The organism is Staphylococcus taiwanensis (assembly GCA_020544305.1).
Lineage (GTDB): Bacteria > Bacillota > Bacilli > Staphylococcales > Staphylococcaceae > Staphylococcus > Staphylococcus taiwanensis.
This window is the reverse complement of record CP058667.1, coordinates 2,133,595-2,191,265: the sequence shown is the minus strand read 5'-3', so window position 1 is coordinate 2,191,265 and position 57,671 is coordinate 2,133,595. Positions and strand designations below refer to the sequence as shown.

Here is a 57,671-nt window from a genome sequence, read left to right as displayed (position 1 = left end):
TGATGATGACTATTTTTGTGATTGCAAATCATGTTATAATTTTTGATCTTTACCGAGCTTCGATTTGAACAGGGATAAATCGAAGTATATATTTTTTCATTTAAGATATGCGTGTTTTCAAACTTATTAAGTCTATTCTGACACCTAACAAGCTATAACACTTAGATAAATTTTATATTTAAATTTTTAGGGTTGTTTTCTACTATAAATAAGATTAAGCAAATATAGGCATACATGAATTCAGGGATAGTCTTGTAATACTATATAACTTGCTCTAATAAGAAATCTTTACGAATAATCAAGGTCTATTTTAAGTATTGTGCTTATGATTAAACTTTTAACGTGTATAAATGCTATTATTTAGCAGTGTAACTTGAACTAGAGATTTTACCACTAGAAACAATAACATCTTTATCTTGGAAAGGTTCGTTATTAAAGAAGCGGTTTAAAATATCTTTTGTACCATCTTCAATACGTTTTTGAGATTCTAAAGTCATACCAGAATAATGAATGGTCATAGCATTTCTTGGCATAGTTCTCCAAGGGTGATTTTCTGGGGCAGGTTGTGGGTACCATACATCACCAGCGTAGCCTTGGATGTGACCACTGTTAACAGCTTGTACTAAAGCTTCAGTGTTAACAATTTTACCACGTGCTGTGTTTACTAAATAGCTTCCTTCTTTCATTTTACTTAAAACGTCTTCATCAAATAAGTTATCTGTTGAAGGTGTAAGTGGTGCATGAATTGTAATGGCATCACTAGTTTTAATTAATGTGTCGAAGTCAACAAATTTAGAATTTTCATTGTCTTTTTGATTGATTGGGTCATAATGTTGAATTGTAACGTTAAATGGTTTTAAGCGTTCGGCTACTAATTGACCGATACGACCAAAGCCGAAAATACCAATTGTTTTATTTTGTAATTCACGTGCTTGATTACCTACTTTAGATAAGTCCCATTCGCCTTCGACAGATTGACGATGACCTTCCATGAAGTTACGTAAAACAATTAATAGATCCATAACTGCATGTTCAGCAACACTTACTGTATTACTACCTGTTACTTCAACAACACCAACATCATGTTGACTTGCTGCTTCTAGATCTACGTGGTCAGAACCAACACCAGCAGTAATCGCTAATTTTAAGTTTGGTGCTTTTTCAATACGTTCTTTACTCATATAAGCAGGATAGAACGGTGCACTTATAATAATATCCATATCACTTAAGTGTTTATCTAAATCTTCTTCGCCATCTTTTAAAATAACCAATTCATGTTCAGTGTCTTTTAAAAATTCTCTTAAACCAATTGCTTTTTCAGTGTTAAGTAATTGATTGTCTAAACCTTTATCTGTTTCTGGGAATAATGCTACTATTTTCATAAATATACACTCCTAAATTTAGAATTTTTCTAGTCTTTCTAGTAATTCTGTGTTGAGAGCACTTATAACGTTAAAAAAACTCGATACTTGATTTGCGTAACCACCTCCTTTAAGTGAATAAAAATTCAATAGAGAGGGTTAGCAAACAGCACCGAGTACCTTACACCAATCCCAAAAAATAATGATGTGTAATGTTGCATCATCTTTTAATGTTCAATGTTATTAAATTATGTATCATATATATAATTGAAGTATTAATCTTCAATTGATTGATCAAAAACAAAAATTGAAATTACTTCATCGTTTTCTAGGTCAACGTCAGTAAATAATTTCACAAATTTAGCGCCAACTAGCTCTTCCATTTCTGTTGGAGGTTGACGTTTGTATAAATCTTTTATTTCTTCTGTACGTCCTTGTTTAAGCATACTCTCGAAATCTTTGTTTTGCAAATAAAAATTCTCAACTTTACTTAAACTACCAGTCATATGACATATAGCCCAATTATCCTTAAAGAAAACTTTAATATTTTCTGGACCTTTACCAATATATGATTTTCTATAAGCACGCACCAAATTCGCAAATTGTTGTGTCTTATTATTTGAGGCTATAATCGTCACCTTCTTTAACTATAGCAATAAAATTTACTGTCTATATTTATAGTATAACGGATAGTTTTATTTTTAAAGTATTTAACTCACAAAAATAATGATATTTTTAAAAAATTTGAGTATTTATTCATTCTTATGTGATTTAAAAGTTGATTAGATTAAATTTATCGAGTTACATAAATCAAATTGATTATAAATTGGTAGAAAGCGATTGGAACAAAATTCTTCTGAATGCGTTGTCCCCAGTTTGTTTGACTTGAAGAATTTCTTAGTGAAATTCTGCTCCGCCTATAAAGAAGACTAGAACTGAGAAAAGCTCGATTTAAAGCATCTTCTCAGTCCTAGTCAGCGACTGTGCATTTGCAATGTAGCCTTTTAATATAAAGTTTCTCCAAATGCTTTGTGTATCATCTTATATTTTATTTCACAATAAAACGTTTTTCGTCTAATTGTTTTCTAAAAGCTTTTTGATCAGCTTTTGATTTCTTCTTGAAGTCTTTTAAGAATTGCTCATATTTTGGTAAAACGTCATCTAATTCACCGTATTCCTTCAGTTTGCCACCTTCGATCCAAGCAATCTTAGTACAAAATTCACGTACTTGTCGGATATTGTGACTAACGAAGAAGATCGTCTTATTAGCTTCTTTAAATTCATAAATCTTATCTAAACATTTTTGAGTGAACGTTTGGTCACCAACTGATAAAGCTTCATCGATAACTAGAATATCAGGATTGATTGTAACATTGATTGAAAATCCTAATTTCGCACGCATCCCACTTGAATAGTTTTTAACGGGTTGATGAATAAATTCGCCTAATTCACTAAATTCTATAACTTGAGGCATAAGCTCTTTAATTTCTTTTCTTTTAAAGCCCATGCATAACATTTTAAATTCGATATTTTCCACACCAGTTAAACGTCCATTTAAACCAGCATTAATAGCAATGACGCTAACTTCACCGTTACGTTCAATGTTGCCAGAAGTAGGGGAAATGGAACCACCAATCATATTACTTAATGTAGATTTACCAGAACCATTAATGCCGACTAAACCTACAACATCCCCCTCGTGAGCTGTTATAGAAACATCATCTAAAGCGAAAAAAGTATTGTTTTTGTTCTTAGGGATCAGGGCGTCTTTAATGCGTTCTTTATTATTGCGATAAATGCGATATTCTTTTGTCACATTATTGATATTTACAGATACGCTCATGATTATTCCTTCCTTATAAAGAGTCATATAGATTATAATACATCACACAACAGTTGTTAAATTTATTAACCTAGTGTAAAGTGTATAAGAGATTTTGTATGATTTTTTGTAAACAATAAGTAGATTTTACTTTTTTTGGAAAATGAAGTCCATAGTTAAGGCTCTTTTTTATATGTTAAACTTCATTGCAATATTAAATGATACAATTTGTACGTAATAATTATATTAAACTTTTACGGAAATGTTATATATAATGTAGTTATTCGAATTATAGATTAAAATATTTAAATACATTGTGGATATTTAATTGAAAGTGTGGTTAATTTCAATGTCGGCTGTTGGCTCTGTTTTTAAAGAACATATCAAGAATTTTTATTTAGTGCAAAGACTTGCACAATTCCAAATTAAAATAACGAATACGAATAACTATTTAGGTGTTGCATGGGAGTTACTTAATCCTGCATTACAAATCATGGTATATTGGTTTGTATTTGGTATGGGGATTAGAAGTAACCAACCCGTACATGGCATTCCATTTATTTATTGGTTATTAGTCGGAATTAGTATGTGGTTCTTCGTCAATCAAGGTATTTTAGAAGGTACGAAATCCGTAGCTATGAAATTTAACCAAGTTGCGAAGATGAACTTCCCACTATCCATTATACCAACGTATACAGTAACGAGCCGATTTTATGGGCATATTGGCTTACTTTTGATTATTATTGGTATATGTATGGTAAATGGTATCTTCCCATCTATCCATATTATACAGTTGTTAATATATGTACCACTGACATTCTTCTTTACAGCATCAGTGGCTTTATTCACGTCTACGTTAGGCATTATAGTGCGTGATACACAAATGATTATGCAAGCATTGTTAAGAATTTTATTTTACATGTCACCGATATTATGGGTACCTAAAGATAATGGAATAGGTGGTACAATTGGAGAAATTATTAAATTTAATCCAGTTTATTTCCTAGCTGAATCTTATCGTGCGGCGATTCTTTTCCATGAATGGTACTTTATCGGTCATTGGAAATTGTTATTATATAATATTATTGTTATTTTAGTTTTCTTTATTTTAGGATCAATTTTACATCGTAGATACCGTGATCATTTCGCTGATTTCTTATAATTTTTAAAAAGTAACATACAGAAATCGTTGGAAATTCGGTTAAAAATACAAAATGTAGATTTTACTCGTAGATAGTATGACAAGAATTGAACGCGCTAAATAGCAATGCATGTCGATTTAGTCAGCTATGTCCAAATGAAAAATCGGAGCCTTGGACATAAATGATATAATGTTATTTTGCAAATGCGCAGTAGCTGACTGAACTGAGAAGGTGCTTAAATCAAGCTTTTCTCAGTTCTAGTCATCCTTGCGGGCGGGGGCCCTAGCAAAGAGAATTTCACCAAGAAATTCTACAAGCAAAGCAAGTTGGGAGTGGGACGACGAATTTAAAAAGAATTCTGTCCCACTCCCTTTTTATATACAAAGCAACTTTTTAAAAATTGTTTTATAATTTCTTTAATATAGATGATTTGAGGGATAAACTTATGCGAATAATTATAAAAAGCATTTATATGTTTATGATTGCTATGTTGAACTTTATTTTTAAATTTAAAAAAGTTAAGAATAATCATGTTACGTTCTTAATGACCTTTCCAGAAGATGTTATGCCAATAATTAAAGAATTGAATAATAAAGGTTATGCGCTTACGATTATTGCTAAAGCACACGAAGAAGCACGTTTGAAAGATATTAGTAATGTAACATTTATTCCTGTTGGAAATAAAAATATAGTCAAACATATCAAAGCATTAAGTTGTTCAAAAGTAATTGTCATTGATACGTATTATTTGATGCTTGGTGGCTATGCTAAAAAGAAATCACAAACGATTATTCAAACATGGCATGCTTCTGGTGCATTGAAAAACTTCGGTCTTACCGATCATCAAGTAGATTTGAATAATCCGAAAATGGTTAAGCAGTATCAACGTGTTTACAATGCAACGGATTATTATCTTATTGGTGGCGAAGAAATGGGAACGTGTTTTAAAGCATCATTTAATGCGAAAGATAATCAAATGTTGAAGCTTGGTTTGCCTCGTTTATCACAATATTTAAATTTCAACCTTGAGGCCGAGCAAACACGCTTAAAAAAACAGTATAATATTTCTAAGAAATTAGCGATTTATGTTCCTACGTATCGTGAAAATGCTGAGGATAACAGAAAATTGGATGTATCTCGCTTTGAACAAGCTTTACCAGACTATACGATAATTAATCAATTACATCCATCTATTGCAGGACGTAAATCAGGCGCTTCTACACCAGAATTAATGGTTATGGCTGATATGATTATTAGTGACTATAGTTCGTTACCTATAGAGGCAAGTTTATTAAATAAGCCAACATTATTTTACGTTTATGACGAAGACAAATATGAGCATGTACGCGGTTTAAATCAATTTTATAACCAAATTCCTCAGCAATTTAAAGTTTATAATGAAGAAGAATTAATTTTAAAAATGAAGAATCATATAGATGACATACAACCTTTATTTAAAAATTGGCATCGTTACAATAGTCCTGAAAGTGCCGAACATGTAACTCAATTTATTGAAAAGTTGGTGGAAAAGTGAAAATAGCTGTCATTATTCCGATATATAATGGTGAAAATACAATACGTAGAGCGATAAAGTCTATAGATACAACGCACGAAGTGGAAATTATTTGCGTGAATGATGGTTCAACTGACCATACGAGACAAGTGTTAACTCAATTACAAAAAGAAGAAAAAAATCTATTGATATTTAATCGAGACAATCAAGGTGCAGCGACAAGTAGAAATATAGGCTTAGCAGCCATGTCTGACGATGTTGAAGCATTTATGTTTTTAGATGCTGATGATCAATTTTTACCAGGTAGACTTGATAAAATGATTGATTATTATGTGCGGAATAAAGAAGTCGACATCGTAGTTGGTCAAATTGGTCGAGGAGTTAATGGGGATTGGAAAATTGTACCAACGCATGAAGAAATGAATCGCGAAGATATTGTGACATTAGCGCAAGCACCAGAGATTTTACAATCTATAGGTCCAGGTGGTAAGTTATTTAATTCTAAATTTAACGCATTACGATTCGACGAAGATGTCGTTTTTTGCGAAGAACATACGTTTATTACACGTGCCTATTTAACTGCACGCGATATACAATTACTTCCTTTAATTGTTTATGGATACAATGAACGTGAAGGGTCAGTGACAGATAAACGTGCAGATGTATTCTTAGACTATATAGAAGACGCAAGACGTGTACGTCAAAGTGTGATGGAGATGTTATTGCTTACAAACGAGAAAACGTACTATAGCTATCGTATGGATAATTTGATTGTAAGTTATTTAATACAAGCTTATTTATTAAAATATAGCAAAATAACATCAGAATTTGTTGATAAAGTAACGCATTATATTAATGATATGCAACATACCAATTATTCTGGAGATGCTTTGTTCAGAATTATACAAGCAGTAGAACAAGGCGCTACGAATTGGACACATGACACTTATGAAAAGTGGCGTCAAACGCTTGTCAATGTAGGAATAGGCAGACCAGGATATTTCCGCTTTAAAGCGCAAATAATGCCGAAAAAATTCGCTTTCAATAGTAAGCAAACTGTTAAGCGTATGCTTAAAAGATAAGTTAGCGTATTACACAAATGATGGTATGTGAATTTTATTTATGCTACATTAAGATTATAAAGTTTTGATAAAAATTAAGTTAAGGAGACAACACAAAATGAGAAGAGTAATTACTTATGGTACGTATGATTTACTACATTATGGCCATATAGAATTATTAAGAAGAGCTCGTGAAATGGGCGATTACTTAATTGTTGCGTTATCAACTGATGAATTCAATCAAATTAAGAATAAAAAATCATACTATGATTTTGAACAACGTAAAATGATGTTAGAATCAATTCGTTATGTAGATTTGGTAATTCCTGAAAATGGCTGGGGTCAAAAAGAAATCGACGTAGACCGTTATGACGTAGATGTCTTCGTAATGGGACACGACTGGGAAGGCGAATTTGATTTCTTAAAAGACAAATGTGAAGTTGTTTACTTGAAACGTACTGAAGGCATTTCAACAACTAAAATTAAACAAGAACTTTACGGTAAAGACGCTAAATAAAATTGTTTTAAAATTTTAAATAGCATGATACTAAAAGGCACGTCATGATTGCTAGTGAAGCTAAGCAAATTGTGACGTGCCTTTAATATTATGATTTACGCTTAAATAATTTATGAATAATGTAATAGATGATAAGGATTAAGCAAATAGAGCATAGTGCTAGTGATATGAAAGTCATAATAGGATGTTCTTTCCAAGTGCTTTTTGCTAAAGTATCAGCTTGATGAACTACTGGACGTGTTACTTTGACACTAGGTGGTCCATCATTTTTAATTAAGAAATGACGATTATATTGCACGTGAACGTTGCCATGTTTAATAACAAATTGATAGTCTTTTCTAGCTATATTTTTGGGCATAACATCATATAAATTTTTAGTAACGTAGTATTTTTTACCATTTATTTTATGAATGCCTGATGATAACACTTTTTTATATTCATATTGATTAAATGATCGGTTCATCATAGCATTTCCCATCATGTTACGTTGCATTTCACCACCCAAGTTTTTATAGTCTCCTGCACCCATAATCACTTGGTTAATACGTAATTCACCACGCTTAGTGGTAATCGTATGATTATAATCGGCAATATCGCTTGATCCAGTTTTTAATCCGTCAGTTCCTTGTAAACTCATTTTAGCCCCTTCTAATGAGTGATTGAACGTGTAATAAGTAACACCGTGCTGTGTAGGTGCCAATTGTTTTGTGAAATATAAGATCTTAGGGGTTTCTTTGATGACATGCTGATCAAGTATAGCAAAATCTCTAGCTGATGATACATTATTATCTTTGTCTTTATATTTTGATGGTGCAAAATCTTTGAGTTGTGCATTTTCAGCACCAGTTGGATTTACGAAATATGTATCTTTCATTCCTAATGCTTTGGCTTTCTTATTCATGAGATCAGTAAAGTCGTTGACATTACCAGATACTTTGTCAGCTAAAATTAATGCAGCTGCATTACTAGAGTTAGAAACAGTAATTTGAAGTAACTCTTTTATGGTGTATGTTTCACCAGGATATAATTTGGTGTTACTTAATTCTGGTAAAGTTGACATTCGGTAATGTGAGTGCGTAATATGTATTTTGTCATTTAGACTAATTTTTCCGTTTTTGACTGCTTCAAGTGTAAGATACATCGTCATTAGTTTAGTCATGGAAGCGGGGTACCACTTTTTATGTGATTGATAATCATACAGTATTTGACCTGATTGTGTCACATTAATGCTTCCTTCTGGTTGGTAGGCATCTGATACGTCAGAATAACCAGACTCACGAGCAATTTCTGTAGGTGTAGGTTCATTATCTGCAGCTTGTGTTATAGGTGTTATAATTGTAGCGATTAATAGTGTCATTAATGTTAGTGTAATAATGCGTTTCATACGTTTCTTTCCTTTTTCTAAATGATAACTAAGGTATTTTAACACAGAGAAATATTGATATAAATATTTTTAAGAAAAGTTTTTATATGGGAATTTGAATTATTGTGTATTTTAAATGAATATAAAAAAGAGGGCTAGTTTATGAAAGGACAAAATCCATTATTTTTCTTATTTAAGCGTTTAACTTGGCCATATGGATTAATAGTTGCAGCTATCATTATTTCGTCACTAGGAAGTATTAGTGGATTATTAATTCCATTGTTTACCGGCCGATTGGTAGATAAATTCTCTACCAGTAATATTAATTGGAATATTGTCATTCTATTTGCGGGTATATTTATTGCTAATGCTTTACTAAGTGGTATAGGCATATACTTACTCAGCAAAATCGGCGAAAAAATGATTTATGATATCCGTTCTATACTATGGGAACATATTATTAAATTGAAAATGCCATTTTTCGATAAAAATGAAAGTGGTCAATTAATGAGTCGTTTAACGGATGATACCAAAGTAATTAATGAGTTTATATCCCAAAAGTTACCACAACTCTTGCCAGCGGTTATTACATTAGTTGGTTCTATTGTAATGTTATTCATTATGGATTGGCAGATGACGTTGCTCACTTTTATCGCGATTCCAATTTTTATGGCAATTATGATTCCATTAGGACGAAAAATGCAAAAGATTTCGATCAATACACAGTCTGAAATCGCCAACTTTAGTGGGTTATTAGGTCGTGTGTTGACAGAAATGCGTCTCGTAAAAGTATCTAATACTGAGCGACAGGAATTAAATAATGCGCATAGTAATTTACGTGAAATTTATAATTTAGGACTAAGACAGGCCAAAATTACGGCAGTTATTCAACCTATTTCAAGCGTTATTATGTTATTGATGATTGCTGTGATTTTAGGATTCGGAGCTATTAGAATTGCTACTGGCGCAATTACAGCTGGTGCATTGATTGCGATGATTTTTTATGTCATGCAACTTTCAATGCCATTAATGAATTTATCAACACTTGTGACGGACTATAAAAAAGCAGTTGGTGCAAGTAGTAGAATCTATGAAATTATGCAAGAACCAGTTGAACCTATGGAAGATTTACAACCAATTGATAATGTTAAAGTTACAGATGGAGAACTTATATTTGAAAATGTAAACTTTAAATATGATGTAAAATCTATACTTAAAGATGTATCTTTCCGTATTCCACAAGGTGAAGTGAGTGCTTTTGTTGGACCATCTGGATCAGGTAAAAGTACCATTTTCAACTTAATTGAGCGTATGTATGAAATCGAAGCGGGAGATATCAAATATGGTCCGCAAAGTATTTATGATATCCCAATAACCAATTGGAGAAACAAAATTGGTTATGTGATGCAATCCAACTCAATGATGAATGGTACGATTCGAGATAATATTCTATATGGCATCAATCGTGAAGTGTCAGATGAAGAACTGATTAAATATGCCAAACTTGCCAATTGTCATGACTTTATTATGCAATTTGATGATGGTTACGACACACTTGTAGGTGAACGTGGCTTGAAATTGTCTGGTGGTCAACGTCAACGTCTTGATATAGCACGTAGCTTTGTTAAAAATCCTGATATTTTATTATTAGATGAAGCGACAGCTAATTTAGATAGTGAAAGTGAACAAAAGATACAAGAAGCTTTAGAAGTGCTAATGGAAGGTCGAACTACCATCGTAATTGCACATCGACTATCAACGATTAAAAAAGCCGGACAAATTATCTTCTTAGATCAAGGGCAAGTGACAGGCGAAGGTACACACGCTGAATTAATGGCTAATCATGATAAATATCATCAATTTGTTAAAACACAAAATTTAACAGAATAATATAAATAAACTTAGAGGTTGAGCTGACATCTTAAAAAACCTTCAAAGTAAACGCTGAAATAGTGGAACTTTGAAGGTTTTTTCATACTTAAAAGACCTATGGTAATAGAAAGTAGTCATTATTTAATGTGTAATGGGGTAATAAATAATATATTTCAATATTTGATAGACTCACTACAACGCAATTGCAATAACAATCGTTTATCGTTATATTTTAACAATTAATGTAAATGGTTATGCTTTGAGTTCGCACCATTAATATGAAATAATCATGTCTAAGTTCGAAGTGTATGCATGTTTTGGAAATTGAAAGACCCCATAAGATAAAAATAAAACGGAGGGAAAAACTTTGCTATATACAATAACGTCAACGTTGCCTCCAACACATGGTGGAAGAACAAAAGCACTACTCAATAGAATTAAATTTTTAGAAGAAAATTTACAACAACAGTCTACAATTTTAACGACGAATTATAATGCTAATTATAAAAATATTTATAGAATTTTTAGAGAAAAGGGTCTTATTACAAATAGTACAATGTTAGAGAATATTTACGATTGGTTAGCAAATCATAGATTATTGGAAGAACCGGTTGAACCAAAGTTATTTGGTAATTTGCCAATTAAGACTAAAGTTAAAGTTTCTGGGCTGAAAGCGAAAAAAGATGGTGACGATGTAAAATATTTTGACGGTAAAGACTATGTTATGTTTCGAAAATTTTATAAAGATAGAAAAATTATGAAATATGAAGATAGTATAGATCCGCATACCAATACGGTAAAACAGCGTAAAGAGTACACATTAAATGGTAGGTTACACAAAGTGAATCACTTTGATAATGTATCAACATTCAAAATCAGTGAAGAATATTATGATATTGATGGTTATATGTATTTGAAAATAACCTATGATAACAATGAAGATAATAAATTAAACGAAATACAATATTATAAAGACGCAAATAACCCCATTATCTTTAAAAAAGAAAAAGCACTATTTAGATACTATTATAATCATGTTTTAAAAGATGGGAGTGTTGTGTTTAATGATGCACGATTACTTGATAGACCGCTTATAGAATGTGAGAATAATATTAAACGTATTTTGGTTTTTCACAGTAATCATTTGCAAAACAACAAAGTGAGAAGTTCTTATAAACTTGCACTTGATAATCATGAAAAAATTAATAAATACATTGTACTGACGCATTATCAAAAAGAAGATATCCTAGCACAGTTTCCAATTAGCGAAGATAAAATAGATGTTATTCCACATTTTCTAGAAATATCTAAACCTCAATCGCGAGAGGAAGTAAAAGATCAATTCTGTTTTATAGGTAGAATTACAGAAGAAAAACAAATTGATCATATTATACGTGCCTTTGATCTCTATTTAAAAAAAGGTTATACATCACAACTGTTAATCTATGGGAAAGATAAAGATGGCACTTTAGAAGAATTAAAACACTTAGTAACAACATTAAACCTTGAAGAAAAAGTGGTATTTAAAGGACATACGAATCAACCTGAAAAAGTCTTTCCAACAGTCATTGCATCATTACTTACAAGTAGATATGAAGGCTTTGCATTAAGTGTAATGGAGAGCATTGATAAAGGATGTCCAGTCGTTTCATATAATGTTCGATATGGACCGAGTGAACTGATTCGTGAAGGTGAAAATGGTATACTTGTGAATCAAGATGATATAGAAGGTTTTGCTAATGCAATGGAAATGGCTAGAAATATAGGGTTTAAAGATGTAAAATTAAGTGAAAAATTTGGTGTGAATGAAGCACTAAAAAATTATCAATCACTCATCAATGATGTAACCCAATAAAGTATAAATAGGAAAAATGGAGAGAAATATATTGAATAAATTATCAATTATCATTACATATTTTAATAGTGAAGAATATATTGATGAATGCATCAATAGTTTAAAAAGTCAAAGAAATCAAGACTTTGACATTATTATTGTTGATGACGGCTCAACAGATCGATCAACTGAAATTTTAAAAGAAGCATTGAAATCATATGATAAAGAAGTGCATTTCATTCAATTAGAAGAAAACACAGGGCATGCACATGCTAGAAACGTGGCTTTAGAGCAAGCACAAGGAGAATATGTGATGTTTCTAGATGCTGATGATCAACTTGCTTCTTATGCTATAGATTTTTATCTTCGTCACATAGGAGGTTTCGACACATTAATTGCACCAATTCATAAATTTACCAGTGATCATCCACAATATGTAGATAAAGATAAAGTGCGTTTACAGTATCAATCTCATCGAACTAGACCTAATGCAATTTTAAGAAAAGAATCAGTATGTAATATTTTATTTAAAAATGTGATTATTAAAGCACATCATATTAAATTTAATGAGGATTTAAATATTTATGCAGATACGTCATTCGCACTTGAATATTTAAAATATGCTGAACGATTTGTAAGAATTATGAATTTCCCATTCTACTATCGTGGCGAGGTTTATGACCCATTTTATGGAAATACATTAACAGGTCAAGATTTTACGAATAAATTTGAAGATCACGTTAACAGCTTCTTTGATGCAATGGAACGAACAAATGACAAACAAGTTAAAAATTTCTTGATTAAAAGAATGAAAGAAGAAATCAAAAAAGGATTCGATCCATCAATAAGAGATATTAAATCACGTTATTTAACACTTGAAGATTCACTTGTGAAAATAGTTAAAGCACTTAAGTGGAATATTATTAAAGATGGTAAGGTATTATATAATCTTGAAGTGTTATTCCTAGCTATGAATGATGTTGAAAATGCTAAATATGTTAACAGTTTACGTAAGAAAACACGTTTAGTTAAAAATATCGTGAAAAATAGCAAAATGAAAGAGCGTTCAAGATATCAATTAACAGATAAAGAAGATGACGTTGATCCGAATACGATTGTTTTCGAAGCATTCGGCGGTAAAAATTATAGCGATAGTCCTAAATATATCTATGAATATATGCAAGAACACTATCCTCATTTGAATTATATTTGGGTATTTTCAAAACCTAACAACAATACGGTTCCAGGAAACGCAACTAAAGTCAAAAAAGGCTCTAGGGCTTATTATGAAGCTTATGCAAAAGCAAAATATTGGGTTTCAAATGCACGTTTGCCATTATATTTAAATAAAAAAGAAAATCAAATGTATATTCAAACATGGCATGGTACACCACTTAAACGTTTAGCTAATGATATGAAAGTAGTAAGAATGCCTGGCACGACAACTGCAAATTATAAAAAGAATTTCTATGCAGAAGCATCACGTTGGGATCACTTAGTATCACCAAATAGATATTCATCTAATATTTTTAAATCTGCTTTTTGGATGGATGAAGACCGTATTTGGGAAATCGGTTATCCACGAAATGATATTTTAGTTAACCGTCAAAACGATACTGAATATATTGAAGAAATAAGACGTGATTTAAATTTACCTGAAGGTAAAAAAGTCATTATGTACGCACCTACTTGGAGAGATGATGAATTTGTCAAAAAAGGCCAATATTTATTTGATTTAAGAATCAATCTCGCAAATCTTCAAAAAGAAATTGGAGACGACTATGTCATCTTACTTAGAATGCACTATCTAATTGCCAATGCCTTAGATTTAAAAGGCTTTGATGATTTTGCGATTGACGTATCTAATTATAATGACATTTCAGAACTTTACTTAATTTCTGATGCATTAATTACAGATTACTCATCAGTAATGTTTGATTTTGGAATTTTAAAACGTCCACAATTCTTCTTTGCTTATGATATTGAGAAGTACGATAAAGGACTTCGTGGTTTCTATATGGATTATATGAATGATCTTCCGGGTGAAATTATCACTGACGAGTTTAAATTAGCAGAAGAATTGAAAAATATAGATCAACACAAAGTTAAATATAAAGACAAAATTGATAAATTTTATAATGATTTTTGTTCAATTGAAAAAGGTGAATCATCTAAATTTATAGGTGATTATATCTATAATGATATTGAGAAAAATAAATAATTAAAGCTTATATTGGTTTTTAGCAATATTGCCCTTCACAGACGTTCGATCAATCGTGTTGTCTTCCGTGAGGGGCTTTTTTAATCGATAAAAAAGAGAAGAAGTTATAGACGAGTTTTGTGTAGTTAATTGGAGTGGACATCGTTGTTTAATATATATGAGGAGACCATTGATATATACATGTGAATTCTTCATTAATAAAGTAAAATGTTATTTTCGCGAACATTTTCACATGGTATAATTATTATTGTATTATTAACGGAACTTTAAAGAACAATATTGGGATAAAGTACGGTTCTGTTGAAATGTTTCTATACATAGTGAGTTTAAAATATTAAATCAGGTAGGTGTGTCATGTTTTTAGTGATAAACATCATTGGGTTACTTGTATTTTTGGGAATTGCAGTTTTATTTTCAAGAGATCGCAAAAATATCCAATGGAAATCTATTTTAATTCTTGTCGTCTTAAATGTCTTTTTAGCATGGTTCTTCGTTTATTTCCAAATTGGAAGATCAATTGTTGAAGGGTTAGCTTCTGCAATCGCTTGGGTTATCCAATCAGCACATACAGGAACAGGATTTGCATTTAATAGTTTTACAAGTGGTAAACAAATGGATATGGCAGTGAGTGCTCTATTCCCAATTTTACTTGTTGTACCATTGTTTGACATTTTAATGTATTTTAATATTTTACCTAAAATCATTGGCGGTATCGGTTGGGTACTTGCTAAGATTACACGTCAGCCTAAGTTTGAGTCATTTTTCGGGGTTGAAATGATGTTCTTAGGTAATACGGAAGCTTTAGCGGTTTCAAATGAACAATTAAAGCGTATGAATGAAATGCGTGTTTTAACAGTTGCAATGATGTCTATGAGTTCAATCTCAGGTGCCATTGTTGGTGCTTATGTTCAAATGATTCCTGGTGATCTAGTATTAACTGCTATACCGCTAAACATTATTAATGCGATTATTGTATCGTCTATCTTAAATCCAGTAAGTGTTGAAGAACAGGAAGACATAATCTACACAATTAATAATGGTGAAACAGCTGAACGTCAGCCGTTCTTCTCGTTCTTAGGAGATTCAGTATTAAATGCAGGTAAATTAGTACTTATTATCATTGCATTTGTTATCAGTTTTGTAGCATTGGCTGATTTAATCGACCGCTTTATTAATTTAATTACAGGTCTTGTCGGTGGTTGGATAGGAATGAAAGGCAGTTTCGGTTTAAATCAAATCTTAGGTGTCTTCATGTATCCATTTGCATTATTACTTGGTCTGCCATGGGGAGAAGCATGGATTGTCGCTCAACAAATGGCTAAGAAAATTGTCACAAATGAATTCGTAGTAATGGGTGAAATTACAAAAGCTGTTAATTCATATAGTCCACATAGAAGAGCGGTTATATCAACTTTCTTAGTATCATTTGCTAATTTCTCTACAATTGGAATGATTGTAGGTACACTTAAAGGTATAGTAGATAAAAAAACATCAGACTTTGTTTCTAAATACGTACCAATGATGCTTCTTGCAGGTATCTTAGTATCATTACTCACAGCAGCATTTGTAGGTTTGTTTGCTTGGTAATATTAGTTTAATAAGTGTTCAAAAGGCTATCATTAAAGCAAGAAATGCTTCAATGATAGCTTTTAATTTAAATAGATAAATGATAAAAACCAAGTATGAAGAGTGAGGAGACACTCTATATACTTGGTTTTTATGGGAAATGAATATTAATGTACTTGTAACGGTAAGGACTAGGTACTGTCACAGTACTTCGAGCAAAATTTGTTTTGTTACTATAAACAACACAAAGGAGATAACTTCTCTTATTAAGAAGTTATACACATTATATCAAAGTGACGCCTTTAAGTAAACAAAAAATTCAGAAAATTTTAATTTGTTCTTATTTCTGAAACAAATGTGTCTATTATAAAGGGATTAGTGCTAACTAATAGTAACTCAACATAGAAATAAAATGATATTGCGCTACGTATTTATATTTTATCAATTCTTAAAAATTTTAATGTACATTGTCGCTTTACAAGATAATGTGCTACTATTTTTTATGATACTACTAAAAAGGGGTTGGTATATGTGAATAAGAACATTAAAGACTTACTTTTAGTTATACTAGGCTCTTTCATCTTTTCAGCTGGAGTAAATACATTTATTATTTCAGGCAATCTAGGGGAAGGTGGGGTAACTGGAATCGCTATCGTATTATTCTATGCATTTCATATTTCACCAGCGATTACAAACTTTGTAGCAAATGCAGTTTTGATCATTGTTGGTTTTAAATTTTTAAGTAAGAAAAGTTCAATTCTAACAATCGTTGCTACAGTCCTTATTTCAGTGTTTTTAAGTTTAACGGCGTCTTGGCATGTAGAAACTGGAAATGTAATGATCAATGCGATATTCGGTGGCGCATCTGTAGGACTAGGTATAGGTGTGATTGTGTTGGCAGGTGGTACAACTGCGGGCACAACGATTTTAGCTCGACTTGCTAATAAGTATTTAGAAGTCAGTACGGCATATGCCTTACTATTCTTCGATTTGATTGTTGTACTTATTTCATTAACCGTATTACCAATACAAAAAGCTTTAGTGACTGTAATCTCACTCTATATTGGTACAAAAGTAATGGAATATGTGATTGAAGGATTGAACACTAAAAAAGCGATGACAATCATTTCTAATAAACCAGACGAAGTAGCTAAAGCGATTGATGAACAAGTCGGTCGAGGTCTTACAGTTTTGGATGGTCATGGCTATTATAGTCGCGAGAAAAAAGATGTGCTATACGTTGTAGTCGCTAAAACACAAGTTTCTCGTGCGAAGCGAGTTATTCGTAAAATTGATAATCAAGCCTTTTTAGTTGTGCATGATGTTCGTGATGTCTATGGTAATGGCTTTTTATTAGATGAATAATTATTTCGTGATAATGAAGTGAGATTAGTTATTATGTAATATTGTGATGGTAATCAAAGCTATCATCTATATACATAATTGCTAATCTCTTTTTTATTTTAAAATAGTCAGCTATTTACATAAGTGTTATAATACGACTATTGACTATGATAATTATTATCAATTATATATAAAAATTCGTGATTAATATAAAACATTACAGTTATACTGATTTATTTTCATGAAAGTAGGGAAAACATGAATCGTTTAAAAGCTCAAGAAGTTGAAATTGGATATGGGGATCATACAATAATCAATAATTTAGATGTCGAAATTCCAGATGGCAAAGTGACTTCAATCATTGGCCCTAATGGTTGTGGCAAATCTACGTTATTAAAAGCATTATCTCGCTTGTTAAGTATTAAAAATGGCGAGATTCAGTTAGATGGGGAGAACATTCATACTCAATCTACAAAAGAAATTGCTAAAAAAATTGCTATACTACCACAAACACCGGAAGTGGCAGATGGTCTTACAGTGGGTGAACTAGTGTCTTACGGTCGCTTTCCACATCAAAAAGGTTTCGGACGCTTATCTGCTGAAGATAAAAAAGAAATTGATTGGGCGCTAAGTGTTACTGGAACTTCTGAATTTAGACACCGTTCAATCAATGATTTGAGTGGTGGACAACGTCAACGTGTTTGGATTGCTATGGCACTTGCTCAAAAAACAGATATTATTTTCCTAGATGAACCTACAACATATTTAGATATTTCTCACCAATTAGAAATATTAGAATTAGTGCAACAATTAAATAAAGAGCAAGGTTGTACAATCATTATGGTGTTACACGATATTAACCAGGCAATTCGTTTTTCTGACCATCTTATTGCAATGAAAAAGGGAGAAATTGTTGCGTGTGGTGCTACAGAAGATGTTCTAACGAAAGAAATCTTAGAAAAAGTATTCAATATTGATGTCGTACTTAGTACAGATCCAAGAACAGGTAAGCCACTATTAGTAACTTACGATTTATTCCAACGTAATTATTCATAATGAAAGACAAAATGAGAAAAGGAATTTTAAGATGATGGGGAATGAGAAAAGATTTAATATCGGATTTATAGGCTATCTTATTTTAGTCTTCGTGTTGCTAATAGGTGCCCTGTTAGTATCTATTTTAATAGGTGAAGCAAAAATTAATTTTTCTACTATTATGGATGCTATTTTTCATTACAATCCAAAAAATCAACAGCATAATATTATTAGTGAGATTCGTATACCACGAGACTTAGGAGCTATATTGGTAGGTATGGCTTTGTCGGTCGCTGGTGCAGTGATTCAAGGTGTAACTAAAAATGGGCTTGCTGATCCAAGTTTAATTGGATTAAACTCTGGTGCTTCATTTGCTTTAGCATTAACATTTGGATTCTTTCCAGCTGCGCCATTCTTAATGTTAATGCTTGCCGGTTTTTTAGGTGCAATGTTAGGTGGTTTCATTGTTCTAACAATTGGACGATCAAGACGTGACGGCTTCAACCCAATGAGAATTATTTTAGCAGGTGCTGCAGTAAGTGCCTTGTTAACAGCATTAAGTCAAGGTATTGCGTTAACATTTAAATTAAACCAATCGCTTACTTTTTGGAGCGCTGGTGGTGTTTCTGGAACAACTTGGACTCAACTTATGTGGAGTGGGCCTGTCATTATTATCGCCATTATTATCATTATTGCTATGAGTAAGCAATTAACGATATTAAACTTGGGCGAAACACTGGCGAAAGGATTGGGTCAGAATATTACATTGATTCGTGGGATTAGTTTACTTTTAACCATGATTTTAGCTGGTGTAGCTGTATCAATGGTTGGACAAATCGCGTTTGTCGGACTCATGGTGCCACATATTGTGAGATTTTTAGTAGGTACAGATTATGCCAAAGTATTACCGCTGACAGCTTTATCTGGTGGTTTGTTAATGATCGTAGCTGATACGATTGCACGTATGTTAGGCGAAGCACCTGTTGGCGCTATTATTTCATTTATTGGCGTACCTTACTTTTTATATTTAGTTAAAAGAGGAGGGCGCACAATATGATACACCCTAAATTAAGACGCAAACAAATCATCACATTGATTACCTTTGCGATACTATTATTGGCTGCATGTACGTGGAGTGTGTCTTCAGGAGAATATAAAATTCCGGTTGGACGCTTCTTTAAAACGTTAGTTGGTCAAGGTGAGTATTACGACCAATTAATCTTAGTACAATTTAGATTTCCTCGCATGCTTATTACTATTTTAGCAGGTGCAGCGTTGAGTCTAAGTGGCGCTATTATTCAAAGTGTCACTAAAAACCCAATTGCAGAGCCAGGTATTTTAGGCATTAATGCTGGTGGTGGCTTTGCGATTGCATTATTTATCTCAATAGGTCAAATTGATCCAGATAATTTTGTTTATGTTTTACCAATCATTAGTGTGATTGGGGGCATTGCCACAGCGATTATTATTTTCGGATTTAGTATGAACAAACGCGATGGCATTACACCAGCAAGTATGGTGTTAATTGGTGTCGGTGTGCAAACAGCATTATACGGTGGTTCGATTACGTTAATGTCTAAATTTGATGATGACCAATCGGAATTTATCGCAAATTGGTTTGCTGGAAATATATGGGGTGATGATTGGACATTTGTCATTGCGACCCTGCCATGGATTATCGTTATTGTACCTTTCTTAATATACAAATCGAATGTGTTAAACCTAATCAATACACATGAACATATCGCGAAAGGGCTTGGCGTTAGATTAGAACGTGAACGCATTATTTTATTTTTCGTTGCGGTAATCCTTTCTTCCATCGCCGTAGCCGTAGCTGGTTCAATCGCCTTTATCGGCTTAATGGGTCCTCATATTGCGAAATCAATCGTGGGACCAAGACATCAACTCTTTTTACCAATTTCTATACTGGTAGGATCTTTCTTATTAGTATTTGCAGATACACTTGGTAAAATCATACTTGAGCCAACAGGCGTACCAGCTGGTATTGTCGTTGCCATCATTGGAGCACCTTACTTCATTTATTTAATGTACAAATCTAAGAGTATTTAAAGTGATACGAGAGTGAGATAGAATTTCTTTTTTATGAATTTCTATCTTGCTCTTTTTTCATTTTGGAAAATAAAATTTCAAACTACTACGAGACATTTTGAGATTTTTATGAATAAGTAATGACATATGGCAATAATGAACATAAAATGTTAGCGCATACATACGCCATAATTTATAATGTACATGATAGATAAAGGAGGGACAATTTCATGAAAAAGTTAATTAAGCAAAAAGAGCATTTTCTTCGAGATATGTTGGATGGACTTAAAATAGCACAAAATAATATTGAAATTGTTGCAGATACAGTTGTAGTACGTAGTAATCAAAAAACACATGGCGTCGCGATTGTTTCAGGTGGTGGAAGCGGTCATGAGCCAGCACATGCTGGGTATGTTGCAGAAGGTATGTTAGATGCTGCTGTATGTGGTGAAGTATTTACATCTCCAACACCAGACAAGATACTAGAAGCGATTAAAGCAGTTAACACTGGAGATGGCGTGTTACTCGTTGTTAAAAATTATGCCGGTGATGTAATGAACTTCGAAATGGCACAGGAAATGGCTGAAATGGAAGATATTATGGTTGAGATGGTTATTATTAAAGATGATATTTCTGTGACCGATGAAACACAACGCCGTGGTGTTGCAGGCACCGTTTTAGTTCATAAATATGCTGGTTATTTAGCGGAACAAGGTCATTCTCTACAAGATATCAAAGAAAAAGTTGAAACATTAATACCTCAAATTAAGAGTATTGGTATGGCCTTAACGCCACCATTGGTTCCGACTACCGGTCAATATGGCTTTGATATCAGCGATGATGACATTGAAATTGGAATAGGTATCCATGGTGAAAAAGGTATTGAACGTATTCCTTATGAGACTGTGGATAATGTAGTCGAACGGTTATTAACTCGATTGCTTAAAGAAGTTAATGACGATGAAGTCATTGTTATGATAAATGGCATGGGAGGAACGCCGTTATCCGAATTAAACATCGTTACTAAATATTGTTCGCTATTTTTATCTGAGCAACAACGACAAGTGAAACAATGGTTTGTTGGCGATTTTATGACATCATTAGATATGCAAGGATTTTCAATTACGCTTCTACCATATGGTCAGGAATTAAGCGAAGCATTAGAAGCGCCTACTACATCTCGTTATTTTTAAAATAAATATATAAGTTTGAGGTGATTTTCATGAATGTTAAGGAAATGAAAGAACGCTTATTAAATCTTGAAACTACATTTTCAGAAAAAGAAACGTTATTAACTGATTTAGACAGAGCTATTGGTGATGGAGATCACGGTGTGAACATGTTGCGTGGATTTAAAAGTTTACCAGATAAAATTGACGACAGTGACATGCAATCATTATTTAAATCGACAGGTATGGCATTAATGTCAAATATTGGAGGGGCCTCTGGTCCTTTATATGGTTTTAGTTTTGTGAAAATGGCAACTGTAGTTAATGATGAAATTGATCGAGAAAACGTAAAAGTGATGGTAGAGACCTTTGCGAATGCAATTGCACAACGAGGTAAAGTCCAACGTGATGAAAAGACAATGTTTGATGTTGTAGATAGAGTAAGAGAAGCACTTGAAAATGGTGACAGTGTTTCCTATGATACGTTACAACAATTTGCAGACGAGACAAAAGATATCGAAGCAACCAAAGGACGTGCAGCATACTTTAAAGAAGACTCAATCGGCTATATAGATCCTGGCGCGCAAAGTATGGTATATATCCTTAATGCACTGATTGGAGATGAATATAAATGACATCCATTGTAGTGATTAGTCATAGTAAAGAAATTGCAGATGGAACTAAAGCGCTACTCAGTCAAATGGCTAATAATGTGAATGTGATAGCGTATGGTGGCGTTAATGGCGACATTGGTACATCATTTGATGAAATTCAAAAAATTATTAATAATCTAGAAGAAGACGCATTATGTTTTTATGATCTAGGGTCTTCTGAAATGAACATTGACTTAGCTTTAGATATGTATGACGGTCCTTACAATGTGACAAAACTCAATGCACCGATTGTAGAAGGTAGTTTTACGGCGGCTGTTAAATTATCCGTTGGAGGATCGATAGAAGACGCAGTAAAAGAAGTTGAAAAAAGTTCATATAACTCCGCAGCATTTGATTAAAAATTAATACATTACCAATGACTTAGAGATAGTTGAAATAAATTTTATAATAGTGTTATTTAAAAAATGAAAATCGAAAATGATTGTGATAAAATAGTATTATTGTAAAATAGCTGGAGAGTAGGTGGGCATTGTCATGCATGAAAGCATCAAGGAATACGTATTAAGTGGCGAATTTGAACAAGTGAGACAAATAATGGCCCAAGCAGACTTTTTGGATTTTGAAGAAGCCTACATTTCATGTGCACATGAACATGAAAGCATGATGTTTTATACTTGTATTCTAGACATGATTAAATTTGAAGAAACAGCAGAGTTACATGATTTAGCATTTCTCTTACTTGTTTATCCTTTAAGTGAAGTCGAAGGCGCACTTGATTCTGCATATTATCACGCACAAGCGTCGATTCAATTAACAAATGGTAAAGAAATAAAGAGCTTATTGCAAATGTTATTATTACATGCAATTCCAGAGCCAGTTATTACAGACTCAGAAGCATTTAAAGTTGCTAAGCAAATTTTAAAATTAGATCCAAGTAACCATGTGGCGAGAAATGCACTTAAAGAAACGGCGAAACGCATGGATAACGTTGTCGTAGATATTAATGAACTTCAACAATATGGTAATTCGAATTAATACCATCGCCATATTTCAAATCAAACTATAAAAATCGTTGGACTTAATTACATTTGTAATAAATTGTTCATGCTATTCAAATTACAAAGCGAGAGAGACATTCATGATGATGATGAATGTCTCTCTCGCTCTTATTTTTATATCCTCTTAGTTACTTATTTATGAAAAAATGATAAATTTAATTATTTTTTTAATTTCCTTCAATCTTTTGTAACCATATTTAGCATAGTCTTTACAGGCGATATCTATTGTGCCGCAACCGTTATGCACTATTGCATAATAATTCTAGTACGTTATAATGCACAATGTGTCAAATTTAAGGAGGTTAATTTTTCACATGGGATTAAATAGAGAGGCTATAAAAATTGGTTTCGCCTATGTCGGCATTGTAGTCGGTGCCGGATTCTCAACTGGACAAGAAGTAATGCAATTCTTTACACCGTATGGACTGTGGTCATACATTGGTGTTTTAATTTCGGGGTTGATTCTCGGCTTTATTGGACGCCAAGTAGCTAAAATTGGTACGGCTTTTGAAGCTACGAATCATGAATCGACATTGCAATACTTATTTGGAGAGAAATTTAGTAAAATTTTCGACTATATACTTGTATTCTTTTTATTTGGTATAGCAGTAACAATGATAGCCGGTTCAGGTTCTACCTTCCAGGAAAGCTTTGGCATTCCTACTTGGTTAGGTGCCCTAATTATGACGGTTGTTATCTATTTAACATTACTATTAGACTTCAATAAAATTGTGAGCGCACTGGGTATCGTTACACCATTCTTAATTATTATGGTAATTCTTATTGCCGTTTATTACTTATTTGCCGGTAGTGTTCCGATTAGTGAAGTTAATAGTACTGTAGATAAAACAAGTGTGTTCTGGGGTATTGTTAGAGGATTAATGTATGGTGGCCTTGCATTTGCAGTTGGATTTAGTACCGTTGTTGCCATTGGGGGCGATGCATCTAAACGTAAAATTTCAGGTGCTGGCGCGATGTTTGGTGGCGTGATTTATACTATATTATTAGCGCTAATCAACTTCGCATTGCAATCAGAGTATCCGAAGATCAAACATGTTGAAATTCCAACATTGACATTAGCAAATGCTATTCACCCTTGGATTGGTCTTATATTAACAATTATAATGTTAGCTGTAATGTACAATACGATCTTAGGATTATGCTATTCATTTGCTGCACGTTTTACAGAACCATATAGTAAGAAATATCATATTTTCATTATTATAATGATGATTGCGGCATTTATTTTAAGCTTTGTTGGTTTCGCAGATTTAATCAACTTCCTATATAACATTATGGGTGTTGTTGGTTTGTTTATTGTAGTAGCAGTGCTTATTAAATACTACCTACGTAAGCAAGATAATAAAGACCATATTGCTTAAACAATAAATAGCTAGACTTTACAATTTAATTTGAATGTTTTAATCTTAAAAGCAATTCGTAATGGTAATACGGGTTGCTTTTCATTATTTGAAAAGGGAAAAACCATACCTCCTATAATCAATTGAAAGGATTGCAAGGAATGAATACTCAGAAGAAATGGGCCATTATCACGGGTGTAATAATAATTATTGTGAGTGCTTTGGTTGCGTGGGGGTTGTATCATCACCAACAAGAAGAACGAAAACATAAACAACAACGTGAAAAAGTACAAATCAATAACCCTAATGTGAAGTTATTCCAAAATATTACATATAATAAGCGTATTCCTGGGAGTCAGTTAGATGTTATGATGCCGGATGATGTCGACAAAAATACAAAATTACCTGTTATTTTCTGGATGCATGGTGGAGGTTACGTAGCTGGTGATAAGCAATATAAAAATCCATTACTTTCTCAAATCGTTGAGCAAGGATACGTGGTAGTGAACGTTAACTATGCATTAGCACCTAACTATAAGTATCCCACACCTTTAGTTCAACTAGATGATGCCGTGCAATTCATAAAGCATAATAAAGAACGTTTTCCAATTGATTTAGATCAAGTCGTCATCGGTGGAGATTCAGCAGGGGCACAATTAACAAGTCAATATGTGGCGATGCAAACGAATAGTGATTTACGTCATGAAATGAATTTCGAACAACAATTCACGCCTTCACAACTTAAAGGCGCTATATTTTTCGGTGGCTTTTATGATATGAAGACAGTGAGAGCTACTGAATTTCCAAGAATTCAAATGTTCATGCACAGTTATACCGGCACAACGCATTGGGAAACGGATTTTAAAAATATTTCTCAAATGTCAACCATTAACCAAGTAACCAAAAACTATCCTGCTACCTACTTATCTGTAGGAGATGCTGATCCTTTTTATAGTCAAAATAAAGCGTTCTATCAGAAACTTAAAGAAGAAAACGTGCCTGTAAGTACATTATTCTATAATGGTTCACATCATCTTCATCATCAGTATCAATTTCATTTAGAGAAACCAGAATCTAAAGAGAATTTAAAACGTGTATTAGCGTTTCTAAGTAGAAATACTTCATCATCAGGTGTAGAACAAAATCAACAATCGCCTTTTGATGGTTCTATAAGTTCGGATAGTAGCTTTTCATTATCTCCATATTAAAACGAAATGAGACGTGTACTTGTGCTTGATCGTATTAACAGAATCAATTAAACAATATAGAAAAAGGAGGCTGGGACAGGTGTTGTCTCAGCCTCCAAGTATATTAGTATTAAATAACTTGAATAATTAATTTTAAAAGAATTTGTTTAGTAAATATATATTTTTTGAAAATAAATCCTTAGTATTGTCTTAAACATCTCAGTAAGTAGTTTAATATTATGATGACTGGAGTATAATAAAAGAGATGACAAAATAATATTATAGAAGTAATTTGGCCATGACATATTTATTATAATATTGACCATTGATGAATAATTTATCTTTTAATTCACCTTCAATGTTGAAACCAGCACTTTTAAATAATTCGATGGCGCGGTCATTTTCTGGAACAACAGAAGCTTCGATACGTCTAATTTCGTGATTGATAGACCAAGCTTCAGCAGTATTAACTAAAGCCATGCCTATGCCATGTTTTTGATAAAGCTGTCTAACACCTATAGTAATAATCGCTTCATGACGTTTGCGTTCATAATCTTCAGTTTGAATAAATGCGTAACCAACTAATTGGTCGTCTTGTTCTGCAACGTAAACCGTGTTTCTTGGGGAAGTAATGATGCGTTCTAAATAGTCACTGACACTTGAAATACTTGGTGTATATTCCCCAGGATTATAAAGTGTATAGTCTGATTCGTCGTAAATTTTGCTTAAAAGTTTAATAAAGTCTTCAACGTCTTTTATACTAATTTCACGAATAATATGGGCCATGCGGCTTCCTCCCGAATTTATAAGCTATTGTGTCTTACATGGTATTATAGCAATAAAATATAAATAAACATAAAATATAAATTTTTAAATTAAAGGGGTAATCTTAAAAATGAAACCTAATGTGCTCTTAGCTGGTGGTAGTGGTTATATTGGGAAATATATCAGCAATGTAATTGAAGAGGATGTTAACTTATATGCTTTGTCTAAATATCCGAATACGAAGAAAGAAAATAATGATCGTATTATATGGTTGAAAAGAGATATTTATAATTATGAAGATGTTGTGATGGCGATGCAAGATATGAATATTGCTGTCTTTTATTTAGACCCTAATAAAAACTCAGCGAAATTAACTCAGGCCACAGCAAGAGATTTGAATTTAATCGCTGCAGACAATTTTGCGAGAGCAGCTGCGAAACAAGGGTTATCTAAAATTGTTTATGTCAGTGGTAGTCGGTTTGATAGTGAGACCATTCAACGATTGGAAAATTATGGTGTGCCTGTCGAAGTAACGAATACACATATTAAAAGACCACATATTAATGCTGAACTACAAGTTTCTAAGTATGACGATGTTCGAACTGCCCTTAAAATGATATTACCTAGAAAATGGACACTAACTTATTTAGTGGATTATTTTATGAAATGGATAAATGATACACGTGGTACATTTATGCATACGTTTCAAGAAGGTGATACTTATAGCGTCTATGTTCGGAGCAAACATAAACCACTCTTAGTGTTGAAAAAGGTTGAAGATGATAATGGGCTCATTACATTACATTTAGTGGCTGGTTCAATGTTAAAATCTAATGCAAAGAAAGAGGGCAAATTGGAGTTTCGTCAAATCAAAGGTACGCGCTTAGTTATCGTACATTTGTATGATTACATTCCAAGATTATTCTGGCCTATTTATTATTTTATTCAAGCGCCACTTCAAGGGCTTATCATGCGAGGTTTTGAAATTGACTGCCGTATTAAGCATTTTAATGGCAGAGTTCAATCAGGGGAAAAAATGAAATATACAAAATAATAGGTGGTATAGCGATGCAAGTATTATTAGTAGAAGATGATCAAACATTATTCCAAGAATTAAAGAAAGAATTAGAGCATTGGGACTTTTTTGTTACTGGTATAGATGATTTCAGTGCTGTAATGGAAATATACGAAGAAGCAAATCCAGAAATTGTAATTATGGATGTACAATTGCCTAAATATGACGGATTTTATTGGTGTCATAAAATCAGACAAATTTCTAATGTACCTATTTTATTTCTATCTTCACGTGATAACCCTATGGATCAGGTTATGAGTATGGAGTTAGGTGCAGATGACTATATGCAAAAGCCATTCCATACTAATGTATTAATTGCTAAACTACAGGCCATTTATCGTCGCGTTTATGAATTTGGGGCTGAAGAAAAGCGTACACTTAACTGGCAAGATACAATTGTGGATTTGTCAAAAGATAGTATTCAAAAAGGTGACAACGTCATATATTTATCTAAAACAGAAATGATTATTTTAGAAATGCTAATTCAAAAACAAAATCAAATTGTAACGAGAGATACATTAATTACTGCGTTATGGGATGACGAAGCATTTGTGAGCGATAATACGTTAACAGTTAACGTTAATCGTTTACGTAAGAAACTGTCTGACATCGATATGGACACGGAAATAGAAACAAAAGTAGGTAAAGGTTACATGGCACATGAGTAATTTGAAATGGTTTTGGTTATTTCTTAAAACACGAAGTAATTGGATTTTTTGGATTGTATTCTTGCATTTGATTTTATTAGGTATGGCTTATATTGACTATGATATTTCAATCGAAAGTGTAAGTTATATTGTTATGTTAAATTTAGGTCTTACGGCTATGTTTCTTATTTTTACTTTTTTAAAAGAAGTAAAACTTTATCAACACTTATATAATAATAAAGAAATTGAAGAAATTAAGCATAAAGAATTAGCAGAAGACCCCTTTCAACGTGAAATGGTTAACTATTTGTATCGTAAATTAACAAATCAGAAAGAACGTGTAGTTGAGCAACAATTACACATTCAAGCATCTGAGCAGTCATTAACAGAGTTTGTGCACGATATTAAAACACCTGTTACAGCAATGAAACTATTAATTGATCAAGAAGAAGATGTTGATCGTAAAAAAGCACAACTTTATGAGTGGTCTCGTATAAATGAATTATTAGACAAACAACTTTACTTAACACGTTTAGAATCTAAAAACCGTGATATGTATTTTGAAAAAACACCACTTAAACGCATTGTTATAGAAGAAATTCAATTAACGCGACATATTAGCCAAGCAAAAGGGATTGGTTATGATTTAGATTTTGATGATCATTTGAATGTGTATACTGATGTGAAATGGTGTCGTATGATGATTCGACAAATTTTGTCGAATTCGTTGAAATACTCACAGGGTCAAGATATTGTTATTCGTTCTTTTGAACGTGATGGTCACGTGGCATTAGAAATCAAAGATTTTGGAAGAGGGATTAGTAAAAAAGATTTGCCACGTATATTTGAGCGAGGCTTCACTTCAACGGCTAATCGTAATGAGACAACATCCTCAGGTATTGGTTTGTATCTAGTATATAGTGTCAAAGAACAGTTAGGTATTGAGGTAGAGGTTGATTCAACGGTTGGTGAGGGTACAACGTTTGTATTAACATTACCAAAACAAAATGAAGTTACTTCACGCTTGTCATAAGTGACAACACTGTCATTTAAAATTAGCAATTTGTTATCAAAACTTCATTTTTTAATAATAAATAACCTATATAATGAAACAGACCAAAAGCGTAATATTCAATATTAAAGTTGAATCATAGATTTATGAAGTAATGAGGTGAGTAAGCAACGTGGCAATTTTACAAGCGAAACAAATAGCCAAAACATATGGTAGTCAACAAACTGAACAAGAAGTATTAAAGAATATCGACCTATCTATTGAAGCAGGAGAGTTTGTTTCTATCATGGGGCCTTCAGGGTCAGGCAAGACAACGTTGTTAAATGTACTAAGTTCAATCGACTATTTGACGCATGGATCGATTATTTTAGGAGATCAACAGTTAGAGAAGTTATCAAATAAAGCATTGTCCGAAATAAGAAAAAAAGAAATTGGTTTTATTTTTCAAGAATATAATTTATTGCATACTTTGACAGTTAAAGAAAACATTATGTTACCGTTATCTGTTCAAAAACTAGATAAAAAAGAAATGAATGAACGTTATGAACGTATCACAAAAGCGCTTAACATCTATGATATTAGTGATAAATATCCATCAGATATTTCAGGAGGTCAACGCCAAAGAACATCTGCTGCTCGAGCGTTTATAACATATCCTAAGATTATTTTCGCGGATGAACCTACAGGTGCTTTAGACTCTAAAAATACGCGTGATTTATTAGAACGCTTTCAAAAGATTAATGATTTGTATCATGCAACAATAGTGATGGTCACGCATGATCCGTTAGCTGCAAGTTTCTCAGATAGAGTGATTATGTTAAAAGATGGCCAAATTTTCACTGAATTATATCAAGGGGAAGATGATAAACAAACGTTCCATAAAGAAATATTGCGAGCACAAAGTATATTAGGTGGAATGATATATGAGTTTTAGTCACATTATTTGGAAGAATTTTCAGCAGAATCTCACACACTATGCTATTTATATTTTTTCGCTCATTTTAAGTATCGTCTTATTCTTTAGTTTTATTACAATTAAATATGTACATCATTTACATGTGCATCAATCACTTTCTATGATAAGACAAGGCTCTCAAGTTGGGAGCTACTTTTTATTCATCATTATTGTCGTCTTTATTTTATACTCGAATATGCTGTTTATAAAACGACGTAGCTATGAATTTGGTTTATTACAAACAGTAGGTTTAGATCGAAAAAGCATCATTTATATGCTAATGATTGAACAGTTTTTCATCTTTATTATAACTGCTATATTAGGTGTTATTATTGGCGTTTTAGGTTCTAAAATTTTATTAATGATTGTGCTTAAACTATTAGGCATACATACGTCGGTATCTTTTATATTTAGCTTCCAAGCTATTGCACAGACATTATTTATTTTAGTCGTCGCGTACATCTTCATCATTATACAAGCTACGATTTATTTATATAAAACGTCTCTTAAGAATTTGATGACATTTGATGAAAGTATTGACGATAATAATGTCAATATTTCAATCGGTGAAGTCGTACTAGGTATTTTAGGCATTGCATTCATCTTAACAGGGTACTATTTATCAACGCGTTATATAGAGGTAATCGATGATATAGTCATGCCTTTTGTTATTTTATTTTTAACTGTGATAGGTGCTTATTTCTTCTTTAGAAGTACAGTTTCCCTTATCTTGAAGATGTTTCGTCATTTTAAAGGTGGAAATGTTACTGTTAATGATGTTATTTTTACATCGTCATTAATGTTCCGTATTCGGAAGAATGCCTTTTCATTAACGGTTATGGCAATCATTTCAGCAATTACTGTATCGGTATTATGTTTTGCGGCAATCAGTAGAGGTTCACTTAGTAACGAAGTATTACTAGAATCTCCGCATGAAGTAACATTAAAAAATGAGAAACTTGCAAATGAATTAGGGTTTGAATTAGAACGCGAACATATTCCTTTTAGTTTTGATTATAAAGAAATTGTATATTCTCATTTATATAAGGATCACTTATTTGATACGAATCAAGCACACCCTTATGTTGTTAGTATAACAAGTGCAAGTTTCTTTTCGAATATTTCTTTGGAAAAGGGACAAGCTAACTTAATTATGCCAGAAGGTTTAATACATGACTTAACCAATCATAGAGCGAAGGGTAAAGCATCTATAGGTACGAAAAAGCATCATGTTAAAATTAAGTTAAATAAAGTGATGAATAAAATTTACTTTAAAGAAAGCATTGATTTAGGTGGTCCTACACTCGTTTTAAACAATGATGACTATAACTATTTAAAAGCACATTCAAAAAGTAAAAATGTGGTATCTCAATATGGTTTCGATTTAAGACATAATAAAGATATACCGAGACTAGAAAAAATTACTAGCAACCTAAATGGTAATGTACAAACACGTAGTGAAGTCATAAGTGAAATTTCTAGTTTAACGGGCATTTTATTATTTGTAACATCCTTCCTTGGTATCGCATTCTTAATTGCTACCGGTTGTATCATTTATATAAAACAAATAGATGAAACTGAAGATGAATTAGAAAGTTATTCTGTTTTACGTAAATTAGGATTTACACAAAAGGATATGTCAAAAGGCTTAAAACTTAAAGTAGCCTTCAATTTTGGTTTACCTTTAATTATTGCATTGTTACATGCTTACTTTGCTTCATTAGTGTTTATGAAGATAATTGGCTTTGATAATGAACAACCTATTTATGTTGTTATGGCTATTTACACCCTTATTTACAGTGTTTTTGCTATCATTGCATATAATCATTCTAAACGTACAATTAATCATTCAATTTAAGAAGATGTTTAGTTAATATTTCGTGTTTGTAAAGAATTTGTAAATGCAATTGTAGTTATGTAAATTTTGTGATATTTTCAAGTAGGGACAAATTAAGTAATGGAGTATTACGTAAAATTCAGTAAAACATTATATTTACATAAAATTTACAAATAGTCAGAAAATAGGCTTTTGAAAAGTTCTTATTGTAAATGTATTCTTTAGCTAAAGTTGTCTTACAAGAAAAAATTAACTATGTGATTGTTATCAATCGCTATAATGGAGGCTTTATAATGTTTACTAAGAAAAAGGATAAGTTCATGGTTCAATTAGAAGAAATGGTATTCAATTTGGACCGTGCAGCAGTTGAATTCGGGAAAATGGACTTCAATACGCATTTAGATTTAAAAGCTTATTCTGACAATATTAAGACTTATGAGTCACATGGTGACGAATTAATGCATCAAGTGATTACAGATTTAAATCAAACATTTATTACACCTATCGAACGTGAAGATATTTTATCTCTATGTAATGCAATTGATGATGTACTTGATGCTATGGAAGAGACTTCAGGCATGTTTGAAATGTATTCAATCGAATATACTGACGAGTACATGGCAGAATTCGTTGACAATATTCAAAAAGCTGTAGCAGAAATGAAATTAGCTGTTGGTTTATTAGTAGAGAAAAAATTATCACATATGCGCATTCATTCAATTAACATTAAAGAATTTGAAACAAATTGTGATGGTATTTTAAGACAATCAATTAAACACATCTTTAATAGTGAAACAGATCCAATCACTTTAATTAAAATAAAAGATATTTATGAAAGCATGGAAGAAATCGCAGATAAATGTCAAGTTGTAGCAAATAATTTTGAAACGATTATCATGAAAAATAGCTAAGGGAGTTTTAATTTATGGAATATGTAGTAATTATCACTATAGCTATCGTTATATTTTCTTTAATCTTTGACTTTATCAATGGTTTCCATGATACAGCCAATGCGATTGCTACAGCAGTATCGACGCGTGCTTTAACACCTAGAACTGCCATTTTCTTAGCAGCTATTATGAACTTTGTTGGGGCTTTAACATTTACAGGTGTTGCCGGCACAATTACGAAAGACATCGTCGATCCATTTAAATTACATAATGGCTTAATCGTCGTATTAGCCGCTATTTTAGCAGCAATTATTTGGAATTTAGTAACATGGTTATATGGTATTCCAAGTTCTTCATCACACGCATTAATTGGTTCTATCGCTGGTGCAGCGATTGCGGCTCAAGGCTTTAGTGTACTTCATTATCAAGGTTTCACTAAAATCATCATCGTATTAATTATTTCACCGATTATTGCATTCTGTGTAGGTTTCATTATGTATACAATCGTTAAAATTGTGTTCAAAAATGCTAACCTTACTAGAGCCAATCGTAACTTCCGATTCTTCCAAGTATTTACTGCAGCATTACAATCATTCTCACATGGTACAAATGATGCGCAAAAATCAATGGGTATCATTACATTGGCTTTGATTGTAGCAAATGTACAAGATCCTTCAAATGTTGAACCAGCACTTTGGGTTAAAATGGCCTGTGCAACGGCTATGGGTCTTGGTACTGCTATTGGTGGTTGGAAGATTATTAAAACAGTGGGTGGAAACATTATGAAAATTCGCCCAGCTAATGGTGCGGCAGCTGACATATCTTCAGCTTTAACTATTTTTGTGGCATCAGGATTACACTTCCCATTATCTACAACACATGTTGTATCATCTTCAATCCTTGGTGTTGGGGCTTCTAACCGAGCTAAAGGTGTTAAATGGAGTACAGCACAACGTATGATTATTACATGGGTAATTACATTACCGATTTCTGCTTTATTAGCAGCAGTAATTTTCTGGATTATGAATATTTTCTTATAGAAAAGATATAGGTTAAATAAAATGCTAGCGATGTAACTCGCTAGCATTTTTGTGTTGCTATTAATACATAAAAATAAATCCCAAAATGAACTTTAAGCAAAGTCATTTTGGAATTGCTGTATTTAAATTATATAGTATATTTATTAATGAATGAAGTTATAACTAGAAACAACTGATGCAGGAATTGTACGCGTATTTGTATTGTAAGGACCATTTGCGTAATTCATTTCTGATACTAAAATACTACCATCAGCATTAACACGCTCAACATATGCTACATGTCCATAATAACCAGTTGTTGTTTGCATAATCGAACCAACTGATGGGTTATGGTCTACTGTATAACCGTCAGCAGCTGCGTTACCAGCCCAGTATTTTGCATCTGACCAGTAAGTACTAATCGGTAAACCAGCTTGAGCACGACGATCAAATACATACCAAGTACATTGACCAGTAGTATATAAATTTTGATGACTAAATGTTGGGCTAGAGTAACCACCACTACCGCCACCTGTATTGCTTACATTAGGATTTGTTTTAGTTGGTGCAACTGTTGTAGAATTACTTGGAATTTTTAATTGTTGGTTAGGTGTAATTAAATAACCATTTAAGTTGTTGGCTTTCATCAATGCATTAACGTTTACGCCGTATTTGTTAGCGATTGCGTATAAAGAATCACCAGATTTAACGGTATACGTTGATGAAGATGAAGTCGCATTTGAACCTGTACTTGATGTGCTATTACTGTTGCCCCCAATAGTAAGCACTTGTCCAGGGAAAATGAAATTGTTACTAAGGTTATTATTTTTTTTGATACTATCTACGGATGTATTATATTTATTTGCGATGCTCCAAAGTGATTCGCCAGATTTAACAGTATGCTGTGTGGATGCTTCAGCATGGTGGTTAGAAAATACTGCGACTGCTCCAGATGCAACAGAAACTGCGACTGCTAACTTTTTCAAACTTGATGTCCTCCTTGAAACTATTTATTTTAATTAAATAGAATTTATTTTCCTAAATTCTTTATTTACCTTTTATAAATTCATTCACATATATCACGTATTTATACTAACAAAAAAGAAGGATAATGTGGGTGTTGTTATTATCTTGTAATATTATTAATATTTTGCCTGTTTTTTGTAAAAAACTTTGAAACGTTGGCACACGTGACTTCAAACTATATCAAAGTAATATATTTCAATTTTAAAAGAATAAATCTGTAATATTTTGTGACATCATCCTGAGGTGAATGATAGGTATTTTGAGTTTATAAATGGCTCAACCATAGGTTTTATAGTTGTAAGAAATCTAATTGCGATAAATTATATTTGCGATTGAAATAAGTGTAAGAACAAGTTGATAATAATGTTTAAATCAACTAATAATCTTTAAGGTCAACTTTTTGAAAAAATAAAAGAATAAGTTACAATCAAATTGACTACTCGCGAATACATAAGGAGGGGATAAGTTTATGGTGCATTCTTCAAATACAACATCACACACATCGTCTAATAATACAGCTCATGACAAACAAAAATCTCATGCCTATGCTAAAGTATGGTTATTTTTCATGTATTATTGGATCATATTTGGAATAGGTTGTTATTTTGGACAATATTTACCACTGGAATGGAGACGTCTATTATCAATAGCATTGTTTGTGCTTATATTAGCAACGTTATTTATTCAACGCGCACGTAAATATGGATTGGTCATATCACATATATATGCCATTATAGTGGGGCTATTATCATATGCGACGTTTACAACGTATATGCAAAACTTAGGACCAGAAGTATTTTATAAAAATGTTTTATTAGCCATAGGTGCATTTATTGTTTTTGGGTTATTAGGCTATTTTATTATTAATGATGCTTCTAGTATTGGTAAATATTTATTTGTGGCCTTAATCGCATTAATTATTGGTGGATTAATCGGCATGTTTATTCATAATCCAATTTATCATACGGCAATAACGATTATAGGATTGCTATTGTTTTTACTATATACATTGTATGATTTTAATCGAATGAAGCGAGGTAACTTTTCACCTCGAGAAATGGGCTTTAATTTATTTATAAACTTATTAAATATAATAAGAGATGTATTAAGACTTGCAAATCGCTTTAAAAATTAAAAAAGAACACATATAATGAACTATTATATATTTGAGATGTTAACGAATTGTTTTCAATTATATCCATCACATAAAGTAATGCTTAATGAAGCGAAGTTACTTTATTAAAAGATGAAGGCAATGACGTGACATCTTTTTTTAACCCATTTGAATAGGAAAATAATAAAAAAACGAATTTAATTTATATAAATTTGCATTTTTGATTTGTCATTAATGTTGTGGTAAATTTACATTTACACATTAAAACAATGTCACATTCCTAATGCATAAATACGTACAACTAAAAGAGAGGCTATCATGAATAGAAAGAGGTTAACCAATGTCTAATGCCTACTTCCACATATTAACTAAACATGAATATAAAATGACACGTTGCCAAGATGGAATCATTCTGCTATTTCCTATTGAAGGACAACTTAAAATTCAACATTTTACTAAGTCCGTTTCAATTAAGAATGACATTTACATTATTAATAATACTGATATTTTTTCAATAAAAGAAAATAGTAAGACAATAATGCTATATATTGCGAGTGATTGGTTTAGAGATGAAGGATTTGACTTCTTCGACTATAAATATTCAACAAATGTGGTTAAGTCAGTCAATGCGATCAAACGGTCATTGCTCCAACTTGCTGTAAATCATTTGAATGTAGCTTCTGAATCGGAAGATGCAAAACATATTATTGAAATAGCCAATATCTTAGGAAAAGAAGGTAGTATTGAGAAGATAATCGCAAATAATCAATATAATTTCTCTTATTATGGAGAATTAAGTCAAATTTTAGAATATATTAATAGTAATATTACTAAAAAGCTTACGTTAAAAGATATCTCTGCAAAATTGTATACATCTAAATCTAATTTATCAGCACAATTCAATCAATTACTACATATGGGCTTTAAAACGTATGTTGATACACTTAAAATAGCTAATTCATTTGAATGGTTATTAACTACTGATAATACGATTAGTTTAATAAGTGAAAAAGTTGGTTTTAGTAATGCGTCAAGCTACTCAAAAACGTTTAAAACTTATGTTGGACTAACACCTAACGATTATCGTTCCTGTGATAAGCATGAAAAAATGATTCTTATGGATTACGAGAATCATATTGATGATAGTATCGACCATATTCATCATATTGTTGAAAGTAAACAGAGTTATTATCAACGACTAACTGAACATAAAATCTATGTGGATTCTAAAATAGAATCAACGGTTAATCCATATCACTTAGTCGTACAAATTAACACGATTGAGGAGATAAAATTATTATTTTTGAAAGATTATGCAAGACCGCTTTATGAAGATAATTCGACATTGATGTTTTACTTAAAAGTAGATATGCGCGATATTAAAAGTCGAATGACTAAATTAGAAAGACAGCAATTATTTGAATGCATTATAAAGAATAACTTAAATGTAAGTTTTAGATTAGAAGATTTAAGTTTGACCGATTTTTTGGAGTCAAATTATGAAGATATCGTAGAGTATTTCAAGGCACATCAAATTCCGCTACAAGGTGGACAAGAATTAGGGCTTGTTTTTGATTTAAAAGAAATTAATTTGAAAGACATTTATAGAGTGATTTTAAAAATTCAACATAAAACGCAGCGATTTTCGTTTGGTTTAGAAATTAGTGAATTGTTAAATAATCCAGTATTATTTAAAACGTTAGAGTCACAGATTAAACGAATTAATTTTAAGTTTTTATATATAGATAATGCGAATTTAAAAATGCCATACTTAATAGAACAAAATGAACATTTATTGGTTAAAAATATTTTACGTTATCAAAATATACGAGAAATATTAAAACAAATTGATTTAGAAGAGCAAAAATTTATATTTTTAAACTTTGAAAATCACAAATTCTTAAATAATAAATATAATGATTTGAACAATAGTGCGCCTTTACTCATTGAAACGTTAGTCAAAACTGCTTCTTATTTTAATGGTATCGGTTTTAATTTTAAAAATAATGCGAGTTTATTTAATGCATTACATATTTTCGATAAAAATGGCTTTAAATCCATTTTAGGAACGATGATTGAGCAACTGTTAAAAATTAGTTTGAAGCCTAAATTAATAAATGAAAACTATATTATTATTGACGACGAAAATAAATATTCTGTTTTTATTTATGATTGGAGAGTACTTGAAAGCGAATCGAAAGATATTGATTATGATCAAACCGATGTTTATATTGATTTTAAAGATGAACAATTGAAAGATAACTATCTCGTTAAAATTCAACTTATCGATGATTATCATGGCAATATCAATCATGTGATTTCGCAAAATATACGTGAAAAATATGAATGGACAAATCAATTTTTAAGAAAAATGGATTATTTAATGCATCCAAGTTATCGAATTATTGAACATGACTTCAAAAGAGAGCCTTTAAAAATTCATTTGAATTATAATGCTTTATATATAGTTAAAATTTATAAAAAGGAAGAAAAATAAGCGTTGTACAACAATATTTGTCTTTGTTAGTAAATCTAACAAAAATTTCAAAACAAAGTTAAAGGACAGGCTTTCAAATATAAAGGATAATAGTAAGTAAGTTGTCTGCTTATATTTGGAGGTGCAAGAAGCATTGAACAATGAAAAATTGAATAAATTGCTAGAATTCTACAAACAATATAAAGCATTGTCGGAATATATAGATAAACAATATAAGTTGACATTAAATGATTTAGCTCTATTAAAGTTAGCTCATGAACATATCGCGGACGAACAAATGTTAATGCAAAACTTTTTAAAAATTGCAATAAGCGAGTTGGATTTAAGTAGAACTAAATTGTTAGTTTCAATTCGACGACTTATAGAAAAAGAAAGATTAAGTAAGGTTCGATCAACTGAAGATGAAAGAAAAATATATATCTACATGGATAAAACAAATATTGAAAAATTCGATGCTTTATTTAATGATGTTGAAGAATTTTTAGACATTTAATTAAAAATTAATGGGAAAGTAAAGGATCTGGGACGATTGTCTCAGATTTTTTACTTTCTTATAGCATTTGTCTTTTTGTATATTTCGCTATAAATAAATGACTGTCTTTTTTGCTCAGATTTTATATTCATTTTCAAATATAATAAATGTTTTACTTTTAAAATGAAAAAATTTATCACTTTAGACAATGTATTGAGAATGCTATATAATAAGGATTATTGAGTATGAAAGCGAGATGACAATATGGGACGTAAATGGAACAACATTAAAGAGAAAAAAGCCCAAAAAGATAAAAATACTAGTAGAATATATGCGAAATTTGGTAAAGAAATTTATGTAGCAGCTAAATCAGGTGAACCTGATCCAGAAGCTAACCAAGCATTAAGATTAGTACTTGAAAGAGCTAAAACATATTCAGTACCCAATCACATTATAGATAAAGCGATTGATAAAGCCAAAGGTGCTGGCGAAGAAAACTATGATCAATTGCGTTATGAAGGTTTTGGTCCAAGTGGTTCAATGATTATTGTTGATGCCTTAACAAATAACGTTAACCGTACTGCTTCAGATGTAAGAGCAGCATTTGGTAAAAATGGCGGTAATATGGGTGTATCTGGCTCAGTTGCTTATATGTTTGATCATACTGCTACTTTTGGTATTGAAGGTAAATCAGTTGATGATGTCCTAGAAACCTTAATGGAACAAGATGTTGACGTTAGAGATGTTGTTGAAGAAGGCGACATTACAATTGTTTATGCTGAACCAGACCAATTCGCACAAGTTCAAGATGCTTTACGTCAATCTGGCGTAGAAGACTTTAAAATTGCTGAGTTTGAAATGTTACCTCAAACTGATATTGAATTGTCAGAAGAAGACCAAGCGACATTCGAAAAATTAGTCGATGCACTTGAAGAACTCGAAGATGTACAAAACGTCTTCCATAATGTGGACTTAAAATAATGACAATGACTGCAGATTACTGGATTAAACATCTCAATCTCACACCACATTCAGAAGGTGGCTATTTTAAAGAAACAATCCGAGAAGAAACAGATGAGACGCAACGTGCGCCATTTAGTAGTATCTATTTTTTATTGAATACCGGTGATATATCACACTTTCATCGAATTGATGCTGACGAAGTTTGGTACCATCATGCAGGTGAATCCTTAACCATTCATATGATTACGCCACAGGGAGATTATCAAACTGTGCAATTAGGTAATTCAATTGAAAATGGTGAGGTATTGCAATATTTGGTGCCTAAAGGTACTATTTTTGCTTCAAGTTTAACTGATAGAGAAGGTTATAGTTTGGTTGGATGTATGTGTCAACCAGCATTTGAATTTAATCACTTTGAATTATTTACTCAAGATGAGTTATATAGTATGTATCCTCAACACGAAGCGATTATTAAACAATATGCGTTAAAAAATAAATAATGATAAACCTATTAAAAATAGCTGTAAAGATATCTATATATTCGATATGTCTTCACAGCTATATTTTCGTATTAAATAAAATATTTATAATGACTTACTTTGATGTCAATTCATCACGTTACTATCTGTCTTCATTTATGAAAACATAATTATTTCGCACCACCTAATAAGTCATTTGCTAATTCTACAACATATGATAATTTAGCCCATTGTTCATCTTCGGTAAGTTGGTTTCCTTCTTCAGTAGAAGCAAATCCACATTGCGGACTCAAACAGATATGTTCTAAATCGACAAATTGTTGTGCTTCTTTAATACGTTGTTTAATCAATGCTCTATCTTCAAGCTTAGGTGTTTTAGAAGTGATTAAACCGAGTACGGCATATGCGTCTTTATTAAAATAACGTAGAGGCTCAAAATCACCAGAGCGATCATCATCATATTCTAAGAAGAAGTCATCTAGGTGTTCTTTAAAAAGATAAGGCGCAATGGCTTCATAACCACCTGAAATGGCCCATGTTGATTGATAATTACCACGGCAAATATGCGTCGTTAAAATTAAATCATCTGGTAATCCTTGAACTGCATCATTCACTACTTTATAGGCTAACTCACGCGCATGAACTTTCTCTTCATCTGTACGTTGACGGCCACGTACTTTTTGACTGCCTTCAGTCAAACCAGCCCAATATACATCATCAATTTGTATGTATCTTGCACCTAAATCATAAAAATGTTGCAACGATTGACGATAGGCTCCAGAAATATCATGAGCAAAATCTTCAATATTTGGATAAATGTCTTCGTTTAATATGTTAGGGTGAAATAATTGGTTTGGGCTTGGAATTGATACTTTTGCGGTAGCACGACCATTCACTTTGTCATATAAGAACTTGAAATGGTCAAAGTGAGGATGGTTAGGATTATACTTAACTTTATCTACAATTTTCACATTATGCGGACGTGTTTCTACACCTTCAAATTCTAAACCATGATCAGGCGTATATCCTTGTACCCCATCAATATTTTCTAAGAAGTCAAAGTGCCACCAACTTCTACGAAATTCACCATCTGTAATGCTATGTAAACCAATCTTCAGTTGTTTTTCAATAATGCGTTCAATTTCTTCATCTTCTACTTGTTTGAGTTCAGTAGCACTGATTTCGTTATGATTATATTTTGCACGTGCTTCTTTTAATCTTTTTGGACGTAAAAGACTTCCGACATGATCTGCTTTAAACGGTCTATTAGGCATTTTCATTACCTCGCTTTATTTAGAATTTTCTGACAATATAAAATTAAATTATCAAATACGAGTATTTTTGTCAATTTTCCCTAAAAATTGAAGAGATGTAGTAAAATGAATATGAAAAAAATTTAGTTATTATGTGCGTATTACAAACAAGTATGACTAAAGATGACATCAATAGGTCAGTTTAATATAATAATGACAAGGAGTTGGTGGCTTTATGAAAATCAAATATATAGATAAACGTCACTGGCGTCGCCTAATTGAACGTGATTATATAGAAGTTAAGGTAAATAATAATAGATTTAAGGGTATTATTGGCTTGGTCACGATGAAAAAGGTACGTGAACCTTTAGAGGTGACGGTAGTAGGCCAGAATATAATTGTTGCCAATGACAATTATCAATGGTTACAAATTTTGCCGGAAAAGAAACGTTATAGCATTACTGCTATGTTTGATGATAAAGGTAATCCATTGGAGTACTATTTCGATATCAATATTAAAAATATTACGCAAAAAGGGAACGCTCGAACATTAGATTTATTCTTGGATGTACTTGTGTTACCTTCGACTGGAGAATACGAATTAGTTGATGAGAATGATCTAGAACTTGCCTTGAAAAATGGTCAAATCACTAAAAAGCAATATCATGAAGCATATGTGATTGCGCATCAATTAATGATTGACATCAATGAGAATTTCGAAGATGTGAATAGTCGTATTATGTATTGTTATAACAAAATGGTAAGTAAGTTGAAGAAACCTAACTACAAAAAAACATATAAGAATCATATGCAAAATCATAAAAACTGGCATAAATAGTGTTTGCTAAAGAAAAAGAGAATGATATTTAAAATGATGATATCTAGCATTTAAACTAAATGTCGCTATCAATATTTAATATGAGTTAGGAAAGAGTCGTATTATGTATAAATGAAGATGCCAGTTACATTCATGTTAAAGTGGTTTATTGATCTGTCGTACTTATAGACATGGATATACATAAGTAGGGGGAAACTATGAAAATTGAAGATTATCGATTACTTATTACTTTAGATGAAACAAAGACGCTACGTAAAGCAGCTGAAATACTGTATATTTCACAACCAGCTGTAACGCAACGTTTGAAAGCAATTGAGAATGCGTTTGGCGTGGATATTTTTATTCGAACAAAGAAACAGTTGATTACTACAACTGAGGGTGCCATGATTATTGAACATGCACGCGATATGTTAAAGCGTGAGCGTTTGTTTTTCGATAAAATGCAAGCGCATATCGGAGAGGTTAATGGTACGATATCAATTGGTTGTTCATCCCTTATTGGTCAAACTTTGTTACCTGAAGTTTTAAGTTTGTATAATTCTCAATTTCCAAATGTTGAAATCCAGGTGCAAGTTGGCTCTACTGAGCAAATCAAAGCAAATCATAGAGATTATCATGTCATGATAACACGCGGTAATAAAGTAATGAATTTAGCTAATACACATTTATTTGATGACGATCATTACTTTATCTATCCTAAGGAAAAACGTGATGATGTATCAAAATTACCATTTATAGAGTTTCAAGCTGACCCAATTTATATTAACCAAATTAAGGAATGGTACAATGAAAATCTTGGTCGCGACTACCATGCGACGATTACGGTTGACCAGGTAGCAACATGTAAAGAAATGTTAGTCAGTGGCGTAGGAGTAACCATTTTACCTGAAATAATGTTGAAGAATATAGATAAAAATATGTTTGAGTTTAAAAAGGTTAATATTGACGCTCAACCGCTTATCAGATCGACTTATATGAGTTATGACAGTAGTATGTTACAGCTCCCACAAGTGGAATCTTTTGTTACGTTGATGCTTAATTTTATTCGATAATAGTGTAGAGATTTTACAATAATATAGAGAATAGAGGTGAAACGATGTTTGTAGCACTATTGCACATCAAAAACTATAAATTATTTGTCGTAAATATGATGCTTTTAGGGATGGGTATTGCAATCACAGTACCTTATTTTGTTTTATTTGCAACGAATGAATTGGGTATGTCTACGAATCAATTTGGTATTTTATTAGCTTTAGCAGCGATTAGCCAATTTACTGTGAATTCTATCGTAGCGCGTTTTTCAGATACGCATCATATTAATAGGAAGATACTTATTATTAGTGCACTCATGATGGGTGCGATAAGCTTTTCAATATACTTTTATATTCATAACATCTGGTTATTTATTATCGTTTATGCTATTTTCCAAGGGTTATTTGCACCAGCAATGCCTCAGTTGTATGCTTCCGCACGGGAGTCGATTAATGTCTCTTCTTCTAGAAATAATGCTAAATTTGCCAATACAGTTTTACGTTCAATGTTTTCATTTGGTTTTTTATTTGGGCCATTAATAGGTGCGTATTTAATACAATTTATGGGTTATGCAGGATTATTCGGTGGGACTGTAGCAATCTTACTATTTACGCTTGTCTTGCAAATATTTTTCTATAAAGATTTAAATTTATCTCCTAAAGAGCAAGTGGGGGGAACGACTAATATTGAAAAGACAGCACCTAATATGTTGAAAGATAAAACATTATTTATACCATTTATTGCCTTTATTCTATTACACATTGGTCAATGGATGTATACAATGAACATGCCTCTTTTTGTGACAAATTATTTAAAAGAACAAGAAGGATATGTCGGAACTTTAGCAAGTCTTTGTGCTGGTTTAGAAGTACCGTTTATGGTTATTTTAGGTATGTTATCTGCGAAGTTATCTACACGTACACTTTTAATTATTGGAGCAATTAGTGGTGGTGCGTTCTACTTTAGTATTGGCGTATTTGAAAACATATATATGATGATGGTGGGCCAAATTTTCTTAGCGCTATTTTTAGCTATTTTATTAGGTTTAGGTATTAGTTATTTCCAAGATATTTTACCAGATTTCCCGGGTTATGCTTCCACTTTGTTTGCCAACGCGATGGTTGTTGGTCAATTGTTAGGAAATTTACTAGGAGGCGCAATGAGTCACTGGGTTGGTTTAGAGAATGTTTTCTTAGTCTCAGCAACATCTATATTCTTAGGGATGATTTTAATATTCTTTACGAAAGATCAAAAATTTACTGAAGCGGATGTGAAAGTGAAGTAATGTCAATTGTTTTATGGATATTAATAATATTAGCATTTGTTCTAGCATTTGTAGGTTTGATTAAGCCAATTATTCCATCACTGTTAGTATTATGGATTGGATTTTTAATATATCAATGCGGCTTTCACGATAAAGGGTTATCATGGATATTCTATGTAGCAATGATACTATTAACTATATTTATTTTAGTTTCTGACTTTGTAATGAATAAATATTTTGTGAATCGCTTTGGTGGTTCTAAGTTAGGTGAATATGCTGCTTTGATAGGTGTGATCGTTGGCTGTTTTGTCTTGCCACCGTTCGGTATCATTATCGTGCCATTTATAGCTGTTTTCATTGTTGAATTGATTCAAGATTCTAATATTGAAAAGGCTTTGAAAGCTAGTGTTGGATCAGTTGTGGCATTTTTAGCAAGTACAGTTGCACAAGCAATAGTTATGTTGATTATGGTGATTTGGTTCTTTATAGACATTTTACTGTAAGTACATGACTAAATGTTTCAGTTGGTGACTGAATTGTTAAATGGAATATAACTCGCTTTTTTAAATCAAAATACGTGCGTTAATAATTGAGTTATTACTGAAATCTTAAAAGTGTTTATACAACTAAATCAAAAAAGAGGTGAGACAAAAAAAATATAAAAATGTTATTTTGCAAATTCGCAGTAGCTGACTGAACTGAAAATGCGCTTAAATCAAGCTTTTTTCAGTTCTAGTCATCCTTGCGGGGGTGGGACGACGAATTTAACAAGAATTCTGTCCCACTCCCTTTTAGCATTATCAAGTTTTAGGATAGAATCATTCAAGTTATATGGGTGTTATTAATAAGCTTTTTAAATTTATTACAACATAGTATTTGAATTTTTATTTACAAAATGATGTTCAATGTAAAAAGCAATCGGTGTGATAATTAATGAAATGATAATGAAAGCCCAATTACTAATAGAAATATATGGACCAAAAGCCAAAAATGACTGTGGTATGAAAAAGACATAAAATAAAGCCACTAATAAAATAGCTATAATAAAATAATTAATCCCCCAAATCCAATGGGAATTATTAAAACTTTGTAGTTGGACCGTTTTAAAAATCACTAAGATGAACATAAAGATGATGAATAAACCAGCAATTACAGTTACTGGGAAGGTATATAGATATACTTCATTATTATCTCCACCAATAAAGAAACCAATGAATCCTTTAAAAAAGCAAAAAATGCCAATTAAAAAAATAAAATTCCTAAAGATATACTTAAATATATTAGGGAAGGTTTCATTTGGTAATGATTTAATTTCTTTTTCGGCATGTGCCTGAGGATCATGATTGAAAAATTCTAATGCTAATGTACCATTATTTTCAGCAGCTAATAATTTCTTTAATATGCGACTTAACATCACTTCGCTATCGTGTGGGTTCACACGTAAATCAGCACGCACATAAGTCATATAATTCTCGAAGATTTCTCTATCTGTATTATTTAAGCGCAATGATTTTACATTATTTTCACGTGCTAATTTCGCAGTGGACTTCATATGCTAGGCTCCTCAATTTAAATATTTTTTATAATTTTAAAATAATAGATTATTATATGTTAAATATGGATAATCATATCATAGAAACAGTAAGAATATAATGATTAAAATAGAGGCTTAAACAATGAGAAAATTAACTATTAAAGATAAAGAATGGATAGAAAAGATAGCTAGAGTTCACGAGTATTATTTAGAACAACGTGAAATCAATTATCATGCGACACGGATGTCGATGGCTTTACGCCAAGAAATGATATTACGACGTTTATCTTATAGTGAGGACGTTATTTTAATAGAAGATGATGGACTGTCTCAATTAATTGCTTTTATATGGGGACATTATAATAGAGACTTTGAAACAGTAATTATAGAAATGCTTTATACGGATCCTTATTTTCGTGGAAAAGGATACGCGAAACAGTTGAAATCATCAATAGAACAATGGGCAGTTAAACAAGGAGCTTTATCCATAGAAGGTACAATTGATGCGCATCATACGCACTTGATTGAAATGAACCAGGTGCGAGGATATGAAGTAAGTCATGTTAAAATGGGTAAAGACTTGAGGTAATAAAATGATTAGGGCGTTAATTCGTGTTAAAATAATAGTACTGATTTGTATTTAAAGGAGAAAAACATGAAAAAATGGTTAGTACTTTTACTGTCTGCAACTATCATGTTGTCTGCCTGTGGTAAGAGTGACGAAAGGGCATCGTTAGAAAAAGACATCAAGCAATTGCAAAAAGAAAATGATGACCTGAAAAGTCAAAAGAAAGATTTAGAGAAGAAAAAAGAAAAACTTAATGATCAACGAGAAAAACTACAAAAAGAGGTAGATGACTCTGTAGCAACAGAATCCTCTAAAGATGATGCTAAAAATGAAGAAAGTAGCGATGATGACAGCGATAAGTCTAATCAATCGTCAAATAGCTCAAATCATTCAAACAACACATCAAATAGCTCATCGAATAGTTCAAGTAGCTCAAGTAGCTCGAATAATTCAAATGATTCAAATCGTTCTAGTGATGGGAATGACTCAAGTTCAAATGCATCAAATGAACAATCAAATAGCAATACTATGAATGGAACAAATCGTTCTGAGTCAAGTAAAGAGAATAGTACAAATAGTAATGGTAATTCAAATCAACAAACCAATGCTAATCAATCATCACAAACCAGTAACTAATAAATGATAATAAAGAAATTCTTATTCACTTTCAAGCTTGACTACATTAAGTTTGACTGAAGGAAATGAAGGGTAAAACCTATTCAAATACAATTTGGATATGATCATTACATATTCGGATAAATAGATTAGCTACAATAAATTATAAAGTAAAAATACTGTATTGGAGAGATGACAAATGCATGAACAAGACTTCCACATTTTAGAAGGTCGCGAAATAACTTTACCAGAATTAGGACGTGAAATTGAAAATATAACAGGGCGTACAATTGTAGATTCAACTGGTGAAATTAAACGTGTTGTAGCACATTTACCAAATTTTGAATCAGACACAGATACATTTGTAGCTACTTTTAAATTAAATCATCGTAATGATTTTGTAGATGCAACTTTTATTGCACCAAAAGATCAACGTGACCGTTTAAAAGAAATACCAGTACACATTAAACTTGTTAGCTATATATCTAGAGGTTAATAGGTTGTTTAATCAAATTTAATTAAAGATTAAAGTGTGCTATGGATAATCTGCCATATCGCACTTTTTTAATAATTGTATTTTCTCTGCAATGGAGTGTTGATTATGGTCGTTTATATTGAAACTGAAAGATTGAAGTTACGTGATTGGGAAGAAGCAGACTTACTCCCTTTTCAGAAGATGAATGCTAATCCACAAGTAAGACGTTATTTTCCAAGTTTATTAAGCTATCGTCGTTCTGAATTAGATATGAATAAGATGGATAGTATTCTGAAAGAAAAAGGAATAGGTTTATTTGCGGTGGAATTAAAAGAAACAGGTGAATGGCTTGGTTATATTGGGGTGAATTATCTGCCGGAGGATAGTAAATATCCATTTGATGAACTTCCTTTATACGAAATTGGATGGCGACTTATTCCAGAAGTCTGGGGAAATGGACTTGCTACTGAAGGCGCAACTGCTGTACTGACATTTGCGAAAGATAAAGGGATTGAAGAAGTGTATAGTTTTACCGCTGAAAATAACTTACCTTCAAGAAAAGTGATGGAAAAACTTGGTATGACATTTTACGATAATTTTGAATTACCTGAGTTAAGTAAATATCATATGTTAAAAAGACAAGTGCGTTACTATAAAAAATTATCCATATAATTGAAAAAAGCGACATGCTACTAGAAATAATCCATTAAAAGTTAAACACTAACTGATGTAATGACTTAAATTTCTATGTACGTGTCGCTTTATTAGTTTAATCATATGTACGAATGCCTAGAGGTTTATAATTCAGTAGACCTTCAATTAAATCTTCTTTAGTATCATATAACGGTGCAAGTTTTCTATATTTTTCATCAATAAATCCTTCTTCAATCATGCTATTAATTAACTGTTGAAGTGGTTCGAAGAAACCGTTCAAGTTGAATACACCGATTGGTTTTTGATGTATACCGATTTGAGCCCAACTATATGTTTCAAAGAATTCTTCAAGAGAACCAGCACCACCTGGAGCCATGACAAATGCATCGGCAAGTTCAGCCATTTTCTCTTTACGTTGATGCATAGAATCAACAAGTATGAGTTCGCTCACTTTTTGACTCGTAATTTCTCTTTCATCTAACATCTTTGGCATTACGCCAATGGCATGTCCACCATGATCTAGCACACCATCTTGAATGGCACCCATAATACCTACAGAACCAGCACCGAAGACTAGTTCATATCCTTGTTCGGCCATATACTTTCCTAACTCATAAGCTTCTTTGACATAAATAGGATTATTTCCTTTACTGGCACCACAATAAACTGCAATTCGTTTCATTCGTTATCCTCCTTAAGCTGGTGAATGATCTTCTCAAATGATTGTTTGAAATGTTGCTTATCTTCTTTTGAAAATGGGGGAGGCCCTTTGTGTCGACCGCCTTGTTTTCTAATTTGTGCATTATTATAACGCTGTTGAAGTAACATATCTATAGTATTGTTATTATAAATGCGACCTTTATGATGCATTACCACTTTGACTTTTGAAAGTAATAAACTAGCGAGACCGTAGTCTTGTGTAATGACTATATCATCTTTCGAAGCAAGCTGTACGATTTTATAGTCAACAGCATCTGGACCATCATCTACATAGACCGTGTTAACATGTTCGGGATAATGTTTATTCGAAAAGTGACTAAAACTACGTAAAATCGTAACAAAAATGCCTGTGCCAGTAGTTAATTCAATTACTGAATCAACTACCGGACAAGCATCCCCGTCAATTAAAACTTGAGTCATGATAGCTTATGCCTTATTGTTATCTTCGATTTTATTTTGAGTAACAACGCTATTTGCATCATAGTCTTTTAATTTTTTCATTTCTTTAATACGTGATTTTTCTTCTTGTTTTTGAACTTTTTCTTCTTCTTTGTGACGTTTATCAATATTCTTTTGAAGTTTTTTGTCTAGTTTATTAACGTCTTTTTTATTCTCTTTTTCTAATTTTTCGCCTTTTTTCTCAGTTTCATCGTCAAGTTTACCTGGTGTTAAACCAACTTTTTCTTGATATTTTTGTGTTTTTTTCATATCTTTGATGCGTTGTTTTTCATTTTTTTCACGTGCTTTTTCTTCTTCTTTATGACGTTCATCAATATTTTTTTGAAGCTTTTTATCCATTTTGTCTGCTTCTTTGCGGTTTTTCTTAGCTAATTTTTCGCCTTTTTTCGCAATATATTCTGGGTCATTTTCTTTAGCGATTTTTTTAAGTTCACGTTTGTTATCATATTCTTGTTTTTTATCACCAAGATAATCTTTAACATCAGAAGCTTTACCAGCAATCGCGTGACCTGCATTTGAAGTTGCATTAGATGCTTTTTGAACCTCAGGATGAGATTTAATACGTTTACGTTCTACTACTAGTGGCACAATAATGATTGGTAAAACATTAATTGCCGTTTTAATGATTTTCTTTTTGTCCATACTCGTTGCCTCCATTAGATTTACTATTTCTCTTCATTACCCTATGATACATGATACTAAACGAACGGACTAGCTTGAACGCTTATATCAAATGTAATAAGTTATATGCTCGTAATAGAAATAAACAGTCTTTTAAAATATTAAAAACGTCGCCAAAGATTAAATCTTTGACGACGTTTAAAAGCTAAATGCCAACACTGAAATAGTTAATGATTAACTTGTAATTCCTTTACCAATACCAAAGCCAAAGTAAAGAATTGCGATGAAGATAACTAATATAATTCTATAGATAGCAAATGGTATTAATTTAACTTTATTAATTAAGTGTAAGAAAGTTCTAATTGCGATTAAACCTACTATAAAGGCAGCTAAGAAACCGATTAAGTAGAATGGAATATGCGCAAGTTCAATATATTGATAGTTTTTCAATAATGAAAGTGCACTTGCAGCTAACATAATTGGCACTGACATGATGAAAGTAAAATCAGAAGCTGATTTATGGTCTAATTTCATTAATACACCAGTTGAAATAGTTGAACCTGATCTACTAAATCCAGGCCACATTGCTATAGCTTGTGAAATACCAATAACAAAAGCTTGTACGTAATTAATTTGGTCTACTGATTGGTGGCTTGGAAGTTTTTCACTGTATTTATCAGCAATAATCATATAAATGGCACCGATGAATAAGCCAATCATAACAGTAGGTACACTAAATAAATGTTCTTCAATGAAATCATCAAATAGTACGCCTAGTATACCTGCAGGAATCATACCAACTAACACGTGTAATAAGTTTAAACGACGTGGTTTAGAACGAAATTCTTCACTTACAGAAGTGTTTTTATATTTACCAATATGTAACATTTCAAAATAGCGATCACGGAATACCCATGCTGCTGCGAATACAGAACCTAATTGTATTACAATCTTAAAAGCAAATGCGGAATGGGGACCTAAAAATTCTGTTGATTTTAGCCACATGTCATCAACAAGAATCATATGACCAGTAGAAGAAACTGGCGCAAATTCAGTTAATCCTTCAACAATACCTAAAATCAGGCCCTTGATAAACTCGATAATAATCATAAGTAACCTCTTTCTTTTATTCTTAAAATTTAAAATATTGTAGTCTTAAAATATGTTGTTGTTAAAATTTACTTTATTATAATATCACATTAAATTGAAACATTGCTAACGATATTAAGCGTAATAGTCAAAGTCAAAATTTAACATTATAAATAATGAAATTAAAACAACTAAATTAGGCTTAAATTTAGTTCCAAATTTAAATATATGAAACAGGCTACATATTAATGTACTAATCATCGTTAGCTTGTTACAACAGACCTCAGAATGAGATTAAAGCTACTTGAACAGAGTAAAGTTAATCAATTGTATAGTATTATCTAATAATAATATAAATTCATCTTCGCATATAATGATAGTTTATATAATATTGTATATGTAAGTTTATAATAAACGGGGGATTATATGAATAATTCATCAAATCAGATTGTAAAAAGTTATTCAGAATTTTGGACACGCTTTTTAGATGTTAAAGGTCGATCAAATAGACCAGATTTTTGGCATCCATTTTGGATTAATTTTTTAATTTCATCATTATTAGGTATATTCTCAGCAGGGACGTTAAGTAGTGTCTTTGCAATTATCATACTGATTCCATCATTTACTGTTATGGTTAGACGTTTACATGATACAAATCGCACAATGCTATTAGCAATTGTTGCACATATAAGTGGATTTATTACTTTAGTAGCATCTATTTCTTTCATCTTAGCAGTCATTGTTGTAGTGGCTAATACAGAGAGTCATGGATTATTGGGAGCCACTTTAATGGCTAGTATATTTGGTACTGTTGTCGCAGGTATTGTAACCCTTTATACATTATATGTTCTTATAGCTTCAGGTAATAAAGAGCCTAATCGATACGGTAATGGTGGAAGTTGCGTTGTTAACACTCAAAATGACAAATAAATTCATGCAGTAAAAATCTTTACCTCAAACCATAATTTAGACAAACGTTTTCTGTAATAAAAAATACAAACGTCATTAGATTAGATTTTTGAATACCTGTGGCGTTTGTAGCAGAAAAGTTTGTCTTTTTTTATTAAGCTAATAATTAAAATTCCTTAATTAGTAAGTCACGCTTTCAATGTTATAGATAAATTAAATGAATCTTAATTCGCGTATCGTAAATATTAAGTTCATTATATTGTCACTAATTTTCAAAATGTATTAAATGCTAAATATTTAAGAACCTCTTATAATGATAAATTAGGTGAAGTAAAAGTGAAAAAACTAATGAATTTAGTCTTTAAATATAAAATGTTTCCAATTTTAATGGGAATCGTCAGTTTGTTTTTAGCTATAAGTGTTGTAGTGCAAAATATAAGTATTGCTGAATTTTTAAATCGTATTCTATATCATCATATGAATTCAATCATGCACTTACTTCTAGTGATTTTAATTGTACTTGTACTTAGAGCAACCTTAAACATGTTTAATTTACGTTTAGGTGACCATCTAGCATCGAAAGTGAAACATCAATTACGCGAACAAGTTTTATCCAAACAATCATCTATAGCAATAGGTTCGCAAATTAATATACTTACTGAAACAATTGACGGTTTAGCACCATTTTTTAAGAATTATTTACCTCAAGTATTTAAATCAATGATGATCCCTTTAGTGATTATCATAACAATGTGCTTTATTCATGTTAATACGGCACTCATAATGATTTTAACCGCACCGTTCATACCACTTTTTTACATTATATTTGGTTTGAAAACACGCGATGAATCGAAAGACCAAATGACGTATTTAAACCAATTTAGCCAAAGGTTTTTAAATATTACTAAAGGGCTTGTTACTTTGAAACTCTTTAGACGCACTGCTCAAGTTGAATCACAAGTTTATAAGGATAGTACACGCTTTCGTGATTTGACGATGAAGATACTTAAAAGTGCATTTCTTTCTGGTCTTATGCTTGAGTTTATTAGTATGCTTGGCATTGGTTTAGTTGCTTTAGAAGCGGCACTTAGCCTGGTAGTCTTTCAACATATTGACTTCAAAACAGCTGCAATTGCGATTATCTTAGCACCTGAATTTTATAATGCGATTAAAGATTTAGGGCAAGCTTTCCATACTGGTAAACAAAGTGAAGGTTCGAGTGATGTAGTTTTTGAATTTTTAGCTTCTGAAGATACTATTCGCAAAAATTCATCTGAAATCTTATCACATCAGTCACATCAAATTAAGATGACGAATGTTAACTATCAATATCCCAATACAATGAAATTAGCCATTCAAGATTTATCTTTAACGATAAGCCAAGGAGAAAAAATAGCGATTGTAGGACCAAGTGGTGCCGGAAAAACCACATTGGCTAAATTGTTAACTCAAATGTTAAATCCATTAGATGGACAAGTTACATTTAATGCGGATGTTAAAAACATTGGAATGCTTAGTCAGAATCCATATATATTTTCAGCGACAATTAAAGACAATATTTCAATGTTTAAGGAAATAGATGACGAACGTATCAAGCATGTCTTAGAATTAGTTGGTTTGAAAAACAAAGTGCAGTCTTTAGAGAAAGGGATATATACGCGTATCGGTGAGGGCGGTGAGATGATGTCTGGGGGTCAAATGAGACGTCTAGAATTATGTCGAGTATTAATAATGACGCCGGACATTGTCGTGTTTGATGAGCCAACGACAGGACTTGATCTTGAGACTGAAAAGGTAATACAACAAGCGATTGCACAACAATTTGCAAATACAACAATGATTATTATTGCACACCGTGATTCAACCATACGCCAAGCAACACGTCGCTTATATATTGATCATGGTCGATTAATAGAGGACGATCAACGCATTTCGGTGAACTTAAAAGAAGGTGATGATCTATTATGAAACCACAAATTAAATTTCGACCAGATAAAGATTTGATATTAGCTATTTTAACAGGTATCGCAGGTGGTTTGGTTGCTTTAGCTATGTTCTTTTTAAGTGGCTATATGGTAACTGAAAGTGCCTTAGGTGCACCATTATACGCTTTGATGGTTCTTGTTGTGTCAGTGAAATTATTTGGTTTTATGCGTGCTATTGCACGATATGGAGAACGATTGTTATCTCATAGAACGACATTTACAATGTTGCGAGATGTTCGGGTTCAATTTTTAAAAAAATTAATACCTAGAGTGCCCAATATTTATCGTAAATATTCATCTAGTGATCTACTCTCAAAAATGATTAGCAAAGTGGAAGCATTACAAAATATATATTTACGTGTATATTATCCACCTATTGTGATTGGATTTACAGCACTCATTGCGGCCGTTACATTAATTTATTTCAGTGTTGCACATGCAGTGATCATTGTTGTTAGCATGTTATGTACTTTGTGGCTTGTGCCGTGGTTAAGTGCCAAACGTGCACGTGTATTAAAAAAACAAGTGATGCTTCAACAGCAGGATACATTAACTCATTTTTTTGACTATAAAGAAGGATATGACGAGTTATCACGCTTTAATCAAACAGAAACATATAAGAAAAAAGTATTATCACAGTTAGAACAATATGACGAGATGCAAGCGAAAGAAACGAAATTCCTAACCATGTACGATTATGCTTTAAATTTAATAGCAATGATTGCATTATTTGCGACTTTAGCACTAAGTGTGCTTCAAGTTAAAGATGGCCAACTTAACGTTATCTATTTAACGAGTATCGTATTAATGATGTTAACACTATTCGAGCAAGCCGTACCGATGAGTAATTTTGCTTATTACAAAGCAGATACAGATGAATCTTTATCAAATTTAAATGAGATATTAAATGATTCAGTTGTGCCATCGAATGAACATTTAACGACGAAACAAGATAAGGTGTTCGATATTAACGCATTAACTTTCAATTATGACTTTCAAGAGACAGCCGTGTTGAAAGATATCAACTTATCCGTAAGTCAAGGTGAAAAAGTGGCTATTATCGGGCCTTCTGGTTCAGGTAAAAGCTCACTTTTGCAAATTATGAGTGGATTATATGATATAGAACAGGGCGAAACTTTACTTTACGGTCAAACGATTTCTAATATTATGGAAGCAGAACGTTACGAAGTATTAAATGTCTTATTGCAATCTCAACAAATGTTTGATGGAACGATTCGCTACAATTTATTTACAGAGGAATCGGAAGATGTAATATATCGCGTCTTACAAAGCGTAAACTTAGGACACCTAGATTTAGACCACCAATTATCACTAGATGGTAGTACGTTGTCAGGTGGGGAAATGCAACGTTTAGCATTGGCACGATTGTTACTTAAACCTTCCAAAGTTTGGTTGTTAGATGAACCAACCACCGCATTAGATGAAGAAAATACTAAGAAAATCATGAATTTGATTTATAGTTATGCCGAGACATTAGTAGTGGCTACCCATGATTTACAGCTATTACCAGCTTTTGATAAGATTATTGTCTTGATTGATGGCCAAATCATTGAACAAGGAAGTTATAAAGTATTAAGTCAGAGAGATAGTTATTTAAGTCGTTTACTTAACGAGAATAAATAAGCTAATTTTTAAAATTAAGATGAAAGTAAAACGAAAAACCTGAGATATCTATGAAGAAGACACCTCAGGTTTTTCGTTATTGATAAATATATGTGTAATTGATTTAAAACGAATAACTTTAATTAGCTTAGTATTAGCATGTCATTTTACTTTGTTTCAGTAAAAGCGTCGATGACTTTTCCTAATAGACGATTGAGCTCATGCACTTCATCATTACTTAAAGATGAAGCAGTTGCAACTTTTTGAGATGCATCGCTTAATTCGGGTTTGATTTTTTCGCTTTTTTCAGTAAGATGAATGAATACTTCTCGTTGATCAACTTCAGAACGTTCACGTTTGATAAGATCAACCTGTTCCATTCTTTTTAATAAAGGTGATACAGTACCTGTATCTAAAGCTAGTTCAGTCACTACTTTTTTAACGTTTACAGGTGATTCATCCCATAAAATACTTAGCACTAAAAATTGTGGGTAAGTAAGATTGTACTTTTTAAAGACTTTATTTGAATAGTAGCGATTCACTTGTCTTTGCGCATTGTACAAACTAAAGCATAGTTGCTCTTTCAAATTATGTTGTTCAGACATTTAAGTTCTCCTCCAGACTCCAGACATTCTATCCGCTTCTCTTTGTTTCGGATTAAATTTCGTCTATGTTGTATAAAATATAACTTGCAACACACTTCGTTTCAATGCCATGCTAAAATTAAAGTATGCTTAGATTTTAGAAGAAAATTCAATTTTAATCAAGTGTAATCTAAAATATATACATATATTATCAAATTCGAATATTTTTTAAATGGAAAAGAGATTTTAAAATGAAAAATATTAAAAATGAAAAAATATCTATTACAATAGTTAATGGCTTTTTAGGAAGTGGTAAAACTACATTTCTTAAACATTATATTAAGCAATTATTAAAAAAAGATGAGAAAATAACTATAATTATGAATGAATTTGGAAATTTTGATGTTGATAGTTTACTTGTGGGCGATGAGGTAGTTATAAAATCATTAGTTAATGGTTGTGTATGTTGTGATTTAAATAATGATTTAGTAAGACAAATAAAGTCGTTAATCAATCAACAGGAAACAGAACACATTATTATCGAAGCGACAGGTATTGCACACCCACTTGAAATATTTACAGCGTGTCAAGATCCTACAATAGTAAAT

The 57,671-nt window shown here is 31.9% G+C and carries 55 protein-coding genes (1 of these 55 running past the window's edge); 42 read left to right on the top strand and 13 right to left on the bottom strand.

The window, feature by feature from the left end:
• Positions 1 to 356 precede the first annotated feature (356 nt).
• From HYI43_10490 to tagH, 3 genes are all read right to left on the bottom strand, one after another.
• Positions 357 to 1,382, bottom strand: coding sequence for an NAD-dependent formate dehydrogenase (locus tag HYI43_10490; GenBank protein ID UDI78963.1), 1,026 nt, complete (start codon positions 1,380 to 1,382; stop codon positions 357 to 359).
• Between the two features lie 254 nt (positions 1,383 to 1,636).
• Complete coding sequence (locus HYI43_10485; GenBank protein ID UDI79302.1) at positions 1,637 to 1,990, bottom strand: DUF2294 domain-containing protein; 354 nt, start codon at positions 1,988 to 1,990, stop codon at positions 1,637 to 1,639.
• A gap of 419 nt (positions 1,991 to 2,409) precedes the next feature.
• Positions 2,410 to 3,204 carry a teichoic acids export ABC transporter ATP-binding subunit TagH gene (gene tagH / locus HYI43_10480; protein ID UDI78962.1) on the bottom strand — a complete coding sequence of 265 codons (795 nt, stop codon included), beginning with the start codon at positions 3,202 to 3,204 and terminating at the stop codon, positions 2,410 to 2,412.
• A 328-nt stretch (positions 3,205 to 3,532) separates the two neighbouring features.
• Here tagH and HYI43_10475 point away from each other — a divergent pair, with 328 nt between their 5' ends.
• From HYI43_10475 to tagD, 4 genes are all read left to right on the top strand, one after another.
• On the top strand, positions 3,533 to 4,345 hold the full coding sequence (locus tag HYI43_10475) for an ABC transporter permease (GenBank protein UDI79301.1): 813 nt from the start codon (positions 3,533 to 3,535) through the stop codon (positions 4,343 to 4,345).
• A 425-nt stretch (positions 4,346 to 4,770) separates the two neighbouring features.
• Positions 4,771 to 5,859 carry a CDP-glycerol glycerophosphotransferase family protein gene (locus HYI43_10470; protein UDI78961.1) on the top strand — a complete coding sequence of 363 codons (1,089 nt, stop codon included), beginning with the start codon at positions 4,771 to 4,773 and terminating at the stop codon, positions 5,857 to 5,859.
• On the top strand, positions 5,856 to 6,920 hold the full coding sequence (locus HYI43_10465) for a glycosyltransferase family 2 protein (protein ID UDI78960.1): 1,065 nt from the start codon (positions 5,856 to 5,858) through the stop codon (positions 6,918 to 6,920). Before HYI43_10470 ends, HYI43_10465 begins: the two co-directional genes overlap by 4 nt.
• A gap of 97 nt (positions 6,921 to 7,017) precedes the next feature.
• Positions 7,018 to 7,416 carry a glycerol-3-phosphate cytidylyltransferase gene (tagD, locus tag HYI43_10460; protein ID UDI78959.1) on the top strand — a complete coding sequence of 133 codons (399 nt, stop codon included), beginning with the start codon at positions 7,018 to 7,020 and terminating at the stop codon, positions 7,414 to 7,416.
• Positions 7,417 to 7,504: 88 nt separating this feature from the next.
• Here tagD and HYI43_10455 read toward each other — a convergent pair whose 3' ends face one another.
• Positions 7,505 to 8,800 carry a D-alanyl-D-alanine carboxypeptidase gene (locus HYI43_10455; protein ID UDI78958.1) on the bottom strand — a complete coding sequence of 432 codons (1,296 nt, stop codon included), beginning with the start codon at positions 8,798 to 8,800 and terminating at the stop codon, positions 7,505 to 7,507.
• A gap of 141 nt (positions 8,801 to 8,941) precedes the next feature.
• Between HYI43_10455 and HYI43_10450 the strand changes: the two genes are divergently transcribed.
• From HYI43_10450 to HYI43_10385, 14 genes are all read left to right on the top strand, one after another.
• A complete protein-coding gene (locus HYI43_10450) occupies positions 8,942 to 10,669 on the top strand; it encodes an ABC transporter ATP-binding protein (protein ID UDI78957.1) in 1,728 nt (575 codons plus the stop codon).
• 349 nt (positions 10,670 to 11,018) lie between these two features.
• Entirely contained in the window at positions 11,019 to 12,506 is a 1,488-nt protein-coding gene (locus tag HYI43_10445) for a glycosyltransferase (GenBank protein ID UDI78956.1), read from the top strand.
• Positions 12,507 to 12,537: 31 nt separating this feature from the next.
• Positions 12,538 to 14,706 (top strand): bifunctional glycosyltransferase family 2 protein/CDP-glycerol:glycerophosphate glycerophosphotransferase, encoded by a 2,169-nt coding sequence (locus tag HYI43_10440; GenBank protein UDI78955.1) that lies wholly within the window; start codon positions 12,538 to 12,540, stop codon positions 14,704 to 14,706.
• A gap of 354 nt (positions 14,707 to 15,060) precedes the next feature.
• The gene (locus HYI43_10435) at positions 15,061 to 16,293 is read left to right on the top strand and encodes a NupC/NupG family nucleoside CNT transporter (protein ID UDI78954.1); all 1,233 of its coding nucleotides are present in this window, start codon (positions 15,061 to 15,063) and stop codon (positions 16,291 to 16,293) included.
• Positions 16,294 to 16,803: 510 nt separating this feature from the next.
• The gene (locus HYI43_10430; protein ID UDI78953.1) at positions 16,804 to 17,637 is read left to right on the top strand and encodes a YitT family protein; all 834 of its coding nucleotides are present in this window, start codon (positions 16,804 to 16,806) and stop codon (positions 17,635 to 17,637) included.
• Positions 17,638 to 17,874: 237 nt separating this feature from the next.
• A complete protein-coding gene (locus HYI43_10425) occupies positions 17,875 to 18,672 on the top strand; it encodes an ABC transporter ATP-binding protein (GenBank protein ID UDI78952.1) in 798 nt (265 codons plus the stop codon).
• Positions 18,673 to 18,703: 31 nt separating this feature from the next.
• Complete coding sequence (locus HYI43_10420) at positions 18,704 to 19,708, top strand: iron ABC transporter permease (protein UDI78951.1); 1,005 nt, start codon at positions 18,704 to 18,706, stop codon at positions 19,706 to 19,708.
• Complete coding sequence (locus HYI43_10415; GenBank protein UDI78950.1) at positions 19,705 to 20,721, top strand: iron ABC transporter permease; 1,017 nt, start codon at positions 19,705 to 19,707, stop codon at positions 20,719 to 20,721. Before HYI43_10420 ends, HYI43_10415 begins: the two co-directional genes overlap by 4 nt.
• A 209-nt stretch (positions 20,722 to 20,930) precedes the next feature.
• Entirely contained in the window at positions 20,931 to 21,893 is a 963-nt protein-coding gene (gene dhaK / locus HYI43_10410) for a dihydroxyacetone kinase subunit DhaK (protein UDI78949.1), read from the top strand.
• A 29-nt stretch (positions 21,894 to 21,922) separates the two neighbouring features.
• The gene (gene dhaL, locus HYI43_10405) at positions 21,923 to 22,504 is read left to right on the top strand and encodes a dihydroxyacetone kinase subunit L (GenBank protein UDI78948.1); all 582 of its coding nucleotides are present in this window, start codon (positions 21,923 to 21,925) and stop codon (positions 22,502 to 22,504) included.
• The gene (locus HYI43_10400) at positions 22,501 to 22,881 is read left to right on the top strand and encodes a PTS-dependent dihydroxyacetone kinase phosphotransferase subunit DhaM (GenBank protein UDI78947.1); all 381 of its coding nucleotides are present in this window, start codon (positions 22,501 to 22,503) and stop codon (positions 22,879 to 22,881) included. Before dhaL ends, HYI43_10400 begins: the two co-directional genes overlap by 4 nt.
• Before the next feature lie 136 nt (positions 22,882 to 23,017).
• The gene (locus HYI43_10395) at positions 23,018 to 23,518 is read left to right on the top strand and encodes a hypothetical protein (protein UDI78946.1); all 501 of its coding nucleotides are present in this window, start codon (positions 23,018 to 23,020) and stop codon (positions 23,516 to 23,518) included.
• Between the two features lie 337 nt (positions 23,519 to 23,855).
• Positions 23,856 to 24,923, top strand: a complete 1,068-nt coding sequence (locus tag HYI43_10390; GenBank protein UDI78945.1) for a hypothetical protein — start codon at positions 23,856 to 23,858, stop codon at positions 24,921 to 24,923.
• Between the two features lie 140 nt (positions 24,924 to 25,063).
• Positions 25,064 to 26,110 (top strand): alpha/beta hydrolase, encoded by a 1,047-nt coding sequence (locus HYI43_10385; protein UDI78944.1) that lies wholly within the window; start codon positions 25,064 to 25,066, stop codon positions 26,108 to 26,110.
• 258 nt (positions 26,111 to 26,368) lie between these two features.
• Here HYI43_10385 and HYI43_10380 read toward each other — a convergent pair whose 3' ends face one another.
• Positions 26,369 to 26,875: a GNAT family N-acetyltransferase gene (locus HYI43_10380; GenBank protein UDI78943.1), complete on the bottom strand. Its 507-nt coding sequence runs from the start codon at positions 26,873 to 26,875 to the stop codon at positions 26,369 to 26,371.
• A gap of 109 nt (positions 26,876 to 26,984) precedes the next feature.
• On the opposite strand from HYI43_10380, the gene HYI43_10375 reads away from it, so the two are divergent.
• From HYI43_10375 to HYI43_10345, 7 genes are all read left to right on the top strand, one after another.
• The gene (locus HYI43_10375; GenBank protein ID UDI78942.1) at positions 26,985 to 27,908 is read left to right on the top strand and encodes an NAD(P)-dependent oxidoreductase; all 924 of its coding nucleotides are present in this window, start codon (positions 26,985 to 26,987) and stop codon (positions 27,906 to 27,908) included.
• A 14-nt stretch (positions 27,909 to 27,922) separates the two neighbouring features.
• Positions 27,923 to 28,597, top strand: coding sequence for a response regulator transcription factor (locus HYI43_10370; GenBank protein ID UDI78941.1), 675 nt, complete (start codon positions 27,923 to 27,925; stop codon positions 28,595 to 28,597).
• Positions 28,590 to 29,609: a sensor histidine kinase gene (locus tag HYI43_10365; GenBank protein ID UDI78940.1), complete on the top strand. Its 1,020-nt coding sequence runs from the start codon at positions 28,590 to 28,592 to the stop codon at positions 29,607 to 29,609. The genes HYI43_10370 and HYI43_10365 overlap by 8 nt, the downstream gene beginning before the upstream one ends.
• Before the next feature lie 151 nt (positions 29,610 to 29,760).
• Complete coding sequence (locus HYI43_10360) at positions 29,761 to 30,522, top strand: ABC transporter ATP-binding protein (GenBank protein ID UDI78939.1); 762 nt, start codon at positions 29,761 to 29,763, stop codon at positions 30,520 to 30,522.
• Positions 30,512 to 32,401: an ABC transporter permease gene (locus HYI43_10355; GenBank protein UDI78938.1), complete on the top strand. Its 1,890-nt coding sequence runs from the start codon at positions 30,512 to 30,514 to the stop codon at positions 32,399 to 32,401. The genes HYI43_10360 and HYI43_10355 overlap by 11 nt, the downstream gene beginning before the upstream one ends.
• A gap of 272 nt (positions 32,402 to 32,673) precedes the next feature.
• On the top strand, positions 32,674 to 33,291 hold the full coding sequence (locus HYI43_10350) for a DUF47 domain-containing protein (GenBank protein UDI78937.1): 618 nt from the start codon (positions 32,674 to 32,676) through the stop codon (positions 33,289 to 33,291).
• Positions 33,292 to 33,305: 14 nt separating this feature from the next.
• On the top strand, positions 33,306 to 34,310 hold the full coding sequence (locus tag HYI43_10345; protein UDI78936.1) for an inorganic phosphate transporter: 1,005 nt from the start codon (positions 33,306 to 33,308) through the stop codon (positions 34,308 to 34,310).
• A 143-nt stretch (positions 34,311 to 34,453) separates the two neighbouring features.
• Here the strand turns inward: HYI43_10345 and HYI43_10340 are convergent, their stop codons facing one another.
• The gene (locus HYI43_10340; GenBank protein UDI78935.1) at positions 34,454 to 35,275 is read right to left on the bottom strand and encodes a LysM peptidoglycan-binding domain-containing protein; all 822 of its coding nucleotides are present in this window, start codon (positions 35,273 to 35,275) and stop codon (positions 34,454 to 34,456) included.
• A gap of 509 nt (positions 35,276 to 35,784) precedes the next feature.
• Between HYI43_10340 and HYI43_10335 the strand changes: the two genes are divergently transcribed.
• From HYI43_10335 to HYI43_10315, 5 genes are all read left to right on the top strand, one after another.
• Positions 35,785 to 36,450: a Bax inhibitor-1 family protein gene (locus HYI43_10335; GenBank protein ID UDI78934.1), complete on the top strand. Its 666-nt coding sequence runs from the start codon at positions 35,785 to 35,787 to the stop codon at positions 36,448 to 36,450.
• A 319-nt stretch (positions 36,451 to 36,769) separates the two neighbouring features.
• Positions 36,770 to 38,926 carry a helix-turn-helix transcriptional regulator gene (locus HYI43_10330; protein UDI78933.1) on the top strand — a complete coding sequence of 719 codons (2,157 nt, stop codon included), beginning with the start codon at positions 36,770 to 36,772 and terminating at the stop codon, positions 38,924 to 38,926.
• 133 nt (positions 38,927 to 39,059) lie between these two features.
• Positions 39,060 to 39,419: a MarR family transcriptional regulator gene (locus HYI43_10325; protein ID UDI78932.1), complete on the top strand. Its 360-nt coding sequence runs from the start codon at positions 39,060 to 39,062 to the stop codon at positions 39,417 to 39,419.
• A gap of 243 nt (positions 39,420 to 39,662) precedes the next feature.
• Positions 39,663 to 40,379: a YebC/PmpR family DNA-binding transcriptional regulator gene (locus tag HYI43_10320; protein ID UDI78931.1), complete on the top strand. Its 717-nt coding sequence runs from the start codon at positions 39,663 to 39,665 to the stop codon at positions 40,377 to 40,379.
• A complete protein-coding gene (locus HYI43_10315) occupies positions 40,379 to 40,861 on the top strand; it encodes a cupin domain-containing protein (GenBank protein UDI78930.1) in 483 nt (160 codons plus the stop codon). The genes HYI43_10320 and HYI43_10315 overlap by 1 nt, the downstream gene beginning before the upstream one ends.
• A gap of 149 nt (positions 40,862 to 41,010) precedes the next feature.
• On the opposite strand, the gene HYI43_10310 is transcribed toward HYI43_10315, so the two are convergent.
• Positions 41,011 to 42,114, bottom strand: a complete 1,104-nt coding sequence (locus tag HYI43_10310; protein UDI78929.1) for a 5-methyltetrahydropteroyltriglutamate--homocysteine S-methyltransferase — start codon at positions 42,112 to 42,114, stop codon at positions 41,011 to 41,013.
• 214 nt (positions 42,115 to 42,328) lie between these two features.
• On the opposite strand from HYI43_10310, the gene HYI43_10305 reads away from it, so the two are divergent.
• The 4 genes from HYI43_10305 to HYI43_10290 all read left to right on the top strand — a co-directional run bounded on the left by HYI43_10305 (position 42,329) and on the right by HYI43_10290 (position 45,730).
• Positions 42,329 to 42,931, top strand: coding sequence for a DUF402 domain-containing protein (locus tag HYI43_10305; protein UDI78928.1), 603 nt, complete (start codon positions 42,329 to 42,331; stop codon positions 42,929 to 42,931).
• Between the two features lie 197 nt (positions 42,932 to 43,128).
• Positions 43,129 to 43,983, top strand: a complete 855-nt coding sequence (locus HYI43_10300; protein UDI78927.1) for a LysR family transcriptional regulator — start codon at positions 43,129 to 43,131, stop codon at positions 43,981 to 43,983.
• A 44-nt stretch (positions 43,984 to 44,027) separates the two neighbouring features.
• On the top strand, positions 44,028 to 45,248 hold the full coding sequence (locus HYI43_10295; protein UDI78926.1) for a sugar efflux transporter: 1,221 nt from the start codon (positions 44,028 to 44,030) through the stop codon (positions 45,246 to 45,248).
• Positions 45,248 to 45,730: a DUF456 domain-containing protein gene (locus HYI43_10290; GenBank protein UDI78925.1), complete on the top strand. Its 483-nt coding sequence runs from the start codon at positions 45,248 to 45,250 to the stop codon at positions 45,728 to 45,730. Before HYI43_10295 ends, HYI43_10290 begins: the two co-directional genes overlap by 1 nt.
• 359 nt (positions 45,731 to 46,089) lie before the next feature.
• Here the strand turns inward: HYI43_10290 and HYI43_10285 are convergent, their stop codons facing one another.
• Positions 46,090 to 46,779, bottom strand: a complete 690-nt coding sequence (locus tag HYI43_10285) for a DUF1129 family protein (protein UDI78924.1) — start codon at positions 46,777 to 46,779, stop codon at positions 46,090 to 46,092.
• Positions 46,780 to 46,903: 124 nt separating this feature from the next.
• On the opposite strand from HYI43_10285, the gene HYI43_10280 reads away from it, so the two are divergent.
• The 4 genes from HYI43_10280 to HYI43_10265 all read left to right on the top strand — a co-directional run bounded on the left by HYI43_10280 (position 46,904) and on the right by HYI43_10265 (position 49,091).
• Positions 46,904 to 47,350 carry a GNAT family N-acetyltransferase gene (locus tag HYI43_10280; GenBank protein UDI78923.1) on the top strand — a complete coding sequence of 149 codons (447 nt, stop codon included), beginning with the start codon at positions 46,904 to 46,906 and terminating at the stop codon, positions 47,348 to 47,350.
• A 66-nt stretch (positions 47,351 to 47,416) separates the two neighbouring features.
• Positions 47,417 to 47,965: a hypothetical protein gene (locus tag HYI43_10275; protein ID UDI78922.1), complete on the top strand. Its 549-nt coding sequence runs from the start codon at positions 47,417 to 47,419 to the stop codon at positions 47,963 to 47,965.
• Between the two features lie 178 nt (positions 47,966 to 48,143).
• Complete coding sequence (locus HYI43_10270; protein UDI78921.1) at positions 48,144 to 48,440, top strand: hypothetical protein; 297 nt, start codon at positions 48,144 to 48,146, stop codon at positions 48,438 to 48,440.
• Between the two features lie 105 nt (positions 48,441 to 48,545).
• Entirely contained in the window at positions 48,546 to 49,091 is a 546-nt protein-coding gene (locus HYI43_10265; protein UDI78920.1) for a GNAT family N-acetyltransferase, read from the top strand.
• A 97-nt stretch (positions 49,092 to 49,188) separates the two neighbouring features.
• Here the strand turns inward: HYI43_10265 and HYI43_10260 are convergent, their stop codons facing one another.
• From HYI43_10260 to HYI43_10245, 4 genes are all read right to left on the bottom strand, one after another.
• Positions 49,189 to 49,755 (bottom strand): TIGR00730 family Rossman fold protein, encoded by a 567-nt coding sequence (locus HYI43_10260; protein UDI78919.1) that lies wholly within the window; start codon positions 49,753 to 49,755, stop codon positions 49,189 to 49,191.
• Positions 49,752 to 50,213 carry a YaiI/YqxD family protein gene (locus HYI43_10255; protein ID UDI78918.1) on the bottom strand — a complete coding sequence of 154 codons (462 nt, stop codon included), beginning with the start codon at positions 50,211 to 50,213 and terminating at the stop codon, positions 49,752 to 49,754. The genes HYI43_10260 and HYI43_10255 overlap by 4 nt, the downstream gene beginning before the upstream one ends.
• A 6-nt stretch (positions 50,214 to 50,219) precedes the next feature.
• Positions 50,220 to 50,894 (bottom strand): hypothetical protein, encoded by a 675-nt coding sequence (locus HYI43_10250; protein ID UDI78917.1) that lies wholly within the window; start codon positions 50,892 to 50,894, stop codon positions 50,220 to 50,222.
• Between the two features lie 213 nt (positions 50,895 to 51,107).
• A complete protein-coding gene (locus tag HYI43_10245; GenBank protein UDI78916.1) occupies positions 51,108 to 51,983 on the bottom strand; it encodes an undecaprenyl-diphosphate phosphatase in 876 nt (291 codons plus the stop codon).
• A gap of 405 nt (positions 51,984 to 52,388) precedes the next feature.
• On the opposite strand from HYI43_10245, the gene HYI43_10240 reads away from it, so the two are divergent.
• The 3 genes from HYI43_10240 to HYI43_10230 all read left to right on the top strand — a co-directional run bounded on the left by HYI43_10240 (position 52,389) and on the right by HYI43_10230 (position 56,500).
• Positions 52,389 to 52,892, top strand: a complete 504-nt coding sequence (locus HYI43_10240) for a DUF805 domain-containing protein (protein UDI78915.1) — start codon at positions 52,389 to 52,391, stop codon at positions 52,890 to 52,892.
• Positions 52,893 to 53,207: 315 nt separating this feature from the next.
• Positions 53,208 to 54,839 carry an ABC transporter ATP-binding protein/permease gene (locus tag HYI43_10235; protein UDI78914.1) on the top strand — a complete coding sequence of 544 codons (1,632 nt, stop codon included), beginning with the start codon at positions 53,208 to 53,210 and terminating at the stop codon, positions 54,837 to 54,839.
• Positions 54,836 to 56,500: an amino acid ABC transporter ATP-binding/permease protein gene (locus HYI43_10230; protein UDI78913.1), complete on the top strand. Its 1,665-nt coding sequence runs from the start codon at positions 54,836 to 54,838 to the stop codon at positions 56,498 to 56,500. Before HYI43_10235 ends, HYI43_10230 begins: the two co-directional genes overlap by 4 nt.
• Positions 56,501 to 56,646: 146 nt before the next feature.
• On the opposite strand, the gene HYI43_10225 is transcribed toward HYI43_10230, so the two are convergent.
• The gene (locus HYI43_10225) at positions 56,647 to 57,084 is read right to left on the bottom strand and encodes a MarR family transcriptional regulator (GenBank protein ID UDI78912.1); all 438 of its coding nucleotides are present in this window, start codon (positions 57,082 to 57,084) and stop codon (positions 56,647 to 56,649) included.
• Between the two features lie 230 nt (positions 57,085 to 57,314).
• Here HYI43_10225 and HYI43_10220 point away from each other — a divergent pair, with 230 nt between their 5' ends.
• Positions 57,315 to 57,671: the 5' portion of a GTP-binding protein gene (locus tag HYI43_10220; protein UDI78911.1), read on the top strand. 582 nt of this gene lie beyond the right edge of the window; 357 of the gene's 939 nt are visible here — the first part of the coding sequence; its start codon is at positions 57,315 to 57,317; its stop codon lies beyond the right edge, outside the window.

Bases quoted from the DNA above. Each gene is read 5' to 3' on its own strand.
- HYI43_10490 (UDI78963.1), bottom strand. From the start codon at position 1,382: ATGAAAATAGTAGCATTATTCCCAGAAACAGATAAAGGTTTAGACAAT.
- tagH (UDI78962.1), bottom strand. From the start codon at position 3,204: ATGAGCGTATCTGTAAATATCAATAATGTGACAAAAGAATATCGCATT.
- HYI43_10475 (UDI79301.1), top strand. From the start codon at position 3,533: ATGTCGGCTGTTGGCTCTGTTTTTAAAGAACATATCAAGAATTTTTAT.
- HYI43_10470 (UDI78961.1), top strand. From the start codon at position 4,771: ATGCGAATAATTATAAAAAGCATTTATATGTTTATGATTGCTATGTTG.
- tagD (UDI78959.1), top strand. From the start codon at position 7,018: ATGAGAAGAGTAATTACTTATGGTACGTATGATTTACTACATTATGGC.
- HYI43_10455 (UDI78958.1), bottom strand. From the start codon at position 8,800: ATGAAACGCATTATTACACTAACATTAATGACACTATTAATCGCTACA.
- HYI43_10450 (UDI78957.1), top strand. From the start codon at position 8,942: ATGAAAGGACAAAATCCATTATTTTTCTTATTTAAGCGTTTAACTTGG.
- HYI43_10435 (UDI78954.1), top strand. From the start codon at position 15,061: ATGTTTTTAGTGATAAACATCATTGGGTTACTTGTATTTTTGGGAATT.
- HYI43_10425 (UDI78952.1), top strand. From the start codon at position 17,875: ATGAATCGTTTAAAAGCTCAAGAAGTTGAAATTGGATATGGGGATCAT.
- HYI43_10420 (UDI78951.1), top strand. From the start codon at position 18,704: ATGATGGGGAATGAGAAAAGATTTAATATCGGATTTATAGGCTATCTT.
- HYI43_10415 (UDI78950.1), top strand. From the start codon at position 19,705: ATGATACACCCTAAATTAAGACGCAAACAAATCATCACATTGATTACC.
- dhaK (UDI78949.1), top strand. From the start codon at position 20,931: ATGAAAAAGTTAATTAAGCAAAAAGAGCATTTTCTTCGAGATATGTTG.
- dhaL (UDI78948.1), top strand. From the start codon at position 21,923: ATGAATGTTAAGGAAATGAAAGAACGCTTATTAAATCTTGAAACTACA.
- HYI43_10400 (UDI78947.1), top strand. From the start codon at position 22,501: ATGACATCCATTGTAGTGATTAGTCATAGTAAAGAAATTGCAGATGGA.
- HYI43_10395 (UDI78946.1), top strand. From the start codon at position 23,018: ATGCATGAAAGCATCAAGGAATACGTATTAAGTGGCGAATTTGAACAA.
- HYI43_10390 (UDI78945.1), top strand. From the start codon at position 23,856: ATGGGATTAAATAGAGAGGCTATAAAAATTGGTTTCGCCTATGTCGGC.
- HYI43_10385 (UDI78944.1), top strand. From the start codon at position 25,064: ATGAATACTCAGAAGAAATGGGCCATTATCACGGGTGTAATAATAATT.
- HYI43_10380 (UDI78943.1), bottom strand. From the start codon at position 26,875: ATGGCCCATATTATTCGTGAAATTAGTATAAAAGACGTTGAAGACTTT.
- HYI43_10375 (UDI78942.1), top strand. From the start codon at position 26,985: ATGAAACCTAATGTGCTCTTAGCTGGTGGTAGTGGTTATATTGGGAAA.
- HYI43_10370 (UDI78941.1), top strand. From the start codon at position 27,923: ATGCAAGTATTATTAGTAGAAGATGATCAAACATTATTCCAAGAATTA.
- HYI43_10365 (UDI78940.1), top strand. From the start codon at position 28,590: ATGAGTAATTTGAAATGGTTTTGGTTATTTCTTAAAACACGAAGTAAT.
- HYI43_10355 (UDI78938.1), top strand. From the start codon at position 30,512: ATGAGTTTTAGTCACATTATTTGGAAGAATTTTCAGCAGAATCTCACA.
- HYI43_10350 (UDI78937.1), top strand. From the start codon at position 32,674: ATGTTTACTAAGAAAAAGGATAAGTTCATGGTTCAATTAGAAGAAATG.
- HYI43_10345 (UDI78936.1), top strand. From the start codon at position 33,306: ATGGAATATGTAGTAATTATCACTATAGCTATCGTTATATTTTCTTTA.
- HYI43_10335 (UDI78934.1), top strand. From the start codon at position 35,785: ATGGTGCATTCTTCAAATACAACATCACACACATCGTCTAATAATACA.
- HYI43_10330 (UDI78933.1), top strand. From the start codon at position 36,770: ATGTCTAATGCCTACTTCCACATATTAACTAAACATGAATATAAAATG.
- HYI43_10320 (UDI78931.1), top strand. From the start codon at position 39,663: ATGGGACGTAAATGGAACAACATTAAAGAGAAAAAAGCCCAAAAAGAT.
- HYI43_10315 (UDI78930.1), top strand. From the start codon at position 40,379: ATGACAATGACTGCAGATTACTGGATTAAACATCTCAATCTCACACCA.
- HYI43_10310 (UDI78929.1), bottom strand. From the start codon at position 42,114: ATGCCTAATAGACCGTTTAAAGCAGATCATGTCGGAAGTCTTTTACGT.
- HYI43_10305 (UDI78928.1), top strand. From the start codon at position 42,329: ATGAAAATCAAATATATAGATAAACGTCACTGGCGTCGCCTAATTGAA.
- HYI43_10300 (UDI78927.1), top strand. From the start codon at position 43,129: ATGAAAATTGAAGATTATCGATTACTTATTACTTTAGATGAAACAAAG.
- HYI43_10295 (UDI78926.1), top strand. From the start codon at position 44,028: ATGTTTGTAGCACTATTGCACATCAAAAACTATAAATTATTTGTCGTA.
- HYI43_10290 (UDI78925.1), top strand. From the start codon at position 45,248: ATGTCAATTGTTTTATGGATATTAATAATATTAGCATTTGTTCTAGCA.
- HYI43_10285 (UDI78924.1), bottom strand. From the start codon at position 46,779: ATGAAGTCCACTGCGAAATTAGCACGTGAAAATAATGTAAAATCATTG.
- HYI43_10280 (UDI78923.1), top strand. From the start codon at position 46,904: ATGAGAAAATTAACTATTAAAGATAAAGAATGGATAGAAAAGATAGCT.
- HYI43_10275 (UDI78922.1), top strand. From the start codon at position 47,417: ATGAAAAAATGGTTAGTACTTTTACTGTCTGCAACTATCATGTTGTCT.
- HYI43_10270 (UDI78921.1), top strand. From the start codon at position 48,144: ATGCATGAACAAGACTTCCACATTTTAGAAGGTCGCGAAATAACTTTA.
- HYI43_10265 (UDI78920.1), top strand. From the start codon at position 48,546: ATGGTCGTTTATATTGAAACTGAAAGATTGAAGTTACGTGATTGGGAA.
- HYI43_10260 (UDI78919.1), bottom strand. From the start codon at position 49,755: ATGAAACGAATTGCAGTTTATTGTGGTGCCAGTAAAGGAAATAATCCT.
- HYI43_10255 (UDI78918.1), bottom strand. From the start codon at position 50,213: ATGACTCAAGTTTTAATTGACGGGGATGCTTGTCCGGTAGTTGATTCA.
- HYI43_10250 (UDI78917.1), bottom strand. From the start codon at position 50,894: ATGGACAAAAAGAAAATCATTAAAACGGCAATTAATGTTTTACCAATC.
- HYI43_10245 (UDI78916.1), bottom strand. From the start codon at position 51,983: ATGATTATTATCGAGTTTATCAAGGGCCTGATTTTAGGTATTGTTGAA.
- HYI43_10240 (UDI78915.1), top strand. From the start codon at position 52,389: ATGAATAATTCATCAAATCAGATTGTAAAAAGTTATTCAGAATTTTGG.
- HYI43_10230 (UDI78913.1), top strand. From the start codon at position 54,836: ATGAAACCACAAATTAAATTTCGACCAGATAAAGATTTGATATTAGCT.
- HYI43_10225 (UDI78912.1), bottom strand. From the start codon at position 57,084: ATGTCTGAACAACATAATTTGAAAGAGCAACTATGCTTTAGTTTGTAC.